Below are 56,409 nucleotides of genomic sequence, written 5' to 3'. Positions count from 1 at the left end.
CAGCCCCCGGCCGCGACAGGCCGGGGCGCCCGGCAGCGAGCAGAGCCACACCCATGAACATCGACATGATCCCCGTCGGCGACAATCCGCCCGAGAGCCTCAACGTCATTATCGAAGTGCCGGTCGGTGGCGAACCGGTGAAGTATGAGTTCGACAAGAAGTCGGGCGCATTGTTCGTCGACCGCATCCTCCACACCCCGATGCGTTACCCGGCGAATTACGGCTTCGTGCCGCACACCTTGTCGCCCGACGGCGACCCGCTCGATGCGCTGGTCATCGCGCGCTCGCCGTTCATACCTGGCAGCGTCGTCCGCGTGCGCCCGATCGGCGTGCTCAAGCTCGAGGACGAGGCCGGTGGCGATGAGAAGCTGATCACCGTGCCGGTCGACACGACCTTCCCTTATTACACCGATGTCGGCGAGCGCGGCGATCTGCCGTCGATCGTGCTCGCGCAGATCGAGCATTTCTTCACCCACTATAAGGATCTCGAGCCCGAAAAGTGGGTGCGGATCGGCAGCTGGGGCGATGCCGAGGAAGCGCGCACGATCGTCATGGACGCGATCGCCGCCGCCAAGGCCGCGAAGAAGAAGGCCAAAAAGAAGAAGGACTGATACCAGGCCTCGCGGATCGGCACCTTTAGCCCTCCGCTGAAGGGCTCCGGCGTTCACACATCATTCGAGAGCGGCGACAAAATCCTTCTCCCCTTGTGGGCGTCTTGGCGCGTGACGGGTCGAAATGCTCCCCCGGAGCATTTCTCAATCATGCCGGGGGCATGATTGACCCGGCACGCGACAAAACGGGTGGCGCGAAGCGCCGGATGAGGGGGAGTCGCGAACGCGACGTCCGCGTCAGTCCCCCTCACCCTTCCCATCGCTACGCGATGGGCCCCTTCCCTCTCCCACAAGGGGAGAGGGAGAATACGCCGCCCCAATTGTGAGAACCCGGTAGCCCGTAAGGGGAGCTTGAGAGAGCCCTACTGGCTGGGATTCGGTATGATATCAGGTCTCACAGGCGTGAGCGCTGCGATCCAACCCCTCCCGTTCGCCGGGCGGGTTGGGGCGCAGCGTTCCGCAGGTACATCTCGATGACCGCCATCGCCGCGCCGATTCAACCGACGGCGCCGCTACCTTATGCTCGCCGGCATGACAGCGCGCACCCTTTGTGAGACCCGCCGTCGTGCTGAAAATGCGCGGCTCCGGCCCCGGCACGTGCTGCACAAGGGGGCGATGCCGGCCGACGGCCGCGTGCTGATGGATCGCGCACGCCTTCCCGCCCGCCGAGCGCCAATCAAGGCCATGAACAGTTCAGGCTATTCGCATAATGCGCTCAGTAACGCCCAGTCCTCGGAATCGCCGCCAGCGCCCGCGCCATTGACCGCCCGAGGCGCGCGGTGTTGGGATTCGCGACATTTTCGTCGCCTCGTCATCACAACGCGGCGATCCAACTCCACGAAAACGCGACCCCATCCCCTCGCAAAATGGCCCCTTTACTTGCAACGCATGACACACACGACTTGCGCAATAGTTGAGCAAGGCACGCCTGCCGGCGCGAACTGCGCGTGATTCAAATCGCCAGCTCTCCCGGTAGAAGCAGGGCCACGGTCATCCCCGTCGCCGCTCTTTCCCATCGTCCGATAGCGCTACTTCTTCGCGCGCTTCTTCCTGGCCGGCGCGCGCAGCCCGGCCGCGACGCCGAGGCTCGCCCATTCGCGCAGCGCATCGGCATCGTCATAGACATCGTCGGGCGCGCGGCGATAGTTCATCGAATCGACGCGACCGTCCTTGGATGTCATGGTGAAGCGCGGACACTCGGCCGCATCCCAGGTCGCGTCGCTTTCGGCATCGGCCTTGAACCACAGCAGGTCGTCGGCGACGATCGCGAAGATTGTGCCGTCGAGATAGAGCGTCGCGCCGCCCATCATCTTGCGCATCGTCACCGTGCCGCGCGGCGCCATCGCTTCCTCGACCCAGTCGATCAGGCCCTGGTCGAACGCCATCAGCGACCCGCCGTCAGCTTGAGCCCGGCAATGCATGCCACCACGCCGAGGATCAGCAGCAGCCGCGGCAGGCTCGCCGGCTCCTGATACCAGGCGATGCCGACGATCACCGTGCCGAGCGCGCCGATCCCGCCCCACACGGCATAGGCCGTGCCCATCGGGATCGAACGCGAGGCGACTTCGAGCAGCCCCATCGACAGCGCGACCGAGGCTAGGAAACCAAGCGTCCAGGGCAGGTTGCGGAAACCGTCGACGTTGCGCAGGCAGGTCGTGAAACCGATCTCGAACAGCCCGCCGATCACCAGCCAGACCCACGCCATCAGCCGCGCCCCGCCAGTTTCGCCAGCGCCGCGCCCGAGACGCGGTTGACGGTCCATTCGTCCAGCGCCTCGGCCCCCATCGCGCGATAGAACTGGATCGCGCGCTCGTTCCAGTCGAGCACCGCCCATTCGAAGCGTGTGCAGCCACGATCGACCGCGATCCCGGCGAGATGGCGCAACAGCGCGCTGCCGACACCCGATCCGCGCGCCTCGGGCGTGACGTAAAGGTCTTCGAGATACAGCCCCTTCCACCCCGTCCAGGTCGAGAAGTTGTGGAAGAACAGCGCCATGCCCAGCGGTGTCCCGTCACGCTCGGCGATCACCGCCTCGGCGACCGGGCGCTCGCCGAACATCGCCTCATGGAGCAGGTCTTCGGTCGCCACGACCTTGTCGGATTCGCGCTCGAACGCAGCCAGTTCGCGCACGAAATGGAGGATCGTCGCCACGTCGCCCGGCATGGCAGCCCTGATCGTCACGCTCATATTGCTGCCTCCGTATCTGAAATATGCGCCGGGCGGTGACGCGCGGCGATGATGCACCCGCTGATGATGAAGGCCGCACCGGCCATGGTATAAGGCGAGAGCCGCTCGCCGAACACCAGCCAGCCGAGCGACGCCGCCCAGATCAGCGACGTGTATTCGGTCGGCGCGAGGTAACTCGCCTCGCCGCGCGCATAGGCCCAGGACAGCAGCAGCAGCGATGCCGTCGCCAGCGCCGCGGCGCCGATCAGCGCCGGTGCATGATGCGCCTCGGGGATCACCGCCAGCCACGGCGCGGCGAGCGCGAGCAGCGCGGCGACGATGATGCTCTGGAAGAAGGCGATCTCGATCGGCCCGGCGACCTGCGCCTGTTGCCGCATCAGGATGATGTTCCACGCATAGCACACCGCCGACACCAGCACCGCTATGGCGCCGAGAAAGGCGCTATGCCCGAGATGGGCCTGCGCCTGGCCGAGCAGGATGACGCCGACGCCGACCAGTGCGAGCAGCGACGCAGCGATCGCGGCGCGGCTGATCCGTTCCTTGAGCAGGATCGCGGCGAGGAACAGCGCGATCAGCGGCGCGATGAAAGCGAGCGAGATCGCCTGCGCCATGGGTACCCGCGCCAGGCCCCAGAAAAAGGTCACCGCCATCACCGCCGATACCGCGCCGCGCACCAGATGCACGCGTAATACGCCGCTGGCCGGCAGGGCGGTACGCGTGACGAGGAAAAGTACCCCGCTGAGCGCAGCGCCGGCAACGCTGCGCCACAGCAACGCGTTGTACGCGCCGATCGCCAGGCTCAGCCCCTTCATCACCGCGTCCATGCACGAGAAGACGGCGATGCCGAGCGTCGCGACAGCGAAGGCAATGAGGGCGTTCGGGCTTTTCATCGCTGCCCGATAGCGCGGCGTTCGGCCTACGTCACCGGGCACGATCACGCCCGACGCGCCGGCGCTGCCGTCAGCTGATGGTCGGCGGCACCCCGCCACCGGCGCGCATCGGGGCGGGCATATATTCCGGAATATCGCTGCGCAGCGTGGTCGGCGGCGGTGGCGCCGTCACGACATCGGCAGGATCGGGCCCCACATCCGGCGCCGGAGCCGCGTCGGGCGCTGGTGCGGCATCGGGTGCGGGTTCAGGAGCGGCCTTGGCCGTGCTGGTCGCCGCCACGGTCGCGTTCGATGCGTCGGGCGCGTCCGGACCCGGAATCAACAGCCCGATCATCAGCCCGATGACGATCACGATTGGCAAAGCCCATTTCATGGCAATGACATGCCACAAAACGGTTAGCGTCAGACTAACGCTGCGCCCGCCCGTTCAGGCCGATAGGTCGATCCCAACGCCCGAGCCGTGGCTCACTCCGCCGCGACGGCCTCGCGCGCCGCATCCGCCGCGTCGATCTCGGCCGCCTTGGCCTCGACCAGCTTGACGATATGCTCGATCATGTCCTCGCTCTGCACATGATGGTCGGTGACCCCCGACAAATAGACCATGTGCTTGCCATTGCCGCCGCCGGTCAGGCCGATATCGGTCTCGCGCGCTTCGCCGGGACCGTTGACGACGCAACCGAGCACGCTGAGCGACATCGGCGTGCGGATATGCTGCAAGCGCTCTTCCAGCGCCTGCACGGTGCGGATCACGTCGAAGCCCTGCCGCGCGCAGCTCGGGCACGACACCACGCGCACGCCGCGGTTGCGGATGCCGAGCGCCTTGAGGATCTCGAAGCCGACACGGACCTCTTCCTCGGGCTCGGCGGAGAGCGAGACGCGGATCGTGTCGCCGATGCCGTACCACAGCAGCGAGCCGATCCCGATCGCGCTCTTGACCGTGCCGCCGACGAAACCGCCGGCCTCGGTGATCCCGAGATGCAGCGGGCAATCGACCACTTCGGCGAGTTGCTGATAGGCGGCGACCGCGAGGAACAGGTCGGAGGCCTTAACCGCGACCTTATATTCGTGGAAATCATGGTCCTGCAGGATCTTGATATGGTCGAGCGCGCTCTCGACCAGCGCCTCGGGGCACGGCTCGCCATATTTTTCGAGCAGATCCTTTTCGAGGCTGCCAGCATTGACGCCGATGCGGATCGCACAGCCATTGGCCTTGGCGGCGTTGATCACTTCCTTCACGCGCGCTTCCGAGCCGATATTGCCCGGGTTGATGCGCAGGCACGCCGCTCCGGCATCGGCCGCCTCGAGCGCGCGCTTGTAGTGGAAATGGATGTCGGCGACGATCGGCACGCGGCTCGCGCGGACGATCTGCTTGAGCGCGGCGGTGCTCTCGACATCGGGGCACGACACCCGGATGATGTCGACGCCGGCATCCTCGCAGCGGCGGATCTGGTCGATCGTCGCGCGCGGGTCTGACGTCGGCGTGTTGGTCATCGTCTGAACGGTGACCGGCGCATCGCCGCCGACGGGGACGTTGCCGACCATGATCTGGCGGCTGGTACGGCGCGTGATATCGCGCCAGGGACGGACGGACATGGGAGTGTTTCCTTACGCTTCGCCGGCCTTATAGCGCGGCTCGACCCCGTCGCGATAGCGCCGACTGCCACGAATGCGTTCGCCGCCGACGAGATCGACGGTGAAGTCGCCGCTGCGCTCGGTCGCGATGCGCCGGATCGCGGCGCGGCGCACCAGATGGCTGCGGTGGACGCGCACGAAGTCGGCGCCCAGCTCGGCCTCGACCGCGGCCAGCGTCGCGCGGTGGAGCAAGGTGCGCGCGCCCCAGCCGAGCTCGACATAATTGCCCGCGGCGGAGACCCGGTCGACCTCGTCCACCGGCACGTGATGCGTCACCGCGCCGTCGCTCACCGCGAGCGTGCGCCGCGCTTCGACTGGCGGCGTCGCGGCACGGTCGAGCAACCACTGCGCCAACAGCGCGAGCCCGGCAAATTGCAGGAAGCTACCAAGATCCTTGCGATATTCGTAAAGCAGCGGGTTCTCTATGCCGACCATGAAGCGATAATGCTGCCCTTCCACGGCGTAGGCCGGGATACGGATCGCGACCATCAAGCCGATATGCCACAGCGACGCCGGCACGCTCGCTGCCGCGACGATCAGCGCGATCGCCCAATAGGGCAATGTCGCCCGCCGCAGGCGCATGACCAACCACCAGATCAGCGGCACCTCGGTCAGCCAGGCGACGATGCTGCTGGCCTCCCACAGCCAGACATGCGCGGTGGTGACGCGGACGCCTGCGGCGGCGAAATCGCTGATCATCGAGGTGGCGTTGGCGACCATGATCACGGCGAGAATCACCACGAAGCCCAGCCCGAGCAACCGCGCGAGCCGCCGCTGCGCCCCGTTCATCCCGCGCCACCCGCCGCTCGTCCCCTGTGCCTTCACCATCGTCCCGTCGAAACCGCCGCCTGCCCCTCTCCGATACCGGGGAGAATGACCGCCCGCTAGCCATTCGCCATCGCATCATCGGCAATTTGAAGGGCACGGCATGCAACGCCATTACGGGATGGACTGGCTCAGGATCGGCGCGTTCGCGCTGTTGATCCTCTATCATGTCGGCATGGTCTTCGTGCCATGGGGCTTCCACATCAAGACCGCGCAGCCGGCGGCGTGGGTCGAGATACCGATGCTGCTCACCAACCCGTGGCGCTTGACCCTGCTGTTCGTCGTTTCGGGTTTCGCCAGCCGCGCGCTGCTCTCGGCATCGTCGGGGCTCGGCGGGTTTCTAAAGAACCGCAATGCGCGGCTGCTGCTGCCGCTCGCCTTCGGCGTGGTGGTGATCGTGCCGCCGCAGACCTGGGTCGAACTGACCACGCAGCACGGCTATACGCAGGGCTTCGGCTGGTTCTGGCTGCATGATTATTTCCGCTTCGGCACGCTCGCGACGATCATCATGCCGACCTGGAACCATCTGTGGTTCGTCGTCTATCTGTGGGTCTATACACTCGCGCTGTGCCTGCTCGCGCTGCTCCCCGGCACGAACCGGCTGCAGTGCACCTTCGACCGGCTGTTCGGCGGAACCCGCGCGCTGTGGCTGCCGCTTGCCTTTCTGCTCGTCACGCAATGGTGGCTGTTCCACCGCGAGGACGACACGCATGACCTGTTCAACGACGGACTCGCCCATCTGCAATATTTCCCCGCCTTCCTGTTCGGTTTCGGGCTGGCCGGGTCGCGGCGCACGATGGACGGATTGTCGCGGCACTGGAAACTGTCCGCGGCGATCGCGCTGGCCAGTTACGCGACGATCGCGGGGCTGCTGATCGCCTGGCCCGATTTCAGCTTTCCGACCCACGCCGTCGCGACCGCCTTTCGTCTCGCGCGCGAGCTCGAAAGCTGGGCCGCAATCGCCGCGCTGATCGGGCTGGCGGAACGCTTCCTTGATCGCGACAACCGCTGGCGCGCGACGCTCGCCGAGGCGACCTTTCCCTTCTACATCATCCATCAGACGATCATCGTCATGGTCGAATACTGGCTGCGTCCGCTGCACATCGACGCGCTGGCCGAGTTCGCCATCCTCGTCCCCGCGACGGTGGCGGGGTGCTGGGCCTTCTATCTCATCGGTCGCCGGATCGGGGCGCTTCGGCCGTTCATCGGCTTGAAGCGGCACCCGCGCGCGGCTAGCGACGCCCGGCATGATCGAAAAGCCGACCTCGACGCTGGCGGTCCCTGGTGGCGCCGGGCGGATCGAACACGACCCGACCTCGCCTGACCGCGACGGCGGCGCCGAACCCTTCCGCGCCGCCGCTCGTTGGGCGCGGTGATGACCAGGCACTACGGCATGGACTGGCTCAGGATCGGCGCCTTCGCGTTGCTGATCCTCTACCATATCGGCATGGTCTTCGTGCCGTGGGACTTTCACGTGAAGACCGCCCAACCCAATGCCTGGGTCGAGATTCCGCTGCTGCTGACCAACCCGTGGCGCCTGACGCTGCTGTTCGTGGTATCCGGCTATGCGAGCCGCGCGCTGTTCGCCCGGTCGGGCAGCGTTCGCGCCTTCCTCGCCAACCGCAACATGCGGCTGCTCGTGCCGCTGGCCTTTGGCGTTGCCGTCATCGTGCCGCCCCAGACCTGGGTAGAGCTGACCACCCAGCATGGCTATAATGGCGGCTTCCTCCACTTCTGGACGCACGACTATTTCAGCTTCGCGACACGCGACGGCGTGCCGATGCCCGACTGGAACCATCTCTGGTTCGTCGGCTATCTCTGGGCCTACACCATTGCCCTCGCCGCGCTGATCCTGGTCCCCGGCACGGCGCGGCTACAGCGGCCCTTCGATTGGCTGTTTCACAGCCGGCGCGCCGTGCTGCTGCCGCTCGGCTTCCTGCTGGTGACGCAATATCTGCTGTTCCAGCGCATCGCCGACACCCAGGATCTGATCGACGACCCGCTCGCCCATCTGCAATATTTCCCCGCCTTCCTGTTCGGCTTCGGCCTCGCCGGCTCGCCCGCGGTGCTTGCCGGTCTGGCGCGCCACTGGAAATTGTCGGCGGCCATCGCCGTGGCAAGTTTCGCCATACTCGCCACCTTGACCTGGGCGGCGATCGCCGCGCAGCCGCTCACGCTCGGCGGTGCCAGTCTGTCGTGGGACAATCTCACCCGCCTCTCGCGGGTGGCGCGAGTGGTCGACGTATGGGCGGCGATCGCCGCGCTGATCGGCATCGCCGAGCGCTTTCTCAATCGCGACGGTGCGTGGCGCACGGTGCTGGCCGAGGCGGTGTTCCCCTTCTACATCATCCACCAGACGATCATCGTGCTGGGCGAATATTGGCTGCTGCCGCTGAAACTGAGCCCGTTTACCGAGTTCGCCATCCTCCTGCCGGTGACGATCGCCGGATGCTGGATCTTCTATCTCGTGGGGCGCCGGATCGGCTGGCTGCGCCCGCTGATCGGGTTGAAGAGCACGGCGCACGCGCCTACGCCCCCGCGCCATGACCAACATGCAAAACTGGACGCTGGTGATTCACGGCGGCGCGGGGGTGATCGAGCGGGACACGACATCGCCTGAGACCGACGCCGCCGTACGCGACGCGCTCAGCCGCGCGCTCGATGCGGGAAGCGGCATCCTCGCCACCGGCGGCACGGCACTCGATGCGGTCGAGGCGGCGGTAGCGGTGCTCGAGGACGATCCGCATTTCAATGCCGGGCGCGGATCGGCCTTCACCTTCGACGGGAGCAACGAGCTCGACGCCGCGATCATGGATGGCGCAACGCGCGCCGCCGGCGCGGTCGCTGGCGTCACCGCGACCCGCCATCCGGTCGCGCTCGCCCGCGCGGTGATGGAGCAGAGCGCGCACGTTCTGCTCGGCGGCGCTGGCGCCGATGCCTTTTCACGCGAACACGGCCTCGAACAGGCCGATGCCGCATGGTTCGCGACGCCCGAACGGCGACGCCAGCTCGACGAGCTCAAGGCCGGCGGCGGCAAATTCGACGTCGACATGAAATATGGCACGGTCGGCGCGGTCGCGCGCGACGTGCATGGCCATGTTGCCGCCGCCACCTCGACCGGCGGCGTGACGGGCAAGCGCTGGGGCCGGATCGGCGATTCGCCGCTGATCGGCGCCGGCACCTATGCCGACGACCGCGCCTGCGCGGTATCGTGCACCGGCGCGGGCGAGTATTTCATCCGCCTCGGCGTCGCGCACGAGATTGCCGCGCGTGTCCGCCTTGCCGGCGAGGGCGTCCAGGCAGCGGTCGAGGCGGTGATGGGCGAAGTGGCGGCGCTGGGCGGCACCGGCGGGGTGATCGTCGCCGGCGCCGATGGCACGCCGGCGTGGCATTTCACCACGCCCGGCATGTATCGCGGCCGGGCCGATGCCGACGGCACGCGCGTGGTGGCGATCTACGGCGACGAGTGACGCCGGCGCCGGCCGACATGGTTAACGCTTCGGCAACCGCTTTCGCGGATATCCCGTAACGCCGGGCGCCGCGCCCGGCGACGGGGAACTGCCATGACGACGACCATCCGCCCGCACGAGATCGCCACCCTGCTCGATCGCGCGCCTGCCGGCATCAAGCTGTTGTCGCTCGACTGCTTCGACACGTTGCTGTGGCGCGCGACCGAGCTGCCGCAGGACGTGTTCGCCGAGTTCGGCGATGCGGGCGGCGGGATCGAAGGCCGCGTCGCCGCCGAGAAAACCGCGCGCTATCGCCGGGCACGCCGCGACGGCAAGGTCGAAGCCAGCATCGAGGAAATCCACGCCGCGCGCGCCGGGCGGCCCGACCCCGACGGCGTCGCGCGCGAGCTCGCGCTGGAAGCGCGCCATTGCTACGCCTTTGCGCCGACCGTCGCGCTGATCGAAGCCGCCAAAGCTGCCGGGCTCGGCGTGATTGTCGTCAGCGACACCTATCTGTCCGAGCCGCAGCTGCGCGCACTGATCGCCAGCGCCGCCGGCGACGATGTCGCGGCGCGGATCGATCGCATCTTCTGTTCGTCCGAACATGGCGTTTCCAAGGGCGAAGGTCTGTTCAAACCCGTCCTCGCCGCGCTCGGCGTGCCCGCTTCGGCGATCCTCCATGTCGGCGACAACCCGCATGCCGATGGCGTAGCGGCAGATGCCGCCGGCCTGCATGCCGTCCATATCGAACAGTTCGACGCCGCCACCAGCAAGCGGCTGCGGCTGGAAGCGGCCGCTTCGGTGATGGTCGATCCCGCGACACGCGTGTCGAAGCCCGCAATCCAGCCACATCGCGCGGCGCTGGCGCTGCGTCAGGCCGGCGACCCCGCCTGGTGTCTCGGCCATGACGTGTTCGGCCCGCTGTTCGACGCCTTCGCACGCTGGATCGGCGACGAGGCGACCGCCCTCGCCGCCGCGACCGGGCGCCCGGTCAAGCCGGTGTTCGTGCTGCGTGACGGCTTCCTGCCCCACCGCGTCTTCGAAGCGCTGGGCGGCAACGGCACGGCGGTCGCGATCAGCCGCTTCACCGCGCGCCGCGCCAGCTTTACCGACGAAAGTGCGATCCACGACTATCTCGATAGCGAGGAAACCGACCGGCTCGACGCGCTCGCGCCGCAGCTCGGCCTGTCCGAGGTCGAGGCGCGCAAGATCGGCGCCACTGGCCGCGCTTTCCGCAGCAACGTGCTCCGGCCCGACCGGGTCGGCCAGATCCTCGGACGCAGTGCCGCCTTTGCCAAACGCCTCGTCACGCATGTCGTGCGCGAAGGCCAGGTTGAGCGCGGCGACGTCGTGATGCTGGTCGATCTCGGCTATCATGGCAGCGTCCAACGGCTCATCACCCCGCTGCTCGAAGAGACACTCGGCGTGACGGTCGAGGGTCGCTATCTGCTGCTGCGCGATTCCGGCCCGCTCGCCGTCGCCAAGCGCGGCCTGTTCGATTCGCGCCATTATGACCATCGCGCGCTCGCCGCGCTCAGCCGTCAGATCGCGATCGTCGAACAAATCGCTACCTCGGGGGCGGGCTCGGTGATCGACTATGCCGAAAATGGCCGCGCGGTTCACCGTGCCAACCGCGTCTCGCCGGCGCAAGCCGAGACCCGCGACGCAATCCAGGCCGGCATCATCGCCTTCACGCGGACCGCGCCAGCGGCAGTCCACCGCCCGCCCGTGTCCGACGATGCCGAGGGCCGCCGCCGCATGGCGATGGCGATCCTTGCGCGCCTGCTTTTCCTGCCCCAGGCCGAAGAGATAGCGCTGTTCGGCACCTTCGAGCACGACGTCAATCTCGGCACCGACGACCTGCTCGGGCTGGTCGACGACGCGAGTGCCGGCGCCGGGCTCAGGCGGCGCGGGCTGCCCTATCTGCGCTCGGTCGACCGCATGTTCCTGCCCGGCGAGCTGCAGCGCCATGGCCTGCCGCTCAGCCTGTCGCTGTTCGCCGGCAATTGCCTCGAACTCGACCTGCGCAGCGGCGACTTCAACGTCGCCGCGCTGCCCGTGCCGGTGCTGATGGTCGACGCGATGCGCCAGATGACCGGCAGTTTCGACGCCTATGCCACGCATGAGGGATATCACGCGCTGACCATCCCCGTGGGCGATGCGCAATTCAGCGTCGGCGTCCAGATCGGCCTCATCGCCAGCGTGATCCAGCTCGACGAGATCGCATTCTACCGCGTCAGCGATTTCCAGCGCATCAAGGGGCCACCGCCGCGCCCGATCGCCGCCGTGCCCGTTCACGACGCGATGACGCGCATCGCCGACGATCTGTGGCAATGCCACGAAAACAGCCTCGTTTTCGTGTCGCCGCCGGCGATGGCGAAGCCCGAGCCGTTGCTGCTGTCGCTGGTATTCCGGCCGGTCGTGACGCGTCCCGCGGTCGCGCTGCGCGCCGTAGCCTAAGCGCAGCGGGCGCCTTATAGCCGCCCCGATGAGTCGCATTGTAACCGCCGCCACGATCGGTGCCTTCGTCGCCACGATCGGCCTGTCCGCTCCCGCTTCGGCCTATTGGGAATATGGCCATGAGACGGTCGGCGAGATCGCCATGGCCAACGTTACCCCGGCGACGCGTCTTGCAGTCCGCCGCCTGCTGGCAACCTCGGCATCGCTCGGCACGCCCGAATGCCCCGCTACGACGATCGAGCGCGCCAGCACCTGGGCCGATTGTGTCAAGAAACTGAAGACCGGCGATGGCAAGCCGCGCTTCGGCTATGCCTATGGCTGGCACTTCCAGGACGTGAATGTCTGCCAGTCCTTTGCGCTGGCCGAGCCATGCAAGGACGGCAATTGCGTGTCGGCGCAGATCGAGCGCGACGTCGCCACGCTGCGCGACCGCCACGCGCCGCGCAAGGACAAGGTCCAGGCGCTGGTGTTCCTGATCCACTTCGTCGGCGACCTGCACCAGCCGCTCCATGCCGGCGAGAAGGCCGACAAGGGCGGCAACGATATCGGCGCGAGCTATGGCGTCTATGCACCTCAGCGCTTCAACCTCCATTCGGTGTGGGACGGCCCGCTCGCCGAGCGCGCGATCACCACGGGTCCAACGCTGGTGCGACGCTACCCGGCGGCAACCCGGGCGCGCATCGCCGCCGGCACGGTGACCGACTGGAGCCGCGAAAGCTGGCAGGTGGCGCACGACGTTGTCTATGCTACCGCACTGCACGGCGATCCGTGCGGGCCCAACCCGGCGCGTGTCGCGCTGGACGATGCGACGATCGCCAGCCTGGTGCCGGCGGCCCGCCTTCAGGTTGAACGCGGCGGCCTGCGCCTGGCGAAGTTGCTGGACAAGGCATTTAGCCGGATCGGGTGATGCAGCCGACACTGGCGGCGACCAGCGACGCGCACGGCCCTCATTGCCGGGGTGGCGATTTCCGGGCCCGACCAGCCCGGATAGGAACGGTAACGTGACAGAATACTGTTGCAACCCGGTGACAGTGTGAGACAAAACCTACCGGCAGGCTGCGTGGCCGGTTTACAATCAACAGCGATACTTTGCACAAGGCGACCGGGGTAGGGGGCGCCGAGGGTGCCAGCTCGGCGAGATGTATTCGCCTGGCACGTGTAAATCTTGAGGACTCCCCTAATGACAACATCGCTGCACCGTTCCCGCCAGGCGCATTTGCGCGCCAGCGCGGCGCCGCTCGGGCTCGCTTTGGCGCTGATCGCGGTACCTGCCTTCGCCCAGGACCAAACCGCACCAGCACCGGCCGCACCCGTCGACCAGGCCGCCGACACCACCCCCGATATCGTCGTGACCGGTACGCTGTTTCGCCGCACCGACAAGGAAACGCCGTCGCCCGTCACGGTGCTGACCGCGGAGAATCTGCAAAAGGCCGGCATCACCAACATCGCCGACGCGATTCACTCGATTTCGGCGGACAATTCGGGCTCGGTCCCGACCGCCTTCGCCAACGGCTTCGGCTCGGGCGCCGCCGGCGTTTCGCTGCGCGGCCTGACCGTCAACTCGACGCTGGTGCTGATCGACGGCATCCGTACCACCAACTATCCCTATGCCGATGACGGCCAGCGTTCCTTCGTCGATCTTAACTCGATTCCGAAGAGCACGATCGAGCGGATCGAAGTGCTCAAGGACGGCGCGTCGTCGACCTATGGCGCCGATGCGATCGGCGGCGTGGTCAACATCATCCAGCGCAAGGAAATCAAGGGCATCGAGGGCACCGTCGAAGGCGGCATCTCGCAGCGCGGCGATGGCGGCGAGCAGCGTGCGACGCTGACCGCGGGCTATGGCGACCTGAAGGAGCAGGGCTTCAACGTCTACCTCAACGGCGAATATGAGCATGACGGCCTGATCGGCGTCGCCGATCGTGGTTTCCCCTACAACACCACCGACCTGAGCTCGATCGGCGGCTTCGACAACAATGTCGGCGCATTCGGTGCGTTCGGCGGTCGCGTCGGCACGATCAGCGCGGTCGTTCGCCCTGCAACGCAGACCACGCCGGGCAACCCGTTCAGCGGCGTCGCCCTGCCCGACACGCTCAGCCAGGTGCTCAACCCGGCCGGTTGCGCCGCCGGCACGATCGCCAAGTTCGACCCGGTCACGCTGGAAAATGGCGGCAATGGCGGCGCCTATTGCGAGCAGAACCAGGCGACCTACGGCACGATCGCGCCCGAGCAGACGCGCTATGGCTTCACCGGTCACGCGACGGTGCAGGTCGGCGACAATGCACAGGCCTATCTGACCGGCACCTATTATCACAGCAAGGTGTTCTCGACGACCACCCCGTCGACAATCCGCCAGCGCAACCCGATCAACTCGACCAACGTCGTGTTGCCGGCGCTGCTCAGCAACGGCACGCTCAACCCGCAGAACCCCTATGCGGCGCGGGGCCTGGCCGCACAGATCAACTATGCGTTCGGCGACATTCCGGCGTCGGCCGAGACCGACAACAATGTCTACCGTATCGCGGGCGGCATTTCGGGCAAGTTCGGTGACGGCTGGGGCTATTCGTTCGATGCGACCTATGCGCGCAGCGACCTGACCGGCACCAACAAGGGCTATATCAATATCGCCGGCCTGACCAATGCGATCAACACCGGCAGCTACAACTTCATCAATCCGTCGCTCAACAGCCAGGCGGTGCGCGATTCGATCTCGCCCGACGTGGTCACCAAGGCCCGGACCGAGCTGTACATGGCGCAGGCCGTCGTCACCAAGGATCTGTTCCAGCTGCCCGGCGGTCCGCTGCAGGTCGCGGTCGGCGGCTCGGTGCGGCGCGAAAAGCTCAACAATCCGAATGCCAATGTGAACAACGCCTTCCTCGGCCTCAATGCGGTCACCGCCTCGGGTGCCCGGACGGTGACGGCGGGTTTCTTCGAGGTGAACGCACCGATCTTCGACCAGCTCGAGATCAACGGTTCAGGCCGCTACGATCACTATTCGGACGGCTATAGCCGCTTCTCGCCGAAGGTCGGGTTCAAGTTCACCCCGATCCGCGAACTGGCGCTGCGCGGTACCTTCTCCAAGGGCTTCCGCGCACCGAGCTTCGCCGAATCGCAGAACGGCGCGGTGATCGGCTACACGACCTCGTCGCCCAACTGTAACCTGATCCTCGCCCATGGTGGCACCGCCACGGCCGATGGCTGCACCGGCGGCAATTCCTACGTTCAGGCCTATTCGATCGGCTTCAACAACGCGTCCAACCCCAACCTGAAGCCCGAGAAGTCGCGCAGCTTTACCGCCGGTGCGATCTTCCAGCCGACGCGCTGGCTCAGCATGACGGTCGACTATTACAACATCAAGAAGACCGACGTCATCTCGGGCGGACCGCTGGCGGGCGCTGCGCTGTCAGCCTATTACGCCGGCACGGCCCTGCCGGCTGGCTATACCGTCACGGTCGACGATCCGGATCCTCAGTTCCCGAACGCGGTACGCCGGGTGTTGATCGTCAATTCGCCTTACGAAAACGCTGCGGCGCTGAAGACGTCCGGTATCGATGTCTCGATCCAGGGCGACTTCAAATTCGGCGGGAACACACGCTTCACCACCCGGCTCGAAGGCACCGAAATCCTCAACTACGATTTCAAGCCCTCGGCCAACGACCCCTATGACCATTATGTCGGCACCCAGGCGCCGTACGTGCTGTCGTCGGGGGCAGGGACGCCACGCTGGCGTGCCAACTGGCAGAACAGCCTGCAGACCGGGCCGTTCACGCTGACCGGCACCGCTTATTATGTCAGCGGCTACCGCTCGGTGGCCGAGGACCAGAGCGGCCACGGCGCTACCAGCTGCGCGGATTCGCTCTATGGGGCGGGTGACACCTTCTGCAGCACCAAGGGCTTTTTCGACCTCGATCTGGTCGGTGAGGTCAAGGTCAACAGCAAGTTCAGCTTTTACGTGAACGTGATCAACCTGTTCGACGCCAGTGCGCCGCTCAACCCGGCCAACTACGCCGGCAACAACTACAACCCGACCTGGACCCAGTCCGGGATCGTCGGGCGCTTCTTCCGCGCGGGCGCGAACTTCAAGTTCTGACCCGTGGCCTGAAGGCCTGACAGGATCGGGGCGGCTTCCACGCGGAAGCCGCCCCCTTTTCTTATGCCGCGACCGTAAGGCTCAGCTTGCCGTCGCCCTCTTCGACCCGGATCGTCGAGCCGTCGCGGACGTCGCCGCGCAGGATCATGTCGGCGAGCGGGTCCTGCAGGTAACGCTGCACCGCGCGCTTCAGCGGCCGCGCGCCATAAACCGGATCGTAGCCGACCCGCCCGAGCCAGTTGCGCGCCCCCTCGGTCAGGTCGAGCACGACCTTGCGGTCGGCCAGCAGCTTGCCGACGCGCGCGACCTGCAGGTCGACGATCGGCGCCATCTCGCTCTGCCCGAGCCGGTGGAACAGGATGATCTCGTCGAGCCGGTTGAGGAATTCGGGGCGGAAATGCCCGCGCACGATCTCCATCACCTGTGGTTCGACCGCGCTGACCGGCTCGCCATCGGGCTGGTTGGCGAGATACTGGCTACCGAGATTCGAGGTCAGGATGATCAGCGTGTTGGTGAAATCGACCGTGCGGCCCTGCCCGTCGGTCAGCCGCCCGTCGTCGAGCACCTGCAGCAGCACGTTGAACACGTCGCCATGGGCCTTCTCGACCTCGTCGAACAGCACGACCTGATAGGGCCGTCGGCGCACTGCCTCGGTCAGCACGCCGCCCTCCTCGTAACCGACATAGCCCGGCGGGGCACCGATCAGCCGCGAGACGCTGTGCTTCTCCATGAATTCGCTCATGTCGATGCGCACCATCGCGGCGGGGTCGTCGAACAGGAATTCGGCCAGCGCCTTGGTCAGCTCGGTCTTGCCGACGCCCGTCGGCCCGAGGAACAGGAAGCTGCCGAGCGGCCGGTTGGGGTCCTGCAAGCCGGCGCGCGCGCGGCGTACCGCGGTCGACACGGCGTGCACCGCATCGGCCTGGCCGATCACGCGCTTGCCGATCGTCTCTTCCATCCTGAGCAGCTTGTCGCGCTCGCCCGCCAGCATCCGCTCGACCGGAATGCCGGTCCAGCGGCTGACCACGCCGGCAATGTCGTCGGCGGTGACTTCCTCGCGCAGCATCGCGCCCTTGGTCACGCCCTGCGCCTCTTCCAGCTTGCGCGTCAGCTCGGGGATGCGGCCGTAAGAGAGCTCGCCCGCCTTGGCGAGATCGCCGGCGCGCTGCGCCTGCTCCAGTTCGAGCCGCGCCGCGTCGAGCTGCTCCTTCAGCCGTGCCTCGGCCGAGATCTTGTCCTTCTCGGCCTGCCAGCGCGTCGTCAGCTCGGCCGATTGCTGCTCGAGATTGGCCAGTTCGCTGTCGAGATTGCCGAGCCGCTCGATCGACGCGGCGTCTGTCTCGCGCTTCAGCGCCTCGCGTTCGATCTTGAGCTGCATGATACGCCGGTCGAGGATTTCGATCTCCTCGGGCTTGGACTCGACCTCCATGCGGATGCGGCTCGCTGCCTCGTCCATCAGGTCGATCGCCTTGTCGGGCAGGAAGCGATCGGTGATGTAGCGGTGCGACAGCGTCGCCGCCGCGACGATCGCGCCATCGGTGATGCGCACGCCGTGGTGCAGTTCGTAACGGTCCTTCAGCCCGCGCAGGATCGAGATGGTGTCCTCGACCGTCGGCTCGCCGACGAATACCGGCTGGAAGCGCCGTTGCAGCGCCGGGTCCTTCTCGACATGCTTGCGATATTCGTCGAGCGTCGTCGCGCCGATGCAGTGCAGTTCGCCGCGCGCCAGCGCCGGCTTGATCATGTTCGACGCATCCATCGCGCCGTCGCCCTTGCCCGCGCCGATCAGGGTGTGCATCTCGTCGATGAACAGGATGATGTCGCCCTCGGCGGCCTTGACCTCGTCGAGCACGCCCTTGAGGCGCTCCTCGAACTCGCCGCGATATTTCGCGCCGGCGATCAGGCTGCCCATGTCGAGCGCCATCAGCTTGCGGTCCTTGAGCGTGTCGGGCACGTCGCCATTGGCGATTCGTAGCGCCAGCCCCTCGGCGATCGCGGTCTTGCCGACGCCGGGTTCGCCGATCAGCACCGGATTGTTCTTGGTGCGCCGGGCGAGGATCTGGATCGTGCGGCGGATTTCCTCGTCGCGGCCGATGACGGGATCGAGCTTGCCGTCGCGCGCCGCCTGGGTCAGGTCGCGGGCGAATTTCTTGAGCGCGTCGTAGCGATCCTCGGCACCCGCCGTGTCGGCGGTGCGGCCCTGGCGCAGCTGGTTGATCGCGGCGTTGAGCGCCTCGGGCTTGGCGGCGGCGGCGGCCAGCGCCTTGCCGGCGGCGGTCGTCGTCGCCAGCGACAGCGCGACGAGCAGCCGCTCGACCGTGACGAAGCTGTCGCCGGCCTTTTGCGCAATCTGCTCGGCCTGGTCGAGCACGCGGACGATGTCATTGTCGAGCCCGGGCTGCTGCTGCGCGCCGCCGCCCGACACCGCGGGGATCTTGGCGAGCGCGGCATCGGTTTCGGCCACCGCGCGCTTGGCGTCGCCGCCCGCCGCCTGGATCAGACCGGCGGCCATGCCCTGCTCGTCCTCGAGCAGCGCCTTCAACAGATGTTCGGGCGAAATCCGCTGGTGGCTCATGCGGATCGCAACGGTCAGCGCCGACTGGAGAAAGCCCTTGGCGCGGTCGGTGAATTTCTCGAGGTTCATGAGCGTCCCTGTCCTTGGTCTCAGCGCAGATAGTGTTGTAATTTGGCAACACAAGGGGCGCGATCATCGGTAATCGCAATGCGTCAATATACCTAATGATGATGGCGACGCGTCGTGCGGCGCGCTGCATGGAGACGGGCGCCTGGTCGATTGCCGGGTCGCGCTTTCCGGGCCGCGCGGATAAGACCGACGGCACAAGAGCAAATAGGTGGGGATGAGATGCGGAAGATTTTGCGGCGTGCTGGCATTTTCGTCGTGGTCCTGCTGCTGCTGGTCGCGATCTTCCTTGCCACGTGGGAGCCGCTGACCGCCCGCGCCGCGACCCCGCCGCCGACACATCATTATGACGTGACCATCGCGCGTGACAATTTCGGCGTGCCGCACATCTTCGGCAAGACCGACCCCGATGTCGCCTATGGCATCGCCTATGCCCATGCCGAGGATGATTTCGCGACCTTGCAGGAAGGGCTGGCGATGTCGCGCGGGCGGCTCGGCGCGATGACCGGCGCGGATGGTGCGAAGAGCGATTTCGCGCTGCATCTCGTCGGCGCGCGCGCCACCGCGCGGCGCGATTACATGAAGCAGCCGGCCGATGTCCGTGCCTTGCTCGACGGCTATGCCTCCGGGCTCAATCGCTTTGCCGCGCGCCACCCCGACGAGATCCGGCTGGCGAAGCTCTTCCCGGTCAATGGCGAGGATATCGCGACCGGTTTCGTGTTGCGCTCGCCTTTCTTCTTCGGGCTCGACGCGACGCTTGCCGCGCTGGTCGGCGATGAGGCGCTGCCGCGCGAGAATGCCGGCCCGCAACCCGATGCGCCCGACGTCACGCCGGTCGGGCCCAACGGCCAGGAGAATGGCTCGAACGCCTTCGTCGTCGCGCCGCGTCGTTCGGCCGATGGCCATACGCGGCTGGTGTCGAACTCGCATCAGCCGTGGCGTGGCGGCGTCGCCTGGTACGAGCTGGTGGTGCACTCGCAGGCCGGGTGGAACTTCGCCGGCGCAACCTTCACCGGCGCACCCTATCCGTTGATGGGGCACAATCTGACGCTGGGCTGGACCAATACCGTCAACCGGCCCGATCTCATCGACGTCTACAAACTCGCGCTGGGTGCCGATGGCACCAGCTACCGCTTCGACGGCGCGATGCGTCCGCTCGAAAAGACCACCGTGTGGTTGCACGTCAAGCTGTGGGGGCCGTTCGTCCTGCCCGTCCCAAAGACGGTGTACCGCGCGGTACAGGGGCCGGTGATCGTCAACAAGAGCGGCGCCTTTGCGATCCGCTATGGCGGCGCCGACCAGCTCAGGATGGTCGAGGAATATTACCGCCTCAATCGCGCCCGCACTTTCACCGAATGGCAACAGGCGCTGGCGATCCAGGGCGTGCCGGCGACCAACTTCCTCTACGGCGACGCCAAGGGCAACATCGCCTATTTCTACAACGCGTCCTTCCCCAACCGGAGGCCGGGCTTCGACTATGCCAGGGTGCTGCCCGGCGACAGGTCGCGCGACTTCGCCCCCGGTACCGTGGCCTGGGCGCGGGTGCCGCGGAACGTCAATCCGGCGTCGGGTTTCCTGATCAACGCCAACAACACGCCCTATCAGGCGGCCGGGACCGGATCGGAGATCCCACCGCAGGACCCGCTGCTCGGCGTCGAGACCGACACCACCAATCGCGGCACGCGCGCGCTCGAGCTGATGGGCGCCAACCCGCGGATCAGCGCCGAGGATCTAACCCGCATCAAGTTCGATACCGGGGTCAGCAAGCAGGGCTGGGGCGGCAAATGGTTCGCTGATCTCGCCGCCGCTCCGCCGAAGGACAACGAGCAGGTCGCGCACGCCCAGCAGCTGCTCGCACAGTGGAACTGGAATTTCGACGGCCACAACCCGGCGCAGTCGCTGGCGGTGATCCTGATGCGCGCCGGGCAGAAATGGCATTACCGCCGCAATGCCGAGCTCGACCCGCAAGAAGAACTCGCCAAGGCCGCCGCCTATCTCACCGATCATTTCGGCCGGCTCGATCCGCCGCTCGGCGAGGTGCTGCGCCTGCGGCAGGGCAAGGTCGATCTACCGATGGACGGCGCGCCCGAGGTGCTGCGCGCGGCATCGACCTGGGACGAGGCGCCCGACGGGCGGCTCGTCGTCAACCATGGCGACAGCTTCATCATGTTCGTCGACTGGGACAAGGCGGGCCATGTCAGCTCGCGCTCGATCCAGCCGTTCGGCGCGGCGATGACGCGGCCAGACTCGAAACATTATACCGATCAGGCAAAGTTGTTCGTGGCGCACCAGCTCAAGCCGGTATGGTTCTACCCCAGCCAGCTCAAACAGCATGTCGAGCGCGTCTATCGGCCATGATTGCGCCGGCAATGGCCCGCGCTATAACATGATGCAACACGTCAAGATTGGGGAAAGTCGATGAATCGCAAGCTGTTCGTGCAGTCCGCCGCGCTGCTGTCCGGGGTCGCGCTGGCGGTGCTCGCCGTGCCGGCCTCAGGCCGCCCCGCCACGCCGACACCGGTTGCCAAGCCCGCCGCTTCGGTCGCTTCGCTGGTTGCGCAGGTTGCTATCCCCTATCAGCAATTCACCCTGCCCAACGGGCTGCGCGTCATCGTCCATACCGATCGCAAGGCGCCGATCGTCGCGGTAAGCGTGTGGTACAATGTCGGCTCGAAGATGGAGCCGGCGGGCAAGACCGGCTTCGCGCATCTGTTCGAGCATCTCATGTTCAACGGCAGCCAGAACGCGCCAGGCGACTATTTCACCTATCTCAAGCAGCTCGGCGCGACCGACTATAACGGCACGACCTATTTCGACCGCACCAACTATTTCGAGACCGTGCCGACACCCGGGCTCGGCGCGGCGCTGTTTCTCGAAGCCGATCGCATGGGGCATCTGCTGCCGGCAATGACGCAGGCGCTCGTCGACGAGCAGCGCGGCGTGGTGCAGAACGAGAAGCGCCAGGGCGACAACGAGCCTTATGGGCTGGTCGAATACAAGCAGGTCGAATCGCTCTTCCCGGCGACGCACCCTTATGGCCACACCACGATCGGCTCGATGAGCGACCTCGACGCCGCCAGCCTGACCGACGTGAAGGCCTGGTTCACCGATCATTATGGCCCCAACAATGCGGTCCTCGTGCTCGCCGGCGATATCGATGTCGCGACCGCGCGTCCGCTGGTCGAGAAATATTTCGGCGGCATCGCGCGCGGGCCGCAGGTGCATCTCCCCGTCGCCCCGGTGCCGACGCTGGCCGCGCCCAAGGTCGAGACGATCACCGATCGCGTCGCCACCACCCGGCTCTATCGCATGTGGGCGGTGCCGGGCCTCAACGACCAGGAATCGGTCGCGCTCGACGTCGCCGCATCGGCGCTCGGCGGCCTGTCGAGCGCGCGGCTCTACCAGGCGCTGGTCAAGAAGGAGAAGCTCGCGGTGTCGGCGCGGGCCAGCAACCAGAGCTTCTCGCAGCTCGGCATCTTCGAGATTACCGTCAATGTGAAGCCGGGCATCGATCCGGCGTTGGTCAACAAGCGCATCGACGAGATTCTTGCCGATTTCCTGAAAACCGGTCCCACGGCTGACGAGGTCCAGCGCATCGCCACCAGCGATGCCGCGCGGCGCATCGCCGGGCTGGAGTCTGTGGGGGGCTTTGGCGGCAAGGCGGTCGCGCTGGCGCAGGGCGCGTTGTTCTCCAACGACCCCGATCACTATAAGAAAGAACTCGCGATCCTCGCCGCCGAGACCCCGGCGCGCGTCACCGCCGCCGCCAACAAATGGCTGTCGCGCCCGGTCTATGCGTTGACCGTCGCGCCCGGCGCACGCGCCGCCTATGCCCAGGCCGCCGCCCCGGCCAAGGCGCCGGCGGCCGCAGCTGCCGCCGCGCCCGATGCGCCGCCGGTCAAGCTCGATGTCGGCAAGGTCGAGGCGCTGTCCTTCCCGAAGGTCGAGCGCACGCGCCTGTCGAACGGCATCGAGCTGGTCTACGCCCAGCGTGCCGCCGTGCCGATGACACGCGCGGTGATCAGCTTCGATGCCGGCGGCGCCGCGGATCCGGCAACCCGCCTCGGCACCCAGACCTTTACCCTGTCGATGATCAACGAAGGCACGCCGACGCTCGATTCCAATGCGCTGGGCGCCGCGCGTGAGCGGCTCGGCATGGGGCTTGGCATCGGCGCCAGCGCCGACCGCACCTCGATCAGCCTGTCGGTGCCGAGCGTCAACCTTGCCCCGGCGCTCGACATCTTCGCCGATGTAACGCGCCGCCCGACCTTCCCGGCGGCCGAGATGGAGCGTGTGCGCGGCCAGTTGCTCGCCGCGATCGCGCAGGAAAAGACCAACCCCAATGCGCTGGCCGGCCGCGCCGTCCCGCCGCTGCTTTACGGCCCCAACTCACCCTATACCAAGCTTGCCGCCGGCACCGGCGACCCCGCCGCGGTCAAGACGATGACGCGCGACGAACTGTCCGCCTTCGCCGGCGCGTGGCTTCGCCCCGACAAGGCGAAGATCTTCGTCGTCAGCGATCGTCCGCTCGCCGAGATCAAGGCGGCGATGCAGGCGCATTTCGGTGACTGGACCGCGACCGGCGTGGCCGGCGTGAAGGACTTCGCCGCTGCCCCGGTCCAGGCGACGCCGAAGATCGTGCTGATCGATCGTCCGGATTCGCCGCAGTCGATCATCGTCGCGGCGGCGCTGACGGGCCTCAAGGGCACCGACGATCTGCTGCCCTACAGCACCGCGAACGTCGTGCTCGGCGGCGATTTCCTGTCGCGGATCAACATGGATCTGCGCGAGGCACGGCACTGGTCCTACGGCGCGGGCGGGCGCTTCTCGGCGCTCGAATTCGTCGCACCCTATCAGATCAATGCGCCGGTGCAGGCTGACAAGACCGGTCCGGCGATCGCGTCGCTGCAGGACGATCTCAAACACTTCCTGACCGATCAGGGCATCACGGCCGACGAGTTCGATCGCACCATCGCCGGCGCGACACGCCAGCTTTCCGGCAGTTTCGAAACCGGCAATGCCGTGCTCGGTGCGATGCAGGCCAACGATCTCCTCGGGCGCCCCGACGACTATTACCAGACGCTCGCATCGCGCCTCGGCCGTTTCACCCGGCCCGAGCTCGACGCGGCAGCGCGGCGCGTCATCGATCCGTCGAAACTGGTGTGGATCGTCGTCGGCGACGCGAGCAAGGTGCGGCCGCAGCTTGACAGCCTCGGTCTGCCGGTTGAGGTGGTAGCCGCCGAATCCGTTGCGGATCGGCACTGATTTTCAGGAGAGAGCGATGTCAGGTGTCGATGGAACCTATGAGACCGTTGTGAAGTCGCCGATGGGCGACCAGAAGGCGACGCTCACGGTCAAGAGCGACGGCAACAGCTGGACCGGGCAGCAGATCGGCGCGATGGGCACCGCCGACATCACCAACGGCACGGTCGACGGCAACACGATCAGCTGGAGCATGTCGATCACCGTGCCGATGCCGATGACGCTCGATTGCAGCGCGACGATCGACGGCGACACGCTGACCGGCTCGGTCAAGGCCGGCGCCTTTGGCAGCTTCCCGATGACGGGTACGCGCGCCTGAGACCCATCACCCGGTGATGAAAGCGGCCCGCCTCCCAACGGGGAGTGCGGGCCGTTTCTTTTTCGGCACCCTGGACTTGTTCCGGGGTCCGTGCTGCCGCACACCTGTCGCCGTCACAATTGCGCCGAGGCAAGCTCGGCATGACGAAACGGGGAACAGACGATGCACTATCGCGCCATGCTTGCCGCGTCCGCCATGCTGTTGGCACCGGCCCTCGCTCATGCCCAATCCGCCGCGGACAAGGCCGCCGACGAGCGCCCCGCCACGGTCACCACCGCGACGCCCGGCTGGAACTATGAGCGCCGCGCCGTCGACATCGCGATGCGCGACGGGGTCAAGCTCCACACCGTCATCCTGATCCCCAGGGGAGCGCACGATGCGCCGGTGATCTTCACCCGCACACCCTATAATGCCGAGGGGCTGACCGCGAACCAGCATAGCGGCGATCTCGGCTCGATCCTCGACGGCTATGACAATGCCTATGACGTGATCACCGAGGGCGGGTACATCCGCGTCGTCCAGGACGTGCGCGGCAAATATGGCTCGGGCGGCATCTACATGATGAACCCGCCGCGCGCCGGCACCGCGCTCAACCCGACGAAAACCGACGACTCCACCGATACCTGGGACACGATCGACTGGCTGGTGAAGCACCTGCCCGAATCGAACGGCAAGGTCGGCATCATGGGCATTTCCTATGACGGCTTCCTGCCGCTGATGGCGACGATCAACCCGCACCCGGCGCTCAAGGTCTCGGTGCCGATGAACCCGATGGTCGATGGCTGGCGCGGCGACGACTGGTTCCACAATGGCGCCTTCCGCCAGATGAACATGCCCTATGTCTGGGAACAGGTCGCAACCCGCGACAATTCCAGCGTCTGGACGTCGAACTACGCCGACGATTACGACCAGTATATGAATGCCGGATCGGCCGGCGAACTCGGCCGCCAGCACGGCCTCGAACAGGTCGGCACGTGGCGCAAGGTCGTCGCCCACCCCGCCTATGACAGCTTCTGGTCGGAACAGGCGATGGACCGCGTGCTGGCGAAGGAGCCGCTCAAGGTGCCGATGATGCTCGTCGCCTCGCAATGGGACCAGGAGGATATCTACGGCGCGACCGCAGTCTATGCCGCGCTCAAGCCCAAGGACAGCGCCGGCGACATGGTCTTCCTGTCGATGGGGCCGTGGTATCACGGTCAGGAAATCGCCAATGGCAGCAATCTCGGCGCGATCAAATGGGATCAGGACACCGCCAAATGGTGGCGCCACCATGTCCTCGCGCCATTCCTCGCGCATTATCTCAAAGGCGCCGCGATGGACGTGGCACCGGTCACTGTGTTCGAGAGCGGCACCAACGAATGGCGCCGGCTGCCGGGCTGGCCCGAGGCGCGCAGCGGCACGCCGCTCTACCTCAAGCCCGGCGGCACGGTCGGTTTCGACGCGGCAGGCGGTGCGGCGCAGACCGCCGACTATGTCTCCGACCCCGCCAAGCCGGTCACCTTCGTCTCGCGCCCGGTCGCACCGATCGGCTATGACGGCGATCACTGGACGGCGTGGCTGACCAGCGACCAGCGCCCCGTGTCGAGCCGCCCCGACGTGCTGACCTTCACCGGCGAGGTGCTGACCGCGCCGGTCAAGATCGCCGGCACGCCCGTCATCCATCTCACCGCCGCGACCAGCGGCACCGACAGCGACTGGGTGGTCAAGCTGATCGATGTCTATCCCGACCAGGTGCCGGGCGATCGTGCGATGGGCGGCTATCAGTTCGCCATCGCAATGGACATCTTCCGCGGCCGCTACCGCGAAAGCCTCGCCGAGGCCAAGCCGCTCGCCGCGGGCGTGCCGCTCAAATACCAGTTCGCGCTGCCCGCGTCGGACCATGTCTTCCTGCCCGGCCACCGCATCATGGTGCAGGTCCAGTCGAGCTGGTTCCCGCTCTACGACCGCAACCCGCAGAAGTTCGTGCCCAACATCTTCTTTGCCAAGCCGGCGGATTATGTGAAGGCGACGCAACAGGTTACGGTTGCAGGACCGGATGAAAGCTATATCGACCTGCCCGTGGTCAGGTGAGCACAATCTTCCCTGCGCCGGGGGAAGGGTAATTTCTCCGAGGAACTTGCGTCGATGAGTACGCCGATCGACCGCCGCACCATCCTCCGCTCCGGCGCGGCGGCCGGGGCCGTGCTCACGCTTCCCACCGCAGCGCTCGCGGCGACCCCGGCGCACGACCCGAAACTCGCCACGCTGTTCGATACGCTGTTCTTCGAAGGGGTGAGCCAGCGGCCCGAGAGTGCGACCCTTCTCGGCCTCGACACCGGCAAAAATGCCGATCTGCGCAGCAAGCTCAGCGACGCCAGCGAGGCCGGCCGCGCCGCCTCCCGCGCGCTCACCGCCAGCCAGATCAAGCGCCTGCTCGCGGTCGATCGCAAGGCGCTCTCGCCCGCCGACCGGCTCGACTATGACGTGGTGCTCTATGCCCGGCGCGCAGCCGCGGCCGCCGACCATTTCGCCTATGCCGGCGCGCCCTATGTCATCAGCCAGCAGAACGGCGCCTATCAGTCGACCCCCGACTTTCTCGACACCAAGCACCCGCTCAACAGCGCCGGCGATGCCGAGGCGTGGCTGTCGCGGCTTGCCGCCTTTGCCGGCCAGCTCGACGCCAACACGACGCGCTTCACCCGCGACGCGGCGGCGAACGTCCTGCCGGCCGATTTCCTGCTCGACCTGACGCTGACCCAACTCGGCAAGCTCAAGGTCCCGGCAACCGACGCGCGCCTGATCCAGTCCTTTGCCGCGCACGCCCGCGCCAGGGGCCTGCCCGACAGCTACGCGACCCGGGCCGCCGCGCTCCACGACGCGCAGATCCTCCCCGCGCTGACCCGCCAGTTCGACGCGGTGACGGCGGCGCGCGGCCATGCCACGCATGACGCGGGCGTGTGGAAGCTCAAGGACGGCGACGCCTTTTACCGCATGGAGCTGCGCAACGCGACGACCACCCGGTTGCCCCCGCAGGAGGTCCACAGATTCGGCCTCGACCAAGCCGCCGCGATCACCGCGCGGATGGACGGCATCATGCGCAAGCAGGGCATGACGTCGGGCAGCGTCGGCGACCGGCTGAAGGCGATCCACGATCTTCCCGGCCAGGTCTTCCCCAACACCGATGCCGGCAAGGCCGAGGCGATCGCCTATTGCAACGCGCGGCTGGTCGCGATCCGCGAGCGCCTGCCGCGCGTGTTCAAGCGCATCCCGCCCTACAAGTTCGAGGTGCGCCGCGTGCCGCCGGAAACCGAGGCCGGCGCCGCCTCGGCCTTTTCGCAGGGCCCGTCGCTCGACGGGTCGCGCCCGGGCTATGTTTATTTCAACTTCCAGGATTCGGGCGAATGGCCCAAATTCATGCTGCCGACCGTGATCTATCACGAGGGGTTGCCGGGCCATCAGTTCGAGGGCGGCCTCGCACTTTCCAACAACGACCTGCCGCTGATCCGCAAGGCAAGCGGCTTTTCGGGCTATGCCGAAGGTTGGGCGCTTTATGCCGAGCAGCTCGCCGACGAGATCGGCATGTATGACGACGATCCGCTCGGCCAGCTCGGTTATCTCAAGGAGCAGCTTTTCCGCGCACACCGCTGCATCATCGACACCGGCTTGCACCATTATCGCTGGAGCCGCGAGCGCGCGATCGACCTGTTCGTCACCGCGCAGGGCGAAACCCCCGGCTTCGCGACCCGCGAGATCGACCGCTACTGCGTCAATCCCGGCCAGGCGTGCAGCTACAAGCTCGGCCACTCGACCTTCGTCGCGATCCGCGACAAGGCGCAGAAACTGCTCGGCGCGAAATACGACATCAAGGATTATCACGACGCGGTGCTGGCCGGCGGCCGGTTGCCGCTGGAGATCCTGCAGGCGCAGGGCGATGCGTGGATTGCGCGGCGTATGCGAGGCTAGGCTTGCGCTACTCCATGACCGACAGCAGGTTATCGATCGAAGCCGTCGCGAATGCCGTGAAGCTGTCGGCAACGGCATAGGGTAGCAGCATCGTCCTCCCCGCGACCAGCGCGCCGCAGCTATAGACGACGTTGGGGACATAACCGTCGCGTTCGTGCGGACTCGGCGCAAGCACCGGGCGCGGCGTGCGCGCGAGCAGCTTGGTCGGGTCATCCTTGTCGAGCAGACAGGCCCCGACGCAGTAATTGCGCACCGTGCCGACGCCATGCGTCATCACCAGCCAGCCCTCGTCGATCTCGGTCGGCGAGCCGCAATTGCCCATCTGGACGAATTCCCACGGGTAGCACGGCTTGACGATCTTCTCGCCGCCCTCCCAGTGCAGCACGTCGTCCGACAGATGCAGCCAGATATTCTCATTGTCCTGCCGGCCGAGCATTGCATAGCGCCCGCCGACCTTGCGCGGGAACAGCGCCATGCCCTTGCCGCTCGCGGCGCTGCCGGTCAGCGCGCGCATTTCGAACGAGCGGAAATCGGTCCCGCTGAGCAGTTCCGATCGCACTGCGGCGCCGCTGAACGCGGTATAGGTGCCGTGATAGACGACGCTGCCGTCATCCTCGACGAAACGCACCAGCCGCACATCCTCGATGCCCTGCCTCTGGCTCGGCAACAGCGGATACAACACCGTCTCGGAAATCGACTGACTGCCGCCGCAATGCAGGTTGATCACGGCATCGCCATCGCCCGTGTCCGCGGCGACGATCGGTGCCACCGAGCTCTCGCCGGCCGCCTCGACCAGCAACTCGCCGCCCGGCGTCCAGGTGCCCGTGCGGAATGTGACCGACGAGACATGCCCCTCGCCGATGCCGCGCAGCGACATGACGAATCGCAGCGCGCCCGCCGTCAGCCCCGACTGGTCAGGATGCAGCACGATGCTCGGGTTGAACAGCGCTGCTGCCTCATAGGCATATTCCTCGCTGAGATAGGCGCCGATCAGCCGACGCTGGTCGGGATTGATGTCGGCGACGTTCGACAGCCCTCCGGCGATCTGGTCGAAGCGCCGCATCAGCATCGCGTCGACATCGCGATGATGTTCGTCGAGCGATTCGCTGACGCCGATGAACTGACGCGCCAGTTCGGCGTCGTCGAGCGTCAGGATGCGGTCGACGATCTGCTGGTTGCGCGACGGTCCCGTGTCGAACCCAGCCGGATATCCCAGTTCGAACGGCCGCACGACGGTGCGCGACGGGTCGGGCCGCAGCACCTGTTTGTAGAAATCCAGCTTCGCTCGTTCGACCACGCTGTGTCCCTTCGTCGTTTGCCATCGGTGATGCGCGTCGCGTGCGCGACGACGGTAACGCTGCCCGCCCGTTTTAGAGCCACATGCCTATCGCCGCCTTTGCGGTTTCCACCAAGGTCGAGCCTCTGCGCTCGCACCGTGCCGTTACCCGCGCCGGCCCCGGCCCTGGCCCGAGGTCCGGGTTTCTACGCATGATGCGCGCCGTCCGGGCCGCCTAGGTTCGGGCTATTGGGAGAGTGCAGGCATGGCCGATCACGATACTGCGTCACGCGCCGCACGGCGCCGTCGGTCTTCATTATCGTCGGTCGCCGCATGACCGACGGCTTGACCCTCGCCTTTCACGGCGCGGCCCGCACCGTGACCGGCTCGTGCATGGAATTCTGCCACGCCGGCAAGCGCGTGCTGGTCGATTGCGGGCTGTTCCAGGGCTCGCGCACGCTTGAGACGCTCAATCGGGCGCCATTCGCGTTCGACGCGGAGAAGGTCGATGCCGTCATCCTCACCCATGCCCATATCGACCATAGCGGGTTGCTCCCCCGGCTCGTCGCCGAGGGCTTTGCCGGCGACATCTGGTGCACCGAACAGACCGCCGCGCTGCTCGAATTCATGCTCGCCGATGCCGGCCGCATCCAGGAAGGCGATGCCGCCCGCCGCAATCGCCGCAAGGACCGCGCCGACCAGCCCGCGATCGAGCCGATCTACACCGAACAGGATGCCATCGCCGCGTGGAAACAGACCCGCGCCATCCCGTTGGAAACATGGTTCGAGCCCGTGCCGGGGTTCCGCGCGCGGCTGTGGAATGCCGGGCATATCCTCGGCTCGGCCTCGGTCGAGATGATCGTCGACGACACGCATCTGCTGTGCTCGGGCGATATCGGCCCCGAGAACAAGGCCTTTTATCCCGATCCGGAAAGCCCGGCCGGTTTCGACCATGTCATCTGCGAATCGACCTATGGCGATCGCACGCGCGAGGACCTCACCCTCGCCGACCGCCGGACGCTGCTGGAAACCGAGGTCAAGGCGGCGCTCGCGCGCGGCGGCAACCTGATCATCCCCGTCTTCGCGCTCGAGCGGACGCAGGAGCTGCTGCTCGACCTCGCCGCGCTGCTCGACGCCAAGCGCATCCCGGCGGTGCCGGTGTTCGTCGATTCACCGCTCGCCAACCAGGCGACGCGCGTCTTCGCCCGCTATGCCGACACGCTCAAGGACATGGAGGGCGGCAACATCTTCCACAACACCGCCTTCCACTTCGTCGACGCGACCGCCGAATCGATCCGCCTCAACAGCGTGTCGGGCGCGATCATCATGGCGGCGTCGGGCATGTGCGAGGCCGGGCGCATCCGCCACCACCTGATCCACAATCTCTACAAGCGCGAGGCCACGATCCTGTTCGTCGGCTTCCAGGCCGAAGGGTCGCTCGGCCGCGTGATCCTCGACGGTGCCGAACGCGTGCGCATCTGGGGCGAGGACATCGTCGTGCGCGCGACGATCCGCCGCATCGAAAGCTATTCCGCGCATGCCGACCAGCAGGGCCTGCTCGCTTGGATCGCCGCCCGGCGCCCGATTACCGGCAGCCTGTTCCTGTCGCATGGCGAGGCCGGCGCGATCGAGGCGCTGCGCGGGCTCGCCACGTCGCAGGACCTCGCCGCGGCGATCCTCGTCCCCGAGATCGGCGAGGTCTACCGCCTGCAGCCCGCGACCCGCGCGACGCGGATCAAGACCGCCGACCCGCAGCTGCAGCAGGTCGTCGGGCGCGACTGGGAGAACAGCTATGCCGATTTCGCCACCAGCCTGAAACGCGAGCTGTCGCGGATCGAGGATGCCCGGGCACGCGAAAAGGCCGTGGCCGAGATGCGCGCCGTGCTCGCCAGCTATATCGATGCCCGCGCCGAGCAGAAGGCGCGGCGCCATCATCCGTGAGGCGCGGCCGGCGGTGACCAGGATGAAGATCAGGCGCGTCGCGATCGATACGCACCCCGAGAACACGGCGTTCCTGCTGCGTTCGTCCGATGGCTATGGCCCCGAGCAATTCCTCGCGCTGCGCAAGATCGAGATCGCCGGCGACGACCGCGCCATCCTCGCAACGCTGGCGATCAGCGACGATCCGGCGATCGTCGGGGCGGGCGAGATCGGCCTTGGCGAACAGGCCTTTCGCCGGCTCGACCTGCCCGAGGGCGCGAGCGTTGGCATCGCCCAGGCCAGGCCGCCACGCAGCCTCGAGGCGGTGCGCCGCAAGATCGGCGGCGACGTGCTCAGCGATAGCGAGATCGGCGCGATCATCGTCGATATCGCCGCTTGGCGTTATTCGCCGATGGAGATTGGCGCCTTCCTCGTCGCCTGTGCCGGTTTCATGACGACGCAGGAGACGCTCGCGCTGACCCGCGCAATGGCCGATGTCGGCAGCCGGCTCGACTGGCATGCGCCGCTGGTAGTCGACAAACATTGCATCGGCGGGGTGCCCGGCAATCGCACGTCGATGATCGTCGTGCCGATCGTCGCCGCGCACGGCCTGATCATGCCCAAGACCTCGTCGCGTGCGATTACCTCGCCCTCGGGCACGGCCGATACGATGGAGGTGCTCGCCAATGTCGATCTCACCGCGGAGCGCATCCGCGCGATCGTCGCGCAGGAAAAGGCCGTGCTGGCCTGGGGCGGGCGGATGAACCTGTCGCCGGCCGACGACGTGCTGATCTCGGTCGAACGCCCGCTGAGCATCGACACGCCCGAACAGATGGTCGCCTCGATCCTGTCGAAGAAACTCGCCGCCGGCTCGACGCACATGGTCATCGACATCCCCGTCGGCCCCAGCGCCAAGTTCCGCAGCCAGAGCGAGGCGGTGCGGCTGCGCAAGCTGTTCGAATATGTCGCGCACAAGGTCGGGCTGACGATCGACGTGATCCTGACCGACGGCACCCAGCCCGTCGGCCGCGGGATCGGCCCGGTGCTCGAGGCGCGCGACGTCATGGCGGTACTGCGCAACGATGCCGACGCGCCGGCCGACCTGCGCGAGCGGGCGCTGATGCTCGCCGGCCGCGTGCTCGATTTCGATCCCGATCTCACCGGCGGCCGCGGTTACGCCCGCGCGCTCGACCTGCTCGCCTCGGGCAAGGCGCTCGCCGCGATGGAACGCATCGTCGCCGCGCAGGGCGCGCAGCCGGTCGTCCACGCGCCGGGCGCGCTGCGTCACGAGATACCGGCGAATATCGACGGCTCGGTCGTCGCGATCGACTGCCACCTGATCGCGCGCATCGCGCGACTCGCTGGCGCGCCGATGGACAAGGGCGCGGGGATCGACCTGCTGCGCAAGATCGGCGACCCTGTGCGTCGCGGCGATCCGCTCTACCGCATCCATGCCGAATCCGACGCCGGGCTGGCCTTCGCCACCGATCTCGCCGCCGAGAATAATGGCTATCGGCTGCTGGCATGACCGCAACGCTCCACGCCTTTGCCGAATCTCTCTCGGCGGCACAGCGTCTCGCCGATCTGCTCGGCATCGCCTGCCGACCGATCGACACCCGCCGCTTCCCCGACGGCGAATCGCTCGTCACCGTCGCCCCGACCACGCCGACCGCAATCCTCTATCGCTCGCTCGATCATCCCAACGACAGGCTGGTCGAGCTGCTGCTCGCGGTGTCGGCGCTGCGTGATCGCGGCGCGTCGCACATCGTGCTCGTCGCGCCCTATCTCGGTTACATGCGCCAGGACGCGGCCTTCCACCCCGGCGAGGCCGTCAGCCAGCGCGTCATCGGCAGGTTGCTCGCCGGCCATGTCGATGCGCTGGTCACGGTCGATCCGCACCTCCACCGCGTGCACACGCTGGCCGAGGTGGTGCCCGGCATCACCGCCATCACCGTGTCGGCGGCAACGACCCTCGCCGAGACGCTGCGCGGCGATCTCCCGCACGACGCCATCCTGGTCGGCCCCGACGCCGAATCGCGCCCCTGGGTCGAATCGGTCGCCGCGCCGCTCGGCCTCGCGGTGCTGGTCGGTACCAAGCGCCGCCTCGGCGACCGGGAGGTCGAGCTGACGATCGACGGCATCCACTGTGTCCGCGGCCGCCATGTCGTGCTGGTCGATGACGTGATCTCCAGCGGCGCAACGCTGCTCCGCTGCGCCGCGCTGCTCCAGGCGGCGGGCGCCGCATCGATCGAGGCCTGCGCCACCCATTGTCTCGCGCGCCCCGACGATCTGCGCGCGCTGGCCGAAGGCGGCATCGCCCGCATCCGCGCGACCGATACGATCGCCGGGCCGACAGCCAGCATCGCGATCGCCCCGCCGCTGGCGGCGGCCCTTGCCGAACATGGCGAGTTGACGGTATCGCCGCCGCCAACCCGCTTGACCGATATCAATGCCGCGCAGACCGGGATATCGTGAAGCCGGCAAGCGCAATCAGACGCGAGGAGAGAGACGGTGTCGCAGACGGAGATGGTGATTGACGCCCCGGGAACGACCGATGTCGATATACTCATCGTCGGCGCCGGCATTTCCGGAATCGGCTCGGCCTGGCACCTGCAGGAGCAATGTCCGGGGCGCAGCTATGCCATCATCGAGGCGAAGGACAGCTTCGGCGGCACGTGGGAGACGCACAAATATCCCGGCGTCCGCTCCGATTCCGATCTCTATACCTTCGGTTATCGCTTCAAGCCGTGGGTCGGCGCGCCGGTCGCGAGCGGCGAGGAGATCCTCAAATATATCGGCGAGGTGATCGACGAAAACGGCATCGCGCCGCATATCCGCTACGGCCACCGCATCACCGCCTGCCGTTGGTCGAGCGCGACCAACCGCTGGACGGTCGAGGCACGCCGCAGCGCTGACGGCGCGACCGTCACCTTCACCTGCAACTTCCTGTGGATGTGCCAGGGCTATTATGATCACGAAAAGCCCTACATCCCCGACTGGCCGGGCCTGTCGGACTATCGCGGGACCTTCGTCCATGCCCAGCTGTGGGATCCGGCGACCGATTATGCCGGCAAGCGCGTACTGGTGATCGGCTCGGGCGCGACCGCCGCAACGGTGGTGCCGGCCTTTGCCGACAAGGCCGCGCATGTGACGATGCTGCAGCGCTCGCCGACCTATTTCTACTGCGCCCCCAACCGCAACGAACTGGCCGACCGCTTGCGCCAGATCGGTATCGACGAACCGACGATCCACCGCGTCGTGCGCGAGCAGATCATGTTCGACCAGGACGCGATGACCCGCCGCTGCATCGAGGAACCCGATGCGGTGTTCGAGGATCTCAAAGCGCTGATCCGCGCCTATGGCGGCGAGGATTTCGTCTTCGAGCCGCATTTCACCCCGCGCTACCGGCCATGGCAGCAACGGCTCGCTTTCTGCCCCGAAGGCGACATCTTCCAGGCGGCGCGCGCGGGCAAGGTCTCCGTCGTCACCGATGAGATCGCGCGCTTCACCGAAAAGGGCGTGCTGACCAGATCGGGCGAGGAGATCGAGGCCGACCTGATCGTCGCCGCCACCGGCTTCCGCCTGTCGGTGATGGGAGAGATCCCGTTCGACGTCGATGGTCGCCCGGTCGACTGGCACGACACCGTCAACTATCGCGGGATGATGTTCACCGGCGTGCCCAATCTCGTCTGGGTGATGGGCTATTTCCGCGCGAGCTGGACGTTGCGCGTCGACATGCTCGGCGATTTCGTCTGCCGGTTGCTCAACCACATGGCCGCGCGCGGCGCGCACCGCGTCGAGGTGGCGCTGCGGCCCGAGGACGCCGGCATGCCCTTGCTGCCATGGATCGACGAGAACACCTTCAACCCCGGCTATCTGCGCCGCGGGCTCGATCGCATGCCGCGGCGCGGCGACAAACCCGAATGGATGCACAATCAGGACTATTGGCGCGAGAAGGGCGAGATCCCGGCGATCGACCTCGATGGCGCCGAGTTCGTTTATGACGGCAAGCCCGTTGCCGTGCAGCGCGAGGCGACGGTCGCTGCCTGATCCGCGTTCGCCCCGGCGCGGCGGCGTGCATCACGCCGTTGCGCGGGACCCGGCGGATCGCGTGTAGACATAGTGGTTGAAGACATAGCCCCAGGGCACCGCCACGATCGGGAAGAGGATGCCGATGAAGACCATCGTCTGATATTCTTCGGGCGCGCCGACGAGCCGGCCCTGCGACCACAGCGGATAGGCGACCAGGATCAGCCACAGCGCCTTATAAAAGATCTCCAGCAGCACGACCGGCAGCATCTTGAGCGGATGGAGGATGCCCAGGCCGGCCAGCGTCGCGAAAGCCGCCCAGACCGACCACGCCATCGCATCTTCGGCTTGCCACGCGCCGCGATGCGTCAGGATATGCGTCCACACCGTGTTGCCCAGCATGAAGAACATCAGGATGTAGAGCAGGCGCAATGCGTAGATATTGATCCGGCGCACGCCGTCATGGCGCTCGTCGCGGCGAAAGATGGCCATCGGGTTGAAGGTCATGCGTGTCTTTCCTTGATTCGGTGCATTAATGTCGGTCGGCTAGCCGACGTCCTTCAGGATCGCCTCGACCGTGGCCAGGCGCTGACCGATCTGCGACGTCGCGGCTTCGATCGCCGCGAGTTTGGCGGCCGTAGCGGACTGACCCGATGCGCATTGCTCGGCGAGCGTGCGATAGGCCTCGTCGCTGGCGAGGCGTGCCCGCGCCTGCGCGATCACCGCGTAATATTTCATGCCGAAGATCGCGAGGATCGCGCCGAGCGGGACGAAGATGCTGAGAAAATAGACGTGTTCGGACATGGGAAATTCCTCTTTCAAGCCTTTGCGGTGAGCGACCTGGCCGCCTCGGCGATCGATTGCGGCGTGAGCGCGAGTGCGAAGGGGGTGACGGCGAAATAGTTGAGCGCCTTGCCGTCGAGCGACAATTCGAGGGTGCTGCTGACCAGGCCCACCGCCTCGAGCTTTTGCAGGTGGAGATGCAGCAGCGGCCGGCTGATCCCCAGTTCGCGCGCCAACTGGCTGATATAGTTGCGACCCTGAGCGTGGAGGGCGGCGACGATCCGCAGTCGCTGCGGGCTGGCAAGCGCTGCGAGCGCCGCTAGCAAGTGGTCGCCGTTCAGGAAGGGGTCAGCAGCGCCATTCATGCGTAAGAAATAACTTACGCATGTCAGGAAGACAAGCGGAATCTGTCGCGCTCGCTGTTGATGGCTGGTGTGACAGAGGTCTCAGCGGCGGACCGGAGCCGCCGCGGGACGGCTCAGAAAGCGCGATCCTTCGCGCCAGAAGCGCCACGGCGTATCGGCCGCCTTGCTGATCCCGATTCGCGGCCCGGCGCCGACCGCGACGGCGCGTCCACCATGCGCCAGCGCAAAGGGCGGCGCATCGAGCGATCGTCCGTCGAACCCGCTATCGATGCCGAACGCCTGACACAGGCGGCCCGGTCCGGCGCATAACCGGCGCAGCTCGTCCATCCCGCGACGCGCGATCATGCGGTCGATGCCGATCGTCGGTTCGATCGCCCGGATCAGCACGCCGCTGGCGGGCACGCATACGAAATTTAGGCACCAGTGCAGGCCGTAGCTGCGATAGACATAGGAATGGCCCGGCGGGCCAAACATGCTGGCATTGCGCGCCGTCCGCCCGCCAAAGCAATGCGATGCCGGGTCGCTCGCGTCATAGGCCTCGGTCTCGACGATCGTGCCGCCGACCCCGTCGACCAGCAGCGTCGTCCCGATCAGCGCGCGCGCTACCGTCTCGACATCGCGCGCGAAGAAATCCGGCGATAGCGGCTGCCCTTCCTTCGCCGGCGCTCCGTCCGTCATCCTGTTCCGTCTCCCATGACGACCCGCCCGGCCGACCGCAGTCGGAACAGATAGGAAGCTCGCCGCGCATTTGGAACGCTGGCCGACCACAGCCCAGAGCGATCCGCCGATTGTTCCCATGCGCTCGCGCGGCTATGGCCACCCCGGTCATCGGGGGCTGTATGAACGCCGGGTTTGCAATCGGATTGTCGATGCTATGTCTCGCGGCCGTGCCGGCGCGGGCCGACGAGCTGCCCGAGGGCCTCTCAGCGTCGGGCAGCGTTCGCCTTCGCTACGAGGCGATCGACGGCCAGGCGCGGTCGGGCTTCAATAGCGCCGACCAACTCCTCAACCTGCGCACCCAATTGTTGCTCACGCTGCGCCACCACAATCTGCGGCTGGTCACCGAAATCCATGACAGTCGCGTGTGGAACGCCGATCCCGGCACGCCGCTGACCACCAATGAGGTCAATGCGATCGAGCCGGTGCAGGCCTATCTCCAGGCCGATCTCGGGGGCATCCTCGGACCGGGCACGGCGACGAGCGTGCGCGCAGGGCGCTTCACGCTCGATCTCGGCTCGCGGCGGCTCGTCGCCGCTGACGATTATCGCAACACCACCAACGGTTTCACCGGGCTGCGCGGCGATATCCAATCGACCTCGGGCATCAAGGCGACCGCCATCTATGTGCTGCCGCTGACGCGCTTGCCCGACGACGGCCCTTCCTTGCGTAACAACCATATCGCGCTCGACAAGGAGAGTTTCGCCAGCGTGCTGTGGGGCGGTTTCGTTGCGCGTCAGGCCAAGGGTCATCCGCTATTGGTTGAGGCGAGCTTTCTCCATTTCGGCGAGCGCGACGCCCCCGGTCGGCCGACCCGCGACCGGTCGCTCAACAGCCTGGGCGGCCGTATCGTCGTCGATCCGCGCCCCGGGCATGTCGATTGGGGTGTCGAGGGCATCTATCAATGGGGTCGGATCAGCGCCTCGGCCGCTGCCGGCGCCGCGACCCTGCCGGTCGATGCCAATTTCCTTCGCGCGCTGGTCGGTTACAGCGTCGCGGCACCATGGAAACCGCGCCTCTTGGTCGAAGTCGACCGCGCGAGCGGCGGCGCCGGGCCGAGCTATCACCGCTTCGATCCGCTGTTCGGCATGCGCCGCGCGGACCTCGGCCCGGCGGGGCTCTACAATGCCATCGGCCGCAGCAACGTGTTGTCGCCCGGGGTCAGGCTCGAGGTCACACCATCTGCGCGGTTCGATGCCTTTATCGGCTATCGCGCGCTGTGGCTCGCCGATCGTCGCGACGCCTTCTCGACGACCGGCGTGCGCGATCCGAGCGGCGCTTCGGGACGCTTCGCCGGCCAGCAGATCGATCTGCGGATGCGCTACTGGCTTTTGCCCAAGCGGCTGCGCTTCGAGGCGGATGGCGTGCTGCTCGCCAAGGGCCGCTTCCTGCGCGACGCGCCCAACGCCAATGCCGCCACCGCGACGCGCTATGTCTGCTTCAACCTGACCGCGACTTTCTGACTATCGCGCCAGCCGCGTGACATGCCCCATCTTGCGCCCGGCGCGCATCTCCTTGCCATAAAGGTGCAGATGCGCCCCCGGCTCGGCAAGAATCTCGTGCCAGCGCGCGGCCTGCTCGCCGATCAGATTATCCATCGTCACCGCCGGCGCGCTCAGCCCGGTGTCGCCGAGCGGCAGGCCGCAGATCGCGCGGATATGGTTCTCGAACTGCGAGGTCACCGCGCCCTCGATCGTCCAGTGCCCGCTATTATGGACACGCGGCGCCATCTCGTTGAACACCGGGCCGTCCTCGCTCGCGAAGAACTCGCACGCGAGCACGCCGACATAAGCGAGCGTGTCGGCGATCCGCCCGGTCAGCGCGGCGGCCTCGGTCCAGCATGCCGCGATCGGCGCCGGCGCCGGCACGGTCGAGCGCGCCAGCACGCCATCGACATGCTCGTTCCATGGCGGGGGATAGCTGACCATTTCACCGTCCGCACCGCGCGCGAGGATGATCGAGAATTCATGGCTGAAGGTCACGAAGCCCTCGAGGATCGCCGGCCGGCCGCCGATCGCCTCCCATGCCGCGTCCGCATCGGCCGCATCGGCGATGCGCACCTGGCCTTTGCCGTCATAGCCGAGTCGCAGCGTTTTGAGGATCGCCGGCGCGCCGATCTCGGCCAACGCGTCGCGCAGTTCGGCGATGCTCGTCACCTTGCGCCACGGCGCCGTTCGCCCGCCAAGCTTGCCGACGAACGCCTTCTCGCTCGCACGGTCCTGCGCGATGGCGAGCGCTGCGGGCGCCGGGTGGACCGGTACCTTGGTCGACAGATAATCTACGGGCGCGAGATCGATATTCTCGAATTCATAGGTCACCACATCCGCCGCGCTGACCATCTCGTCGAGCACGATGCGGCTGTGATAATCGGCGCGCGTAAAGCTGGACGCGGTCTGCGCCGCGACGCTCTCGGCATCGGGCGCCAGCACGCGGGTGTGGTAGCCCAGTTCCGCCGCCGCGCTCGCCAGCATCCGGCCGAGCTGCCCGCCGCCCAGAATGCCGATCGTCGAACCGGGGGGCAGCGGCGTCATTGCGGGTCGACCGGGACCGCCTCGGTCTGCGCCGCGCGCCACGCCTTGAGCCGCTCGGCGAGCAACGCATCGCCGAGGCTCAGGATTGCAGCGGCGAGCAGGCCGGCATTCTTCGCGCCGGGCTTGCCGATTGCCAGCGTGCCGACGGGGATGCCGGCAGGCATCTGCACGATCGACATCAGGCTATCCATGCCCTTCATCGCCTTGCTCTCGACCGGCACGCCGAGCACCGGCAGATGCGTCATCGACGCGGTCATGCCCGGCAGATGCGCCGCGCCGCCGGCCCCGGCAATGATCACCTTGATCCCACGCCGCTCGGCATGGCTGGCATATTCGTAGAGCCGCGCCGGGGTGCGGTGCGCCGAGACGACCTTGGTTTCGCACGGCACGCCGAGCTCCGCCAATATATCGGCGCTGTGGTGCATCGTCTCCCAATCGGAGGTGCTGCCCATGATGATGCCGACCAGTGGTTGCGTCATGTTCGAGGGCGTTAGCGGGCACAAGCGAGGAGGGCAACTGGCGTGGCGCCGATGCGGCGTGTAGAGACGCGTTCATGACGCAAGAAGTTGAAAATGCCGCCGTGCAGGACAGTTCGGGCCACCGCGCGCTGCTGCGGATCGCGGCGCTCGGCATGGCCGTTGCCGGGTCGGGCTATGCCATCGCCCGCGCCGTCGCGCCGCGCATCGCCGCGCGACGGCGCGACAAGGGATTGAGCTTCGGTACGGCGCGCGTCCACGGCGCGGTGCTCCACTTCGCCCGCGCCGGACGTGGCCCCGCACTGATCCTCATTCATGACGTACCGCAGGACTGGAGCGCGTGGCGCCCGATCATCGATCGCCTCGCGACGCGCTTCACCGTCATCGCGCCCGATCTGCGCGGCATCGGCGGCTCGACCGCTGGCTCGCCCAAATTCGACGCCGCAACGATGGCGGGCGATATTCAGCACCTCGCCCATGCGCTCAAGCTCGACCGCGTCCATGTCGTTGGCCACGGCATTGGCGGGCAGGTCGCGCACGCCTTTACGCGGCAGTTCCCGCAGGCAACGCGCGGCGTGACCCTGCTCGACTGCGCGGTACCCGGCATCGATGGCTGGGACGACAGCCTTGCCGGCCCCGCCGCCTGGCCGGTCGGTTTCCTGCAAACCCCAGAGCTCCCCGAGACGCTGCTTGCCGGCCGCCACGCGCCGCTGCTCGAATATCTGCTCAGCGCCGGCAATTTCGACGCGACGATGATCGCCGAGAGCCTCAAGGCCTATGCCACGCCCGAGCAGCTTCATGCCGCCTGCGCGATGTACCGCGCCTTTCCGGCCAATGCCCGTTTCGGCTTCGAGCAACAGGCGCCGATCGACGTGCCGCTGTTGCTCGCCGCCGGCGACGCCTCGCCGCTCGCGGCGCTCGCCCCGCGCATCGCCACCGCGCTGCGCGCGAGCGGCTTCGCGCATGTCACCGAGGCGACCGTCGCCGGCGCGGGCCATTATGTCGTCGCCGACCAGCCCGACGCCGTCGCCGCGCTGATCGAGCGGCACGCCGCGTAGCGCAACGCAAAAAAAGGGGGCGGCCGCCGCAGCGACCGCCCCCTGGCCTCACTCGGCCGCGACCGGCTCGACGTCGTCGGCCGCGTCATTGGCGACCGGCCCGGCCAGCGCCAGCCCCTTGTCGGCCAGCACCAGCCCCATCAGCGCATTGACTAGCGAGCCTTCGCCGGATGCGCCGCCACCGCCATTGATCTGGACGCGCGGGACGATGTCGACCCCCGACGTCTCCAGCGCCTCGGCGATCCGCTCGACCACCTGGCGGGTGAGCTGGAACTGCGCGCCGCCCGACGCCGCGACCTGCTTGGCGATCGTCTCGGCGGTGGCGGTACCGACCTTGCTGACGCGCTCGGCGTCGGCCGAGGCCAATGCGACGATCTTGGCCGCCTCGCCCTCGCCCAGCAGGCGGATGCGGTCGCCTTCAGCGCGTGCCGCGGTGCGGGTCTGCTCGGCCTCCTGCGTCGCACGCCGCGCCGCCGCCTTGCCCTGGTTCTCCTGCACCGTGATCGACAACTCGGATTCGGTTATCGCGGTCTGCTGATGCGCCCGCGCCTCGGCCTCTCTCAGGCTCTTCTCGCCCTCGGCGGCGATCTTCTGCTTTTCGTAGGTCGCGACCTTCTCTTCGGCGATCTGGCGCTGGCGCAGCTGGGCGAGTACCTGCTCGATCTGGTCATTGCCCGGCGCGGCGCGCGGCGTGCCGATCAGCACCTCCTGCATTTCGAGATTATAGTTGCTGAACTTGGTGCGCATTTCCTCACCGGCCTGCTCCTGCAGGTCGCTGCGGTCCTGCAACAGCTGGATCAGCGTCTTCTTCTGCGCGACGTTCTTGAAATAGGCCGAGACCATCGGGTCGAGCGTCTGCTCGACCAGCTTCTTGATGTCGCCGAAGCGCTGGATGACGAGCGGCGCCTTGCGGTAATCGATATGCACGACGACCGAAAGCGGCAGCGTCGGCTCGAACGCGTCCTTGGTGATCAGCGAGACCTCGGACAGATTCTCGTCGAGCTTGTGCTGGCCGGTCGTGCCCTCATCCCATTTCAGGATGAAGTTGGTCGTCGGCACGACGATGATTTTGCCGGCATAGGTGTTGAAGGCATATTTGCCCGGCAGCAACGGCTCGCGCCACACGCCGCGCGTCCCGCGCTCGACCAACTCGCCATGGCGATATTCCTCGCCCGTCGAGTCGGTACCGCTGTCACCGGTGTACGAGATCACCACGCCGACATGGCCGACCTCGATGATCGTCTTGGCGACCATCTCGACCGTCGCGAACAGCCGGTTGATGAAATAGCTGCCCTCGACCAGCACCTGCAACTGCCGCCCGCGGCGTCCGCCGGCGGCGAGGAACTTCTCGGGATCCTGGAAGCTGTTGTGGAAGGTCGCCGTATCGTCCTGGTCGGTGCCGACCTGCGGCGCGATGATGTGGTCGGCGGTCAGCGCCGGGCCGTCATGCACCGTGACCACGCCGATCATATCGTCGGCATTCTTGATCACCACCGCCATGAAGCCGTTGCGCTGGTCGATGACGTCCTTCATCTCGGCGAACAGCTGCGCGTCCTCGCCCTCGAGCATCAGGCCGTACATGCGGTCGCCGGTGATGACGACGAACTGCGCGAGGTTGAGCGCGTAGGTACCCTCGCGCAGGATCGCGCGCTGCGGACCCTTCTGCCCGCCCTCGGTGAGAAAGCGCCGCGCATCGAGAAACTCGGCGGTGCGGACATTGCTGGCGAGCGTCTGCGTCGGCTCGAGCGGAAGTCCGTCGCGCGCGAAGACATAACCGACCTGGCCTTGCGGGATGGTGACCAGCGACTGGATGTGCAGCCGATACTGGAACGGGAAGAAAAAATGATAGCCGCCGCGCAGTACATCGGGCTGGAAACCTGCTTCCTTGTTAAGCGCGATCAGCCCGCCGGCGATCGAGCCGTTGCGACTCCACAATTTCTCGACGATCGCCACGCGGTTGTTACCGACATAGCGCACGCATCGTGATGCCATGAAGAGGACGACAAAGATGACTGCCACCACCGCAATGGTGCCGGCCGTATAGATAGTTGCCATCGGAAAGTTGGTCCTTGAAATGAAGACCGGTTTGCCCCCGGGTCTTCGCAATCACGTCTTGCGTGATCGTCGGGCAATTTACGCTTGCGCGAAATGACGGTCTAGCGGAATCGGCGTGCGTCTCACGCAATCGCGCGTAATGCACTCAATCGGTTGGCCCCGTCGACAGCGGTTCTGCGCCACCGGGATAGCGCGCGGCGATATAGCCCGCGACCGTCCGCGCATCTCCCTCGTCGAGCTTGCCGCGCTCCACTGCCAGTGCGGCGACGGCGGCGGCGATGCGGTCACAGCTCTCAGCGGCAAGCTCGATCAACTCGGGCCGCCGCGCCTGCGCGGCCGAGGCGAAGGCGGCGGCAAAGGCGTCGGTCGCGGTGCCGAGATCGCTCCCCAGCAGGCGAAAGCGCTCGTCATGATGGTCCCAGGACAGCCGGTCGATCGCGCCTGTGCCGACAATCCGCGCAGTGTCCGCACGGCGTCCGCCACCCGCCGCTGCGACGTCGCGGCAATCGCACCGGGATCGCGCGCCAGGCGATGCGCGCGCCGCCGCCGAAGCAGCGGGTCGAGCATCCGCGCGCCGATCGCGCTGACCCCGATCAGTGCGGCATAGGCGGGCAGGAAATAGCCGCCGGTCAGCATCATCCGCGCCACCACATCGCCCAGTGAGCTAGGCTGCGGCTCCACGAGAAATCCCGCCGCGAGGCAGGCGAGCAGATAGGCCGGCACGCAGAAATGCAGCAGGATGCCAGCGACGATCCGCCACGGCAGCACCGCGCGGGTCGCATCGTGGATCGCCGGTGTCGTTCGCCCCGTCACGCCCTTCTCCCGACGCGACCGGAGGCCGCGCTCAGCGCTCGCTTAGATAGTAACGATCGGTCGCGTTCAAATCCTCGTCGAGCTGATAGACCATCGGCTGCCCGGTCGGAATCTCGAGCGTGGTGATCGCATCGTCAGGAATGTTCGACAGATGCTTGACCAGCGCACGCAGCGAATTGCCGTGCGCCGAGATCAGCACGCGCTGCCCGGTGCGCAGCGCGGGCGCGATGCGCGCTTCCCAATAGGGCAGCACGCGCGCGATCGTATCCTTCAGGCTCTCGGTCGACGGGATAGCGATACCGGCGTAACGCCGGTCCTGCGACAGGTCATAGGCACTGCCCGCCTCCATCGGCGGCGGCGGAATGTCGAAGCTGCGGCGCCAGACATGCACCTGCTCGTCGCCATATTCCGCCGCGGTCTCGGCCTTGTCGAGCCCGGTCAGCCCGCCATAATGGCGCTCGTTGAGCCGCCAGTCCTTCTCGACCGGCAGCCACAGCCGGTGCATTTCCTCCAGTGCGAGGTTGAGCGTCTTGATCGCGCGGGTCTGCAGCGAGGTGAAGCACTGGTCGAAATCGAGCCCCTTCTCCGCCATCAACGCGCCGGCCGCCCGCGCCTCGTCCGCACCCTTCTCGGTCACATCGACGTCCCACCAGCCGGTGAAGCGGTTCTCGAGGTTCCAGGCCGACTGGCCGTGGCGGATCAGGACGAGGGTGGGCATGCAATTTTCCTTGCCGTCACCCCAGCGAAAGCTGGGGTCGCGTTGTAACGGGAGACCCCAGCTTTCGCTCGGGTGACGCGAATTAGATCCCGTCGATCACTTCCGCAATCGTCTCCAGGCACGCATGCGCCAGCGCCTTGCTCCGCTCCGGCGACCAGCCGAATTCGGCATCGGCATTCGCGTCATGGTCCTTGAACGGCATCTCCAGCGTCATCGCCACGGCGCCGAAGCGCTCGGCCAGCTGGTTGGTCGACATGGAAAGATTGGCCTTGCCCGGTGCCGACTTGTCATAGCCCTTTTCAGTCTGGAAATCGGGCGTGCGCGCCGCCAGCCGCCGGCCGAAATCGTAGAACTTCTCGCCCAAGGCATCCGTCCAGCGGGGGATCCCCTCGAAGCCGGCGAGGAAATTGGCCGGGATCGCCTCGTCGCCATGCACGTCCATCGCCAGCGCGACGCCGGTCGCGTCCATCGCGTTCCGCACGCACAGCACCTCGGGGCTCTTCTCCGCGCTCGGTGTATGCCATTCGCGGTTGAGGTTGATCCCCGCCGCATTGGTCCGCAGATGGCCGCGAAAGCTGCCATCGGGGTTCATGTTGGGCACGACATGGAAAGTGCACTTTTCACGCAGCGCCTTCGTCGTCGCATCGTCGCCATCGGTCAGACGCTCGAGCGCGCCCTCCATCCACCATTCGGCCATGCTCTCGCCGGGATGCTGGCGGGCATAGAGCCATACCGGCTTGGGCCCCGAGCCGATCGTGAAGCAATCGATCGCCCGTCCGTCGAGCGAGGTGCCGAGCTGGCGGTGCGTCACCCCCGGCTGCAGCGCGGTCGCCGCGACCAGCGCGTCGTGGCGCTCCATCGTGTACGGCGCAAAATAGGCGAACCACACGAGTTCGGTATCGACCGTCCAGCGCCATTCGAGCACGCCATCGGCATAGCTGGTATCGGTCATCCGCCATTCGGTGCGGTCGGTCGAGACGCGCGTCTTGTAGCCCGGCCAGCCGAACGGATAGGCCGAGCCGCCGGCGTTGACGATGCGCAGCGTCAACGTCCGGCCCTTCGCCCCGGCGACGCGGAAATGGAACCATTGGTAGAAATCGGACAGATGGTCCGTGACGATTTCCAGGTCGATCCGGTCGCCATCGATGCCGAGGACGCGAATGTTGCCGCTGTCGAAGGCGGCGTTGATCTCGATGCTCATTTGACCGTGATAGTGCGGCCGGATTCCCCGGGGAAGTCCTTGAAGATCGCCGCGGCCAATTTCGCCGCCTCGACATTGGCCTGCGCATCGGGCGAAGCGGTGTCGGCGGCGGTCTGGGCATGGCCTTCCCAGATCACCGTGCCGTCGCTGCGCCGCCGGATCTGCACCGACAGGTCGGTCAGCACGATCTCGCGATAGCGCGGCTTGCCGATCGGGAAGGACACAGAGCCGCCGATGCCGACACCACCGCCATAGCCGCCCGTCGAAGTGCCGCCGCCGATGCCGATCGTGACCGGCGAGCGGCGCGGCGGACCGGGGCGCGTGGTGCGCGTCACGCCGACCACGGCGAGATACTGGCTCGTCGCGCCGGCCGCCGGTGCGACATAACCATAACGGATCAGCTCGTTCGAAACGGCGCCGGTATAGACCTGCGATTCGAGGCTCGTCGCCCAGCCGGTCGTCGCCGCCTCGGCGCTCAGCGTGCCCGTTTCGAGCGGCGCGCCGAGATGGAAACGCGACACCTCGACCGGGGTTCGCGTCGGCGTGGTCGCGCACGCGCCAAGCGACATCGCCGCACCCGCCACCAGCACCATCGATAGAGCACGCATCGCAACGATCCTTCCGAACGCTTGTTTCGCCTGCATAACGCTCGACCGGGCCCATCGGGTTCCCGTGCTCCGCGCCTTGACTCGGCACGCCGGCGACTATAGGCGAGCGCCTCTTTTCCGACACCAAGAATCAGAAGCGAACGAGATCATGAAGATCCGCAATTCACTGAAGTCGCTCAAGGACCGGCATCGCGACAACCGCGTGATTCGCCGCCGTGGCCGCACCTATGTGATCAACAAGACCAACCGCCGGTTCAAGGCCCGCCAGGGCTGAGCCGTGTCCGCACGTCGTGCCGTCATCTTCGATGTCGGCCGTGTGCTGATCGATTGGGAAATCCGTTTCCTTTATGAGCGCCTCATCCCCGAGGGTGAGGCGCTTGACGCGTTCGTGCGCGACGTCGTCACGCCCGAATGGCATTTCCAGCACGACATGGGCCGGCCCTTTGCCGAGACCTCGGCGGAGCTGATCGCGCAACATCCCGCGCATGCCGATCTGATCGCGCAGTTCGGCCCGCGCTTCAACGAGACCAACCGCGCCGCCATACCGGGCATGCCCGAACTGCTGGCCGAGCTCGATTCGACCGGCGTGCCGCTGTTCGCGATCACCAATTTCTCGGGCGAATTCTTCCCGCCGTTCCGCGCCAAATATCTCGAAATGTTCGATCGCTTCCGCGACATCGTCGTGTCGGGCGACGAGAAGCTGATCAAGCCCGACGCCGCAATCTACCATCTCGCGCTCGATCGCTTCGGCCTGCGCCCGGACGAATCGGTCTTCGTCGACGACAATGCCGACAACATCGCCGGCGCCGCAGCGCTGGGGATGCACGCCATCCTGTTCACGGATGAGCCGGCGCTCAGGGCCGAACTGAAAGTGCTGGGTTTCGCCGTCTAACGCCCCTTCTCCCTTTCCCGGCGAAGGCCGGGATCCAGTTGGGGGACGAAAGTGAGTAGCGTTGCGCCCGTTTTTGTGGCCATCCCAACTGGGCCGGCCTTCGCCGGGGAAGTCAGGGTTGTTGGCGTCCGGCATCCACAAGGCCGAGCCTCGCGAGCCGAAGCAATTCGGGCAAAGCATTACGCATTGCGGCAATCAGCGCCGCATTCTCATCCCAGCGCGCTTCGGGCACCACGTAAGGGGGGTCTTGAATCAAGCATGCTGCAACCATCTCTTCGCCACGCCATTCATCGACGAACGCGTCATCGCCATCGGCCTTGGTCGAAACCGCGACCGCGCACATGCACGCATTGTCGTCGAGCCGCCGGACGAACCATGGACCCGGCGTTGCCGCTTCATCGAGAGCGTTAAGCCTGGCTAGATCCTCTTCACGCATCTTCCGCTACTCCGCACCCGCTCGCGCTTCAGCTATAACCCTTCAACTCGTCGCCGACGATGCGCACGACGTGCAGCACGTTGGTCGATCCCGGCGTTTTGAACGGCACGCCGGCGATCAGGATCACGCGGTCGCCGGCCTTGGCGATCTTGTGACGCAGCGCCATGCGCTTGGCCTTGGCGACCATGTCCTCGAACGAATCGACGTCGCGCGTATGCACCGCGTGCGTGCCCCATAACAGGCCGATGCGCCGCGCGGTGTCGAGGCGCGGCGTCAGCACCATCAACGGTACCGAGGGGCGTTCGCGCGCGACGCGGCGCGCGGTCGAGCCCGAGCTGGTGAAGCAGATGATCGCCGCCGCATCGACCGTCGCGGCGATGTTCTTCGCCGCCTCGGCCAGCGCGTCGGCGGTGGTCGGGTCGGAGCGGATGACGGTGAAGTGAATCCGTTCGCCGTGCATCGGGTCGAGCTCGACCGCTTCGCCGATCGAATTCATCATCGCGACCGACTCGATCGGCCAGGCGCCCGCCGCGCTCTCCGCCGACAGCATGATCGCATCGGCACCGTCATAGACCGCGGTCGCCACGTCGGAGACTTCGGCGCGCGTCGGCGAGGGCGACAGGATCATCGATTCGAGCATCTGCGTCGCCACCACCACCGGGCGGCCGAGCCGGCGCGATACCTCGACGATGCGCTTCTGCAGCGGGGGGACGGATTCGGGTGGCAGCTCGACGCCGAGATCGCCGCGCGCGACCATCACGCCGTCGCACATCTCGACGATTTCCTCGAGCCGCTCGATCGCCGCCGGCTTCTCGATCTTGGCGAGCAGCGCCGCCTTGCCGCCGATCAGCTTGCGCGCCTCGGCGAGATCCTCGGGCCGCTGGACGAACGACAGCGCGATCCAGTCGACACCCTGGTCGACCGCGAAGGCGAGGTCGCTGCGGTCCTTCGGCGTCAGCGCCGCCATCGGCAGGACGACATCGGGGACGTTGAGCCCCTTGTTGTTCGACAACGCGCCGCCGACCACCACCAGGGTGGTGATGCGGTCCATGTCGTGCTCGGTGACGCGCAGCACCAGCTTGCCGTCGTCGAGCAGCAGGCGCGCGCCCGGCTCGATCGCCTCGAAGATCTCGCGATGCGGCAGTTCGACGCGCGTCGCGTCGCCCGGCGTTTTGTCGCGGTCGAGCACGAAGGTCGCGCCGGTCTTCAACTCGGTCTTGCCGCCCTCGAACTTGCCGACGCGCAGCTTGGGGCCCTGCAGGTCGGCGAGGATCGTCGTCGGACGGCCATATTTCTTTTCGAGGCTGCGAATCGCCGCGATCACCGCGACCTTCGATTCCTGGTCGCCGTGGCTCATGTTGACGCGGAACGCATCGGCGCCTGCCTCATAGAGCTTGGCGATCATCTCGACGCTGCTGCTCGCGGGGCCCAGCGTGGCGAGGATGCGGACTTTCCTCGAGCGCGGGCTGATGGCCTTGGTCATGCGGTCCTCTCGCTTGTACCGAGCCGGTCCTAGCCCCTATCTGCCGGCAATCAACCTTGGAGCATAGAAATGTCATCGCTCGACGCACTCGACGACCATGTCGCCGCAAACGCCTTCCGCCGGCTGGTCACCCATTTGCGCCACCGCGAGGACGCGAAGAATATCGACCTGATGGGTCTCGCCGGCTTCTGCCGCAATTGCCTGGCTGACTGGGTCGAGGAAGCGTCGGACGGCGCGCTCGACAAGGCGGCCGCGCGTGAGCTGATCTATGGCGAACCCTATGCCGCGTTCAAGGCGCGCCAGCCCGAGGCAACGCCGGAACAGCTCGAGGCAATGCGGATCAGCGTTGCGAAGAACGGGTGAGCGGGACTAAGGGCCGCGCTCCCGATTCAAATTCAGCTTCAAGGATTCGCCCATGAGCGACGTGATCGCCGCCGAACAACTCCGCCTGTTCATCGAACGCATCGAGCGGCTCGAGGAAGAGAAGAAGGGCATGGCCGACGACATTCGTGACGTCTATGCCGAAGCCAAGTCGACCGGCTATGACGTGAAGACGATGCGCACCATCGTCCGCTTGCGGCGGATGGAAAAGCATCACCGCGACGAGGCGGAGGCGCTGCTCGAGACGTACAAGGCGGCGCTCGGCCTGGCCTAGAAGGGGTATGGGGATGCATCTGCTGGGCTCGACCGCGTCGCCGTTCGTTCAGCGCGTGCTGATGACGGCGCGTGCCAAGGGCGCCGAACTCGATGTGCATCCGCCGCTTGGCGGCAAGCTGACCTCGCCCGAGTTCCTCGCGATCAGCCCGATGGGGCGTGTCCCGGTGCTGGTGCTCGATGACGGTTTGCATCTCTGCGAGTCGGAGGCGATCGCCTGCTATCTCGACGAGACGCTCCCCGGGGCAGTGCTGATGCCCGATACGCCGCTGGCGCGGGCGCGGGTGCGCGAGATCGTCGCCATCACCCTCGCCGAGGTCGCCGCCGGGCTGCGCCCGTTGATGATGCACCTGGTGTTCCGCATGCCCGGCGCGCCCGAGCTCGTCGCGGCGGCGCGAAGCCAGCTCGGCAAGGGGCTCGATGCGCTCGACCGGCTGCTGAACCGCGACGGCCTGTTCGCCGCTGGCGCTACGCTGACGGCGGCGGATTGCGCGCTGGTGCCGATCCTGACGCTGACGCGGATCGTCGATCCCCTGACCGGCGCCGGGGCGATGGTCGCCGAACGCGACCAGGTCGCCGCCTACGACGCGCGCATCGCCGCCAATCCGGTGGCGGCACGCACGATCGCGGAAATGACCGCCGGTTTCGCCGCGATGATGACACGCAACGCTGCGGCGGGTTGAGCAAGGACCGACGAAAGCGCTAGAGCGCCCCCGATCTCCAGAAAACGAAAGACGCGATACCGCGATGGCAGGCCATTCCAAGTTCAAGAACATCATGCACCGCAAGGGCGCGCAGGACAAAAAGCGCTCGGGCATGTTCTCCAAGCTGAGCCGCGAAATCACCGTCGCGGCGAAGATGGGGCTGCCCGATCCGGACATGAACCCGCGGCTGCGCGCGGCGGTCAACACCGCCAAGGCGGCGTCGATGCCGAAGGACAATATCCAGCGCTCGATCGACAAGGCGACGCGCGGCGACGCCGAGAATTACGAGGAAATTCGCTATGAGGGCTTCGGCCCGGGCGGCGTGTCGCTCATCATCGAGGCACTGACCGACAATCGCAACCGCACCGCGACCAATGTGCGCACCGCGGTGTCGAAGAATGGCGGCAATCTCGGCGCCAGCGGCTCGGTCAGCCACGCCTTCGACCGCATGGGGCTGATCACTTACCCCGCGAGCGTCGGCGATGCCGAGAAGGTGTTCGAGGCCGCGCTCGAAGCGGGTGCCGAGGACGTGCAGTCGAGCGAGGACGGCCACGAAATCTGGACCGCCCAGGGCGACCTGCACGAAGTCGCCAAGGCACTGACCCCGGTGCTCGGCGAGGCCGAAGGCGCCAAACTCGCCTGGCGCCCGCAGGTGATGGTCGATGTCGGTGAATCCGACGCCGCGCTGCTGTTCAAGCTGATCGACACGCTCGACGACGACGACGACGTGCAGACCGTGTGGGGAAATTACGAAGTCTCCGACGCCGTGATGGAGAAGCTGGGTTGACCTTCTTCAAGCCCCTCCCCTTCAGGGGAGGGGTTGGGGTGGGGCAGTGCCTTAGCGCGCGCGCTTTTGTGCCGGCGTCGAAAGAAGAGTTGGATTCGCGCGGAGGCGCGGAGGCGCGGAGGTGTTCCGCACGGCGCCTCCGTCTCGCGTCAGCAAGGCCTTGCCATTCCGTGGCAGCCGACCAGATTGTCTCTCATATTCACGGTCGCGCGCACTGCACGCGAGGCCGCTCCGCGCCTCCGCGCCTCCGCGCGAACAGATCCTACTTCTTGTTCTTCCCGAAAGCCGCATGATCATCCTCGGCCTCGACCCCGGCCTCGGTACGACAGGCTGGGGGCTGATCCGCGCCGAGGGCAACCGGCTGTCGCATCTCGCCAATGGCCGGCTCAAGACCGACAGCGCCACGCCGCTCGCCCGCCGGCTCGCGCATCTCGACATGATGCTCGGCGCGCTGCTCGTCGATCATGCGCCCGATGCGGCGGCGGTCGAGGAAGTGTTCGTCAACGCCAACCCGCAATCGACCCTCAAACTCGGCCAGGCGCGCGGCGTGGTGCTGTGCTCGGTCGCACGCGCCGGGATCGAGCCCGGCGAATATGCCGCCCGGCTGGTCAAGAAGGCAGTGGTCGGCACCGGCAATGCCGAAAAGGCCCAGGTCCACGCCATGGTCGCGCGGTTGCTGCCGGGCGTGAAGATCGACGGCCCCGACGCCGCCGATGCGCTGGCGGTGGCGATCTGCCACGCGCATCATTTGGCGAGCGCGCGGCGCATTTCTTGATCCTCCTAATTCCTCCTCGGAACGGGGAGGGGGACCGCGCGCTTCTTCAGCGCGTGGTGGAGGGGGAGCGCCGCAAGCGCTACGCTGGTGGCGCGCCCCCTCCACCATGCTTCGCACGGTCCCCCTCCCCGTACCGGGGAGGAACTGCTAGCACGCGCAAATGATCGCGCATCTCAAGGGCAGGCTTGAATCGACCGGCATCGACCATGCCGTGATAGACGTGGGCGGCGTGGGATATCTCGTCGGCGCTTCGGCCAAGACGCTCGCGGCGATCGGCCCCGTCGGCGAAGCGGCGACGCTGTTCACCGAGATGCTCGTCGCCGAGGACTTCATCCGCCTCGTCGGCTTCGCCCGGCCCGACGAGCGCGACTGGTTCCGCCTGCTCACTGCGGTACAGGGCGTCGGCGCGCGCGTTGCGCTGGCGATCCTTTCGGTGCTCGAACCGACCGAACTAGCCCGCGCCATCGCCGCCCAGGACAAGGCGATGATCGGCCGCGCCAACGGCGTCGGCCCCAAACTCGCCGAACGCATCGTGCGCGAGTTGAAGGACAAGGCCGGCGGGGTGATTCTCGGCTCGGTCACCCCGGTCGCGGCGGCAAGCAGCGCCGCGTCTGATGCGGTCTCCGCGCTGCTCAACCTCGGCTTCCGCCCGGCAGAAGCCAATGCCGCCGTGGGTGCGGCCGAGGAGGAACTGGGCGCGGGCGCGAGTCTCGATGCGCTGGTGCGGCTGGCGCTGCGCAAGGCGGCGAAGTGAGCAAAGTGACGGGCGTTGCGCTAGTCGCCAGTTGTCCGTGCGTCGATGAGCTTATTAATGGTGAATTTGTGATCGTGAGCGACCCCGTCGCCGAGATTCAGGTATGGCTCAAGGATCACTGTCACGGCGCTGCCCTCTTGGAGGTTTCCGACCGAGCGGGAGGGAGTAAGCACCCTCAATTCGAGCTTTGGTGTGCCGGTGTGAACTACATGAATGTCGAAGATGAATTCGCGGCATTTGTTATGTCTCGACGGTGGGGTGCGCCGGAGACTGTGATTTTGATGTTGCAGCCCGAAGAGGGCGTTACTCGCGTATTCCGTCCACCCTATGACGAAGATGGGTGGATGAAATGACCGACACCGAAAGGCTCATGATTTCCGCCGGCAGCAACAAAAACCTCAACGCCGCGCCGCGCCCCAGGACCCTCGTCGATTTCGTAGCGCAGAAGGCGCAGAAGATCGGCCGAGCTTCCCGCGCCAAGGGGCGCGAGCTTGAGCGTTTCGCCACCGCGCGCGCAAACCGCGCTACACGCCGGCTAGGCAAGCGCGCATTGGCGCATCGCCCGCATCGGGTTATATTCGCGGTATGACGCAACTCACCATCTCCATGCCGGCGGCGCTGCAAAGCTGGGTCGAATCGCGGATTTCCGAAGGCACCTATGCCGACGCGGCCGACTATCTGCGCGATTTGATCAGGCACGATCAGGAGCAGAATGACCGGCGCTGGATTCGCGCGATGATCGACGAGGGTCTCGCATCGGGCGTGATCGAGCGCGACGGCCTGGAAGTGTTCGACGAGGTGATCGCCGAGGATCCGGAGTTACGTGCCTAAGCTTCGCCTGGCGCCGGCGGCGCGTGATGATGTCCGGGATATCAGGATTTACAGCAAGACGATCTTTGGACCGACGGTTGCAAGTGCCTATATTAGCGGACTACGCGAGGCGCTCGCGATGCTTGCGGATTTGACGTCGGCGGGTGCTGCCGAGAGCGATCTCGGTGAGGACATCCGTGGCTTCGCCTATCGCTCCCATCGCATATATTATCGCCCGATAGACCAAGGCGTGCTGATCATCCGCATCTTGCATCATAGTCGCAATGCACCGCGCGCGCTTGGACGCAACGAATGACCGACACCGACCGCCTCATCACCCCCGCACGCCGCAGCGAAGATGTCGATGCCGCGCTGCGCCCCAAGAGCCTCGACGATTTCGTCGGGCAGAAGGCGGCGCGCGAGAATCTGCGCGTGTTCATCGCGGCGGCCAAGGCGCGCGGCGATGCGCTCGACCATGTGCTGTTCTTCGGCCCGCCCGGGCTCGGCAAGACCACGCTGGCGCAGATCGTCGCGCGCGAGATGGGCGTCGGCTTCCGTGCCACTTCGGGGCCGGTGATCGCCAAGTCGGGCGATCTCGCCGCGCTGCTGACCAATCTCGAGGATGGCGATGTGCTGTTCATCGACGAGATCCACCGCCTCCAGCCGGCGGTCGAGGAAGTGCTCTACCCGGCGATGGAGGATCGCGCGCTCGATCTGATGATCGGCGAGGGGCCGTCGGCGCGCTCGGTGCGGATCGACCTGCCGCGCTTCACGCTGATCGGCGCGACGACGCGCCAGGGGCTGCTGACCACGCCGCTGCGCGATCGTTTCGGCATCCCGGTGCGGCTGCATTTCTACACCGTCGATGAGCTCGAACGCGTCGTGTCGCGCGCCGCGTCGCTGCTCGATCTCGCCATCTCGCCCGACGGCGCGCAGGAGATTGCCCGCCGCGCACGCGGCACGCCGCGCATCGCCGGGCGGTTGTTGCGCCGTGTGCGCGACTTCGCCCATGCCGCCGGGCATGAGCTGGTCGATGCTGCCGCCGCCGATGCCGCGCTCAACCGGCTCGAGGTCGACGGGCTCGGGCTCGATGCGATGGATCGCCGTTACCTGACGATGATCGCGGACATCTATCGCGGCGGCCCGGTCGGCGTGGAAACGCTCGCCGCCGGGCTCAGCGAACCGCGCGACACGGTCGAGGAAGTGATCGAGCCCTATCTCATCCAGCTCGGCCTGATCGCGCGCACCGCACGCGGCCGTTGCCTCAATGCCGGCGGGTGGAAGCATCTCGGGCTGAACCCGCCTGCTTCTACACAGGACAGGCTGTTCAACTGACGGCGTGGGCGCGTTGATTCAATCGCGGCGTCTCTGCCGTCAGACTGACGCCATGTCCCATCGCCTTCCCGTGTATGATCGTCGCGTTGCCGCTCGCCCGCACACCCGGCACGCCGCGCTTGTTGCAGGCGCCTGCTCGACCTGCTCGCACCCTGCATGCGACCTGTCGGTCACCTGCTCGCCCACCTGTTAAGTTGGAAGAATGGCTGGCCCCGATTTCAGGCCAAGATCATGATTGATTGTCGAAAAGATTCGGGCACACCGGCCGCGAAGCTTGCCGGAAAAAAGCTTTGCAGGTCGAGCAGGGGGGAGCAGGTGAATTCGCACCGGCAATCACTGCTCCCGCCCGGCGCGCGGCACGCGCCGCACGCGCATTTCTTTGTCACCCCCTACCCTCACGGCGTAGCGATGCTGCGCAACATCTGTTAGCCCCGCCTCATGCCGTCCGCCGCCTCTTCCGCCCGCGAGATTCTCGTCCGCCTGCACGACGTGATGGCGTCGCGCACGACGGCGCAGGCCAAGCTCAACGCGGTGGTCGGGATCGTCGGCGAAGCGATGCACAGCGAGGTGTGCTCGATCTACCTGCTGCGCGACGGCGAGCTCGAACTCTATGCCACGCGCGGCCTGGCGCAGGAGGCGGTCCACGTCACCAAGCTCGCGCTGGGCGAGGGGCTGGTCGGCACGATCGCCAAGGATGGTGACGTGCTCAATCTGGATGAGGCGACCAGCCATCCCGACTTCGCCTACAAGCCTGAAACCGGCGAGGAGAAGTTCCACAGCTTTGCCGGCGTGCCGATCATCCGTCGCGAGCGCGTGATTGGCGTGCTCGCCGTGCAACATGTCGCGTCGTACAAATATGGCGATGTCGAGATCGAGGCGCTGCAGACCGTGGCGATGGTGCTCAGCGAGCTGATCGCCAAT

General features: G+C 66.7%; 55 protein-coding genes (1 of these 55 only partly in view). 32 read left to right on the top strand and 23 right to left on the bottom strand.

Annotated features, from left to right (window positions below; translation table 11 throughout):
- Nucleotides 1-53 precede the first annotated feature (53 nt).
- Entirely contained in the window at nt 54-611 is a 558-nt protein-coding gene (gene ppa / locus U1839_RS10070; RefSeq protein WP_281127779.1) for an inorganic diphosphatase, read from the top strand.
- A 1,028-nt stretch (nt 612-1,639) separates the two neighbouring features.
- Here the strand turns inward: ppa and U1839_RS10065 are convergent.
- From U1839_RS10065 to U1839_RS10035, 7 genes are all read right to left on the bottom strand, one after another.
- Nucleotides 1,640-1,996 carry a TfoX/Sxy family protein gene (locus tag U1839_RS10065; protein WP_332803509.1) on the bottom strand — a complete coding sequence of 119 codons (357 nt, stop codon included), beginning with the start codon at nt 1,994-1,996 and terminating at the stop codon, nt 1,640-1,642.
- Nucleotides 1,996-2,316, bottom strand: coding sequence for a DMT family transporter (locus U1839_RS10060; RefSeq protein ID WP_332803508.1), 321 nt, complete (start codon nt 2,314-2,316; stop codon nt 1,996-1,998). The genes U1839_RS10065 and U1839_RS10060 overlap by 1 nt, the downstream gene beginning before the upstream one ends.
- Nucleotides 2,316-2,798, bottom strand: coding sequence for a GNAT family N-acetyltransferase (locus U1839_RS10055; protein ID WP_332803507.1), 483 nt, complete (start codon nt 2,796-2,798; stop codon nt 2,316-2,318). Before U1839_RS10055 ends, U1839_RS10060 begins: the two co-directional genes overlap by 1 nt.
- Nucleotides 2,795-3,688, bottom strand: a complete 894-nt coding sequence (locus U1839_RS10050) for a DMT family transporter (protein WP_332803506.1) — start codon at nt 3,686-3,688, stop codon at nt 2,795-2,797. Before U1839_RS10050 ends, U1839_RS10055 begins: the two co-directional genes overlap by 4 nt.
- Nucleotides 3,689-3,758: 70 nt before the next feature.
- Entirely contained in the window at nt 3,759-4,049 is a 291-nt protein-coding gene (locus U1839_RS10045; RefSeq protein ID WP_332803505.1) for a hypothetical protein, read from the bottom strand.
- Nucleotides 4,050-4,153: 104 nt separating this feature from the next.
- Nucleotides 4,154-5,281 carry a flavodoxin-dependent (E)-4-hydroxy-3-methylbut-2-enyl-diphosphate synthase gene (gene ispG / locus U1839_RS10040; protein ID WP_281127785.1) on the bottom strand — a complete coding sequence of 376 codons (1,128 nt, stop codon included), beginning with the start codon at nt 5,279-5,281 and terminating at the stop codon, nt 4,154-4,156.
- 12 nt (nt 5,282-5,293) lie between these two features.
- Nucleotides 5,294-6,148, bottom strand: coding sequence for a LytTR family DNA-binding domain-containing protein (locus U1839_RS10035; protein WP_332803504.1), 855 nt, complete (start codon nt 6,146-6,148; stop codon nt 5,294-5,296).
- 100 nt (nt 6,149-6,248) lie between these two features.
- On the opposite strand from U1839_RS10035, the gene U1839_RS10030 reads away from it, so the two are divergent.
- The 6 genes from U1839_RS10030 to U1839_RS10005 all read left to right on the top strand — a co-directional run bounded on the left by U1839_RS10030 (nt 6,249) and on the right by U1839_RS10005 (nt 16,144).
- Nucleotides 6,249-7,469 carry an acyltransferase family protein gene (locus U1839_RS10030; RefSeq protein WP_332803503.1) on the top strand — a complete coding sequence of 407 codons (1,221 nt, stop codon included), beginning with the start codon at nt 6,249-6,251 and terminating at the stop codon, nt 7,467-7,469.
- Nucleotides 7,470-7,520: 51 nt separating this feature from the next.
- Entirely contained in the window at nt 7,521-8,765 is a 1,245-nt protein-coding gene (locus U1839_RS10025) for an acyltransferase family protein (protein ID WP_332803502.1), read from the top strand.
- The gene (locus U1839_RS10020; protein WP_332803501.1) at nt 8,689-9,615 is read left to right on the top strand and encodes an isoaspartyl peptidase/L-asparaginase family protein; all 927 of its coding nucleotides are present in this window, start codon (nt 8,689-8,691) and stop codon (nt 9,613-9,615) included. The genes U1839_RS10025 and U1839_RS10020 overlap by 77 nt, the downstream gene beginning before the upstream one ends.
- Nucleotides 9,616-9,708: 93 nt before the next feature.
- A complete protein-coding gene (locus tag U1839_RS10015) occupies nt 9,709-12,054 on the top strand; it encodes an HAD family hydrolase (RefSeq protein WP_332803500.1) in 2,346 nt (781 codons plus the stop codon).
- Between the two features lie 28 nt (nt 12,055-12,082).
- Nucleotides 12,083-12,961, top strand: a complete 879-nt coding sequence (locus U1839_RS10010) for a S1/P1 nuclease (RefSeq protein WP_332803499.1) — start codon at nt 12,083-12,085, stop codon at nt 12,959-12,961.
- Between the two features lie 273 nt (nt 12,962-13,234).
- Nucleotides 13,235-16,144, top strand: coding sequence for a TonB-dependent receptor plug domain-containing protein (locus U1839_RS10005; RefSeq protein WP_332803498.1), 2,910 nt, complete (start codon nt 13,235-13,237; stop codon nt 16,142-16,144).
- A gap of 61 nt (nt 16,145-16,205) precedes the next feature.
- On the opposite strand, the gene clpB is transcribed toward U1839_RS10005, so the two are convergent.
- Nucleotides 16,206-18,788: an ATP-dependent chaperone ClpB gene (clpB, locus tag U1839_RS10000; protein WP_332803497.1), complete on the bottom strand. Its 2,583-nt coding sequence runs from the start codon at nt 18,786-18,788 to the stop codon at nt 16,206-16,208.
- Between the two features lie 219 nt (nt 18,789-19,007).
- Between clpB and U1839_RS09995 the strand changes: the two genes are divergently transcribed.
- From U1839_RS09995 to U1839_RS09975, 5 genes are all read left to right on the top strand, one after another.
- Entirely contained in the window at nt 19,008-21,143 is a 2,136-nt protein-coding gene (locus U1839_RS09995) for a penicillin acylase family protein (protein ID WP_332803496.1), read from the top strand.
- A 60-nt stretch (nt 21,144-21,203) separates the two neighbouring features.
- Nucleotides 21,204-24,050, top strand: coding sequence for a M16 family metallopeptidase (locus U1839_RS09990; protein WP_332803495.1), 2,847 nt, complete (start codon nt 21,204-21,206; stop codon nt 24,048-24,050).
- 16 nt (nt 24,051-24,066) lie between these two features.
- The gene (locus U1839_RS09985) at nt 24,067-24,366 is read left to right on the top strand and encodes a hypothetical protein (protein WP_332803494.1); all 300 of its coding nucleotides are present in this window, start codon (nt 24,067-24,069) and stop codon (nt 24,364-24,366) included.
- 162 nt (nt 24,367-24,528) lie between these two features.
- Nucleotides 24,529-26,436, top strand: coding sequence for a CocE/NonD family hydrolase (locus U1839_RS09980; protein ID WP_332803493.1), 1,908 nt, complete (start codon nt 24,529-24,531; stop codon nt 26,434-26,436).
- Nucleotides 26,437-26,490: 54 nt separating this feature from the next.
- Nucleotides 26,491-28,308, top strand: coding sequence for a DUF885 domain-containing protein (locus U1839_RS09975; RefSeq protein WP_332803492.1), 1,818 nt, complete (start codon nt 26,491-26,493; stop codon nt 28,306-28,308).
- Nucleotides 28,309-28,315: 7 nt separating this feature from the next.
- Here the strand turns inward: U1839_RS09975 and U1839_RS09970 are convergent, their stop codons facing one another.
- Complete coding sequence (locus U1839_RS09970; protein ID WP_332803491.1) at nt 28,316-29,605, bottom strand: glycoside hydrolase family 130 protein; 1,290 nt, start codon at nt 29,603-29,605, stop codon at nt 28,316-28,318.
- 312 nt (nt 29,606-29,917) lie between these two features.
- Between U1839_RS09970 and U1839_RS09965 the strand changes: the two genes are divergently transcribed.
- From U1839_RS09965 to U1839_RS09950, 4 genes are read left to right on the top strand one after another with little or no spacing between them, the layout of a single operon-like run.
- Nucleotides 29,918-31,525 (top strand): MBL fold metallo-hydrolase, encoded by a 1,608-nt coding sequence (locus tag U1839_RS09965; protein WP_332803490.1) that lies wholly within the window; start codon nt 29,918-29,920, stop codon nt 31,523-31,525.
- 22 nt (nt 31,526-31,547) lie between these two features.
- On the top strand, nt 31,548-33,032 hold the full coding sequence (locus U1839_RS09960) for a thymidine phosphorylase family protein (RefSeq protein ID WP_332803489.1): 1,485 nt from the start codon (nt 31,548-31,550) through the stop codon (nt 33,030-33,032).
- A complete protein-coding gene (locus U1839_RS09955) occupies nt 33,029-33,979 on the top strand; it encodes a ribose-phosphate diphosphokinase (RefSeq protein ID WP_332803488.1) in 951 nt (316 codons plus the stop codon). The genes U1839_RS09960 and U1839_RS09955 overlap by 4 nt, the downstream gene beginning before the upstream one ends.
- A gap of 36 nt (nt 33,980-34,015) precedes the next feature.
- Nucleotides 34,016-35,554: a flavin-containing monooxygenase gene (locus U1839_RS09950; protein WP_332803487.1), complete on the top strand. Its 1,539-nt coding sequence runs from the start codon at nt 34,016-34,018 to the stop codon at nt 35,552-35,554.
- 30 nt (nt 35,555-35,584) lie between these two features.
- Here the strand turns inward: U1839_RS09950 and U1839_RS09945 are convergent, their stop codons facing one another.
- From U1839_RS09945 to U1839_RS09930, 4 genes are all read right to left on the bottom strand, one after another.
- Nucleotides 35,585-36,040 carry a hypothetical protein gene (locus tag U1839_RS09945; protein ID WP_332803486.1) on the bottom strand — a complete coding sequence of 152 codons (456 nt, stop codon included), beginning with the start codon at nt 36,038-36,040 and terminating at the stop codon, nt 35,585-35,587.
- A 39-nt stretch (nt 36,041-36,079) separates the two neighbouring features.
- Nucleotides 36,080-36,337 carry a hypothetical protein gene (locus U1839_RS09940; protein ID WP_332803485.1) on the bottom strand — a complete coding sequence of 86 codons (258 nt, stop codon included), beginning with the start codon at nt 36,335-36,337 and terminating at the stop codon, nt 36,080-36,082.
- A gap of 14 nt (nt 36,338-36,351) precedes the next feature.
- Complete coding sequence (locus tag U1839_RS09935) at nt 36,352-36,681, bottom strand: ArsR/SmtB family transcription factor (protein WP_332803484.1); 330 nt, start codon at nt 36,679-36,681, stop codon at nt 36,352-36,354.
- 81 nt (nt 36,682-36,762) lie between these two features.
- Nucleotides 36,763-37,359: a DNA-3-methyladenine glycosylase gene (locus U1839_RS09930; RefSeq protein WP_332803483.1), complete on the bottom strand. Its 597-nt coding sequence runs from the start codon at nt 37,357-37,359 to the stop codon at nt 36,763-36,765.
- 209 nt (nt 37,360-37,568) lie between these two features.
- On the opposite strand from U1839_RS09930, the gene U1839_RS09925 reads away from it, so the two are divergent.
- Nucleotides 37,569-38,861, top strand: a complete 1,293-nt coding sequence (locus U1839_RS09925; protein ID WP_332803482.1) for an alginate export family protein — start codon at nt 37,569-37,571, stop codon at nt 38,859-38,861.
- Here U1839_RS09925 and U1839_RS09920 read toward each other — a convergent pair whose 3' ends face one another.
- Entirely contained in the window at nt 38,862-39,929 is a 1,068-nt protein-coding gene (locus tag U1839_RS09920; RefSeq protein WP_332803481.1) for a 5-(carboxyamino)imidazole ribonucleotide synthase, read from the bottom strand.
- Complete coding sequence (purE, locus tag U1839_RS09915) at nt 39,926-40,408, bottom strand: 5-(carboxyamino)imidazole ribonucleotide mutase (protein WP_332803480.1); 483 nt, start codon at nt 40,406-40,408, stop codon at nt 39,926-39,928. The genes U1839_RS09920 and purE overlap by 4 nt, the downstream gene beginning before the upstream one ends.
- 74 nt (nt 40,409-40,482) lie before the next feature.
- Here purE and U1839_RS09910 point away from each other — a divergent pair, with 74 nt between their 5' ends.
- On the top strand, nt 40,483-41,463 hold the full coding sequence (locus tag U1839_RS09910; RefSeq protein WP_332803479.1) for an alpha/beta fold hydrolase: 981 nt from the start codon (nt 40,483-40,485) through the stop codon (nt 41,461-41,463).
- A 48-nt stretch (nt 41,464-41,511) separates the two neighbouring features.
- On the opposite strand, the gene U1839_RS09905 is transcribed toward U1839_RS09910, so the two are convergent.
- The 6 genes from U1839_RS09905 to U1839_RS09880 all read right to left on the bottom strand — a co-directional run bounded on the left by U1839_RS09905 (nt 41,512) and on the right by U1839_RS09880 (nt 46,858).
- On the bottom strand, nt 41,512-43,455 hold the full coding sequence (locus tag U1839_RS09905) for an SPFH domain-containing protein (protein WP_332803478.1): 1,944 nt from the start codon (nt 43,453-43,455) through the stop codon (nt 41,512-41,514).
- Between the two features lie 208 nt (nt 43,456-43,663).
- Nucleotides 43,664-43,831 carry a hypothetical protein gene (locus U1839_RS09900; RefSeq protein WP_332803477.1) on the bottom strand — a complete coding sequence of 56 codons (168 nt, stop codon included), beginning with the start codon at nt 43,829-43,831 and terminating at the stop codon, nt 43,664-43,666.
- A complete protein-coding gene (locus U1839_RS09895; protein WP_332803476.1) occupies nt 43,828-44,331 on the bottom strand; it encodes a hypothetical protein in 504 nt (167 codons plus the stop codon). Before U1839_RS09895 ends, U1839_RS09900 begins: the two co-directional genes overlap by 4 nt.
- A 31-nt stretch (nt 44,332-44,362) precedes the next feature.
- The gene (gpmA, locus tag U1839_RS09890) at nt 44,363-45,049 is read right to left on the bottom strand and encodes a 2,3-diphosphoglycerate-dependent phosphoglycerate mutase (protein WP_332803475.1); all 687 of its coding nucleotides are present in this window, start codon (nt 45,047-45,049) and stop codon (nt 44,363-44,365) included.
- An 82-nt stretch (nt 45,050-45,131) separates the two neighbouring features.
- Nucleotides 45,132-46,250 carry a M14 family metallopeptidase gene (locus tag U1839_RS09885; protein WP_332803474.1) on the bottom strand — a complete coding sequence of 373 codons (1,119 nt, stop codon included), beginning with the start codon at nt 46,248-46,250 and terminating at the stop codon, nt 45,132-45,134.
- On the bottom strand, nt 46,247-46,858 hold the full coding sequence (locus tag U1839_RS09880; protein WP_332803473.1) for a DUF4136 domain-containing protein: 612 nt from the start codon (nt 46,856-46,858) through the stop codon (nt 46,247-46,249). The genes U1839_RS09885 and U1839_RS09880 overlap by 4 nt, the downstream gene beginning before the upstream one ends.
- A gap of 148 nt (nt 46,859-47,006) precedes the next feature.
- On the opposite strand from U1839_RS09880, the gene ykgO reads away from it, so the two are divergent.
- Complete coding sequence (ykgO, locus tag U1839_RS09875; protein WP_003046794.1) at nt 47,007-47,132, top strand: type B 50S ribosomal protein L36; 126 nt, start codon at nt 47,007-47,009, stop codon at nt 47,130-47,132.
- Between the two features lie 3 nt (nt 47,133-47,135).
- A complete protein-coding gene (locus tag U1839_RS09870; protein WP_332803472.1) occupies nt 47,136-47,750 on the top strand; it encodes an HAD family hydrolase in 615 nt (204 codons plus the stop codon).
- 112 nt (nt 47,751-47,862) lie between these two features.
- Here U1839_RS09870 and U1839_RS09865 read toward each other — a convergent pair whose 3' ends face one another.
- Entirely contained in the window at nt 47,863-48,186 is a 324-nt protein-coding gene (locus U1839_RS09865; protein WP_332803471.1) for a hypothetical protein, read from the bottom strand.
- Nucleotides 48,187-48,214: 28 nt separating this feature from the next.
- Complete coding sequence (pyk, locus tag U1839_RS09860) at nt 48,215-49,669, bottom strand: pyruvate kinase (protein WP_332803470.1); 1,455 nt, start codon at nt 49,667-49,669, stop codon at nt 48,215-48,217.
- A gap of 69 nt (nt 49,670-49,738) precedes the next feature.
- On the opposite strand from pyk, the gene U1839_RS09855 reads away from it, so the two are divergent.
- The 12 genes from U1839_RS09855 to ptsP all read left to right on the top strand — a co-directional run.
- The gene (locus U1839_RS09855) at nt 49,739-50,032 is read left to right on the top strand and encodes a DUF1244 domain-containing protein (protein ID WP_332803469.1); all 294 of its coding nucleotides are present in this window, start codon (nt 49,739-49,741) and stop codon (nt 50,030-50,032) included.
- Nucleotides 50,033-50,084: 52 nt separating this feature from the next.
- Entirely contained in the window at nt 50,085-50,324 is a 240-nt protein-coding gene (locus tag U1839_RS09850; protein WP_281127819.1) for a DUF2312 domain-containing protein, read from the top strand.
- 13 nt (nt 50,325-50,337) lie between these two features.
- Nucleotides 50,338-51,006 (top strand): glutathione S-transferase family protein, encoded by a 669-nt coding sequence (locus U1839_RS09845; protein WP_332803468.1) that lies wholly within the window; start codon nt 50,338-50,340, stop codon nt 51,004-51,006.
- A 64-nt stretch (nt 51,007-51,070) separates the two neighbouring features.
- Entirely contained in the window at nt 51,071-51,814 is a 744-nt protein-coding gene (locus U1839_RS09840) for a YebC/PmpR family DNA-binding transcriptional regulator (RefSeq protein ID WP_332803467.1), read from the top strand.
- 289 nt (nt 51,815-52,103) lie between these two features.
- Entirely contained in the window at nt 52,104-52,589 is a 486-nt protein-coding gene (ruvC, locus tag U1839_RS09835; RefSeq protein WP_332803466.1) for a crossover junction endodeoxyribonuclease RuvC, read from the top strand.
- A gap of 160 nt (nt 52,590-52,749) precedes the next feature.
- Nucleotides 52,750-53,343, top strand: coding sequence for a Holliday junction branch migration protein RuvA (gene ruvA / locus U1839_RS09830; RefSeq protein ID WP_332803465.1), 594 nt, complete (start codon nt 52,750-52,752; stop codon nt 53,341-53,343).
- Nucleotides 53,340-53,696: a hypothetical protein gene (locus tag U1839_RS09825; RefSeq protein ID WP_332803464.1), complete on the top strand. Its 357-nt coding sequence runs from the start codon at nt 53,340-53,342 to the stop codon at nt 53,694-53,696. Before ruvA ends, U1839_RS09825 begins: the two co-directional genes overlap by 4 nt.
- Nucleotides 53,693-53,932, top strand: a complete 240-nt coding sequence (locus U1839_RS09820; RefSeq protein WP_332803463.1) for a hypothetical protein — start codon at nt 53,693-53,695, stop codon at nt 53,930-53,932. The genes U1839_RS09825 and U1839_RS09820 overlap by 4 nt, the downstream gene beginning before the upstream one ends.
- Nucleotides 53,929-54,174, top strand: a complete 246-nt coding sequence (locus tag U1839_RS09815; protein ID WP_332803462.1) for a ribbon-helix-helix domain-containing protein — start codon at nt 53,929-53,931, stop codon at nt 54,172-54,174. Before U1839_RS09820 ends, U1839_RS09815 begins: the two co-directional genes overlap by 4 nt.
- Nucleotides 54,167-54,469: a type II toxin-antitoxin system RelE/ParE family toxin gene (locus U1839_RS09810; RefSeq protein ID WP_332803461.1), complete on the top strand. Its 303-nt coding sequence runs from the start codon at nt 54,167-54,169 to the stop codon at nt 54,467-54,469. Before U1839_RS09815 ends, U1839_RS09810 begins: the two co-directional genes overlap by 8 nt.
- Nucleotides 54,466-55,488 carry a Holliday junction branch migration DNA helicase RuvB gene (ruvB, locus tag U1839_RS09805; RefSeq protein ID WP_332803460.1) on the top strand — a complete coding sequence of 341 codons (1,023 nt, stop codon included), beginning with the start codon at nt 54,466-54,468 and terminating at the stop codon, nt 55,486-55,488. Before U1839_RS09810 ends, ruvB begins: the two co-directional genes overlap by 4 nt.
- Nucleotides 55,489-55,926: 438 nt before the next feature.
- Nucleotides 55,927-56,409 carry the start of a phosphoenolpyruvate--protein phosphotransferase gene (ptsP, locus tag U1839_RS09800; RefSeq protein ID WP_332803459.1) on the top strand. The gene runs 1,785 nt beyond the window's last position, so the window shows 483 of its 2,268 coding nt (coding positions 1-483); its start codon is at nt 55,927-55,929; its stop codon lies beyond the right edge, outside the window.

Source organism: Parasphingomonas halimpatiens, assembly GCF_036663795.1.
Classification (GTDB): domain Bacteria; phylum Pseudomonadota; class Alphaproteobacteria; order Sphingomonadales; family Sphingomonadaceae; genus Sphingomonas.
This window is presented reverse-complemented; position numbering and strand designations above follow the sequence as displayed.

What these genes read in the sequence shown, in the direction of transcription:
- U1839_RS10015 (WP_332803500.1), top strand. Translation starts at nt 9,709, where the DNA reads ATGACGACGACCATCCGCCCGCACGAGATCGCCACCCTGCTCGATCGC.
- ppa (WP_281127779.1), top strand. Translation starts at nt 54, where the DNA reads ATGAACATCGACATGATCCCCGTCGGCGACAATCCGCCCGAGAGCCTC.
- U1839_RS09885 (WP_332803474.1), bottom strand. Translation starts at nt 46,250, where the DNA reads ATGAGCATCGAGATCAACGCCGCCTTCGACAGCGGCAACATTCGCGTC.
- U1839_RS09995 (WP_332803496.1), top strand. Translation starts at nt 19,008, where the DNA reads ATGCGGAAGATTTTGCGGCGTGCTGGCATTTTCGTCGTGGTCCTGCTG.
- gpmA (WP_332803475.1), bottom strand. Translation starts at nt 45,049, where the DNA reads ATGCCCACCCTCGTCCTGATCCGCCACGGCCAGTCGGCCTGGAACCTC.
- U1839_RS09985 (WP_332803494.1), top strand. Translation starts at nt 24,067, where the DNA reads ATGTCAGGTGTCGATGGAACCTATGAGACCGTTGTGAAGTCGCCGATG.
- ruvB (WP_332803460.1), top strand. Translation starts at nt 54,466, where the DNA reads ATGACCGACACCGACCGCCTCATCACCCCCGCACGCCGCAGCGAAGAT.
- U1839_RS09965 (WP_332803490.1), top strand. Translation starts at nt 29,918, where the DNA reads ATGACCGACGGCTTGACCCTCGCCTTTCACGGCGCGGCCCGCACCGTG.
- U1839_RS10035 (WP_332803504.1), bottom strand. Translation starts at nt 6,148, where the DNA reads ATGGTGAAGGCACAGGGGACGAGCGGCGGGTGGCGCGGGATGAACGGG.
- U1839_RS09980 (WP_332803493.1), top strand. Translation starts at nt 24,529, where the DNA reads ATGCACTATCGCGCCATGCTTGCCGCGTCCGCCATGCTGTTGGCACCG.
- U1839_RS10055 (WP_332803507.1), bottom strand. Translation starts at nt 2,798, where the DNA reads ATGAGCGTGACGATCAGGGCTGCCATGCCGGGCGACGTGGCGACGATC.
- ykgO (WP_003046794.1), top strand. Translation starts at nt 47,007, where the DNA reads ATGAAGATCCGCAATTCACTGAAGTCGCTCAAGGACCGGCATCGCGAC.
- U1839_RS09920 (WP_332803481.1), bottom strand. Translation starts at nt 39,929, where the DNA reads ATGACGCCGCTGCCCCCCGGTTCGACGATCGGCATTCTGGGCGGCGGG.
- U1839_RS10020 (WP_332803501.1), top strand. Translation starts at nt 8,689, where the DNA reads ATGACCAACATGCAAAACTGGACGCTGGTGATTCACGGCGGCGCGGGG.
- U1839_RS09820 (WP_332803463.1), top strand. Translation starts at nt 53,693, where the DNA reads ATGACCGACACCGAAAGGCTCATGATTTCCGCCGGCAGCAACAAAAAC.
- U1839_RS09840 (WP_332803467.1), top strand. Translation starts at nt 51,071, where the DNA reads ATGGCAGGCCATTCCAAGTTCAAGAACATCATGCACCGCAAGGGCGCG.
- U1839_RS10025 (WP_332803502.1), top strand. Translation starts at nt 7,521, where the DNA reads ATGACCAGGCACTACGGCATGGACTGGCTCAGGATCGGCGCCTTCGCG.
- U1839_RS10005 (WP_332803498.1), top strand. Translation starts at nt 13,235, where the DNA reads ATGACAACATCGCTGCACCGTTCCCGCCAGGCGCATTTGCGCGCCAGC.
- U1839_RS10065 (WP_332803509.1), bottom strand. Translation starts at nt 1,996, where the DNA reads ATGGCGTTCGACCAGGGCCTGATCGACTGGGTCGAGGAAGCGATGGCG.
- U1839_RS09865 (WP_332803471.1), bottom strand. Translation starts at nt 48,186, where the DNA reads ATGCGTGAAGAGGATCTAGCCAGGCTTAACGCTCTCGATGAAGCGGCA.
- ruvA (WP_332803465.1), top strand. Translation starts at nt 52,750, where the DNA reads ATGATCGCGCATCTCAAGGGCAGGCTTGAATCGACCGGCATCGACCAT.
- U1839_RS09960 (WP_332803489.1), top strand. Translation starts at nt 31,548, where the DNA reads ATGAAGATCAGGCGCGTCGCGATCGATACGCACCCCGAGAACACGGCG.
- U1839_RS09910 (WP_332803479.1), top strand. Translation starts at nt 40,483, where the DNA reads ATGACGCAAGAAGTTGAAAATGCCGCCGTGCAGGACAGTTCGGGCCAC.
- U1839_RS09855 (WP_332803469.1), top strand. Translation starts at nt 49,739, where the DNA reads ATGTCATCGCTCGACGCACTCGACGACCATGTCGCCGCAAACGCCTTC.
- U1839_RS09850 (WP_281127819.1), top strand. Translation starts at nt 50,085, where the DNA reads ATGAGCGACGTGATCGCCGCCGAACAACTCCGCCTGTTCATCGAACGC.
- U1839_RS09955 (WP_332803488.1), top strand. Translation starts at nt 33,029, where the DNA reads ATGACCGCAACGCTCCACGCCTTTGCCGAATCTCTCTCGGCGGCACAG.
- U1839_RS09935 (WP_332803484.1), bottom strand. Translation starts at nt 36,681, where the DNA reads ATGAATGGCGCTGCTGACCCCTTCCTGAACGGCGACCACTTGCTAGCG.
- U1839_RS10030 (WP_332803503.1), top strand. Translation starts at nt 6,249, where the DNA reads ATGCAACGCCATTACGGGATGGACTGGCTCAGGATCGGCGCGTTCGCG.
- purE (WP_332803480.1), bottom strand. Translation starts at nt 40,408, where the DNA reads ATGACGCAACCACTGGTCGGCATCATCATGGGCAGCACCTCCGATTGG.
- U1839_RS09975 (WP_332803492.1), top strand. Translation starts at nt 26,491, where the DNA reads ATGAGTACGCCGATCGACCGCCGCACCATCCTCCGCTCCGGCGCGGCG.
- U1839_RS10010 (WP_332803499.1), top strand. Translation starts at nt 12,083, where the DNA reads ATGAGTCGCATTGTAACCGCCGCCACGATCGGTGCCTTCGTCGCCACG.
- U1839_RS09945 (WP_332803486.1), bottom strand. Translation starts at nt 36,040, where the DNA reads ATGACCTTCAACCCGATGGCCATCTTTCGCCGCGACGAGCGCCATGAC.
- U1839_RS09905 (WP_332803478.1), bottom strand. Translation starts at nt 43,455, where the DNA reads ATGGCATCACGATGCGTGCGCTATGTCGGTAACAACCGCGTGGCGATC.
- ruvC (WP_332803466.1), top strand. Translation starts at nt 52,104, where the DNA reads ATGATCATCCTCGGCCTCGACCCCGGCCTCGGTACGACAGGCTGGGGG.
- clpB (WP_332803497.1), bottom strand. Translation starts at nt 18,788, where the DNA reads ATGAACCTCGAGAAATTCACCGACCGCGCCAAGGGCTTTCTCCAGTCG.
- U1839_RS09845 (WP_332803468.1), top strand. Translation starts at nt 50,338, where the DNA reads ATGCATCTGCTGGGCTCGACCGCGTCGCCGTTCGTTCAGCGCGTGCTG.
- U1839_RS09990 (WP_332803495.1), top strand. Translation starts at nt 21,204, where the DNA reads ATGAATCGCAAGCTGTTCGTGCAGTCCGCCGCGCTGCTGTCCGGGGTC.
- U1839_RS10050 (WP_332803506.1), bottom strand. Translation starts at nt 3,688, where the DNA reads ATGAAAAGCCCGAACGCCCTCATTGCCTTCGCTGTCGCGACGCTCGGC.
- ispG (WP_281127785.1), bottom strand. Translation starts at nt 5,281, where the DNA reads ATGTCCGTCCGTCCCTGGCGCGATATCACGCGCCGTACCAGCCGCCAG.
- U1839_RS09880 (WP_332803473.1), bottom strand. Translation starts at nt 46,858, where the DNA reads ATGCGTGCTCTATCGATGGTGCTGGTGGCGGGTGCGGCGATGTCGCTT.
- U1839_RS09930 (WP_332803483.1), bottom strand. Translation starts at nt 37,359, where the DNA reads ATGACGGACGGAGCGCCGGCGAAGGAAGGGCAGCCGCTATCGCCGGAT.
- U1839_RS09940 (WP_332803485.1), bottom strand. Translation starts at nt 36,337, where the DNA reads ATGTCCGAACACGTCTATTTTCTCAGCATCTTCGTCCCGCTCGGCGCG.
- U1839_RS10060 (WP_332803508.1), bottom strand. Translation starts at nt 2,316, where the DNA reads ATGGCGTGGGTCTGGCTGGTGATCGGCGGGCTGTTCGAGATCGGTTTC.
- pyk (WP_332803470.1), bottom strand. Translation starts at nt 49,669, where the DNA reads ATGACCAAGGCCATCAGCCCGCGCTCGAGGAAAGTCCGCATCCTCGCC.
- U1839_RS09815 (WP_332803462.1), top strand. Translation starts at nt 53,929, where the DNA reads ATGACGCAACTCACCATCTCCATGCCGGCGGCGCTGCAAAGCTGGGTC.